Origin of the sequence: Streptomyces sp. NPDC088400, from assembly GCF_044753355.1 — a bacterium.
GTDB lineage: Bacteria > Actinomycetota > Actinomycetes > Streptomycetales > Streptomycetaceae > Streptomyces.
This window is the reverse complement of record NZ_JBIVMZ010000017.1, coordinates 115,344-167,244: the sequence shown is the minus strand read 5'-3', so window position 1 is coordinate 167,244 and position 51,901 is coordinate 115,344. Positions and strand designations below refer to the sequence as shown.

Below are 51,901 nucleotides of genomic sequence, written 5' to 3'. Positions count from 1 at the left end.
GCTCCGGTCTCAGTGGTGTCGCCGAACTCGGCGCGGCGGCCGGTCTGGGCGCCGGCGGCCTGGTGATCTACAACAAGTACTTCAACAAGGACCTGCTCAACAACATCAATCCCCCGCCGAAGCCCGGCAGCGTCCTGGGCAGCGACCCGGTGGGTGGCGGGTCGGACAAGGGACCGGGCCCGTCGAAGTCCCCCGGTTCCCCGGGCCCTTCGACTGTGGTGAACAACGGGAACCTCAATTCCGACACGTCCCTCTTCACCCCCCGGCCGGACACGACGTCCTCCACCGACCTCCCCGGCAGCCTCGACCCCTACCTCGGCGGCCCCGACCTCACCACACCCCCGCCGCTCCCGCCGCGCCCGCTGCCCGTCAGCGGCTATAACGGCGGGCCGGACACATCGAGCTTCACGTCGACGGACGACGGTCAGACGAACCAACTGCCGGACAGCACCTACGACCCGGGCAACACGAGCGACACGGGACTCCCGCCGCTGTCCTCGTCCACGTACAACCCGCCGTCCTCGTCCCTGTCCGACAGCACGTCCCTGCCCGGCAGCATGCCGCTGTCCTCGGGGCTGCCGCAGGGCGGGTCCCTGACCGGGCCCTCGTCCTCGCGTACGCCCGACTCCCTGTACACACCGGACAACGACTTCCTGTCCGACACCGACACCGATCTCGACACGACACCGGACCTCCGCAGCACCCCGCCGGGGCCGCTCACGGACACCACCGGCGGACTGACGAACCCGAAGGCGAACACGGCCCCGGGGGCGTACGACTCGGACAGCGCGTACGACACGGACAGCCTGTACGAATCGGAATCCGGGTACGAGACCGACGGCACGGATTACGCGGAGGACGCGGACGCGCGGACCGGCCTCGACGGCAAGGCGGGCGCCCAGGACGGGACGTCGGACCTTCGGAACGCCCCCTCCGGCCAGGACCTTCCCGGGTCCGGGTCGGCCGGCCGTACCTCGGGCGGAGCGCAGGGCGCGCAGGATGGCACGAACCAGTACGCGCCCGGAACGCAATCCGACTCCGAATCCGACTCCGAGTCCGATGCTCTCGCGCCCCCGGCTCCCGTGGCCACCTCGGCCGGCCCGGCCCCGGCGGTCGACACGGGCTCCGGCAGGACCCCGGGCCCGCAGGGCGCACCGCAGGCCACCGGCAACCAGGGCGCGCAGGGCAACCAGGGCACGCAGGGCAACCAGGGCACGCAGGGCCAGGGCGCGCAGGATCAGCCGGGCCGGCCCGGTCAGACCCAACAGCCGGGCCAGAGCCAGCAGCAGGGCCGTCCGGGCCAGCCCGACGCGCCGGGGCAGCCGGAGCAACTGGACGACCTCGAACTCGCCGATGATTCGGGCGAGTTGACCGCACCACCGGCCGACGGCTCCCGTCCCGTCGATGTCCAGGACGCCGACACGCCCGCCTCCGTCACCGCACCCCCGCCGGCCCCGCCTCTGCCTCCGGCGAGGAACCCGGACGCGATCGCCCCGGGGCTGAGTACGTCGTCCTCCGATGTGCCGGTCCTCGGCACCGACATACCCGCCGGGCAGCACATACCCGCCGGGCAGGGCGCACCGGCAGGTCAGGGCACATCCGCTGGTCAGGGCACACCCGCCGGGCCGGACACAGTCCCCGGGCAGGACATGTCGGCGCCGACCGCGCTGACCCCGGAGCCGGCGGTGCCGGTGGCCGATCCGGTCGTCAGGGACCAGTGGTGGTCCGAGCGGCAGGCCGCCCCGGCGCAGCCGCTGTTCACCGAACGGTTCGACCCGGACCGCGACCCCGGGAAGGGGAGCCTGGGCCCAGGGCTGCTGGACGGCCGGGACACGCTGATCCGTATGTGGGTCCGGCGGATCCAGGCCGACGACTCCAAGAGCCGCTGGATACGAAACGCGTCCCTGCACCTGCCGGTGACGTTCGGAGAGGGCTTCGGGCCGGACGACCTGGGCGCGTACCAGGAGCGGATGAACACCCTCCTGGACACGTACGTCAACAACGGTCTGCTGCTGCCGGATTCGGGCGACCAGCTGCACCTCAACCTCGTACTCACCCCCGCCCCGGACCATCCCGAGGCCGTGACACTGAGCAGGACGCTCGACCCGGGCGACTCCGACCAGCTGAATCTGCGCCTCCACGCCGACGACCCGACGGCCTCTCCCGAAGACGCCGCGGAGAAACGGATGCGGGACGACGCGACCGCCCTGCACGAACTGTTCCACTACGCGGGCCTGTCGGACCGGGGCCGGTCGGCCGCCTCGCTCTTCCGCCGCCTGCTGCGGCAGAGCGACAGCTACGGGCTGATGGCCGACCCCACCCGGCTGCCGGACCCGGCGGGCCCGGTCATACCCAAGGACTACCTGCGGACCATCGAGAGCGTCATCGACACCGGCACGGTCGTCCGCGACCACCCGCTCTCCGCACGCACATCAACAGCACCGACCCCGACCACCGGCACCGACGACCACACGCAGGCCCTGCGGTTGCTCGCACCCGTGGACGCGCCACCGGTCCACCCGCCCTCCCGCGCCGACGGGAACACGGCCGTGGCGCCCGCCGCTCCTGTCCGGACCACCTCCACCGCGCCCGGCACCACCACGTCGGCCGAGACCCCCGCGCCCGTCGACACCGACACGGTCGTGGAGATCCCCGCGGACTCCAACACCCCCGCGGACTCCAACACCCCCGCGCCGCCCACCGATCAGCAGACCCAGTCGGACACGGCCGTCGTCCCGCCGGTTTCGCCCAAGAACCCGCCGGCCTCCCAGAAGAAGTGGATCCACTCCACTCTCGACCAGAGCCACCCGCCGCGTCTGGTGCGCGACATGGCCGCCCCGGGCGCCGGCCCCCGCAAGGAGACCCGGTTCAAGGACACCGACTCCAGGATTCCCGCCTACATCGACGACATCCAGTCGCTCCTGCCGGACAACCTCCCCGAGCACGTACAGCGGCAACTCACCGCCAGTCCGGGCACCTTCGGGCAGAGCACGGTCGTCCTGCGGGGCATCGCGCAGGTGGTCGCGGCCATCGACACCGCGCTGCAGGCCCGGCCGGCCGCGCGGCCCGAGGGCGACTCCGAGCTGATGACCGGTATCTGGCAGGTCCTCCGGCACCGGCCGAAGTCCCTTGTGACGGACCGGGGCCGCCCGTTCACTTACCACAACGCGGACGGTGAGGTCCGCGTCCTGCACCTCACCGCCCGCCACTACGGCCAGTGGGAGCAGTTCAAGGACGACTTCGGCGACCCCGCCAAGATCGACAGCATGGTCCGGGCCGGCGCGACGCTCGGGCAGACCAAGAACATGCAGTCCAGCACTCAGGTGGGGCTCGGTACGTCGCTCGGCCCGGTGGGCGTCGACCCGTTCAGCGCCTTCGGCCGCGTCTCCCTCAAGTTCGGTTTCCTCGACAAGGTCGGTTATACGCTCAACGACCAGCGTCAGAACCAGATGGAGTCCCGTTCGTGGGACAGCTCCCGCCCGCACCTGGACCACATCCACTACGCGGTACGGGTCACCGACGCCCAGGGACAGCTCGTGACGGGGCCCGCGGCGAGCCCCGACGAACGCGCGGAGTTCAGCTTCGCGGTCCGCCACGGGCTGCTGGTGCGCCTGCCCGACAGCGTGACGACGACGGCGAAGCCGGGCCGGGTCCCCCGGTCACTGCGGCTGGACCGGAACTCGGACTACCGGTCCGTGCACATCGAGGGGTTCGGCCCCGTCGCACTGATCCGCGACTGGGCGGCCCAGCGGATCGGTGTCCTGCCGGGCAGCACCGCCTACCGCGAGCTGGACACGCTCTTTTCGAGCGAGAGCTTCCAGCGGCACGGCGGCATCATGTGGAACAGCCGGTTCACCAGCCCGCCACTGTTCCAGGACGACCGGCGCAAGACACCGCTGGGCGCCTTCGTGGTGGAGCAGGTGGTCCCCGAGTCGGCGAAGCTCGTCGGGGAGACGTCCCGGTACGAGCTGCGGGACATCAACAAGTGGACGGTCCGCAGCGAGAGGAACCGGGCGGCGGGCACCGGCTTCGGACTGGACGCCATCCTCGGGCCCTCGTTCAACGTCTTCGACCCGGGCGTCGCGGACTTCGACCTGCGGTTGCAGGGCGGGGGCGTCTTCCGGTACCAGTTCGCCAAGCTCCGCACGACCGGCCTCGGCGGCAGTGGTGTCAGCAAGATAGTGGCGCAGCTCAAGCATCAGAGGACCGCCCTCTACCTGGTCAAGAAGTCGGTCTACGTACGGCTGAGCGGCGACAGCGGCACCCCGATGCGGTTCCACACCTGGAGCCTGGACCGGATGTCCAGCTCCGAGGCGCGGCGACTGGCCGGCTGGGACGACGGGATGACGGTGCCCCCGCGCCCCGGTCTGCCGGAACCCTTCGCCCCGGCCTACCTCACCCAGGACCAGCCTCGGAACCTGGGCATGTTCAGGGTCGTGGACTTCGCCTTCGCGGACGGCACACGGACCATCGACACGGGCGACGGCACCGGCCGCACCTTGCTGGAGGCGTTCGCCGACCAGGTGGTGAGGGCCGTGGGGGCGGAGTACCCGGGGGCGGTGGCGCCGCTGGATCAGCTCCTGCCCCCCGAGCCGAGGACCTGGCGTGCGTTCGTCACCTCGCTCCGGGACCCCGGCCGACTGGTTCGGGACGCTCTCAGCCGGCCCGCTCCCCCGCACTGGCGCAATGCCGCGCGTTACCAGATCGCGCTCTCCAACACGTTGGAGATCCTCGGCATGCTCTCCCAGCAGGGCCAATACGCGAACCTTCAGGCGCTGACCACGACCGGCATGCCGATCCGGATCGTCGAGCCGGGCTCGATCGGGCAGGGCTACCGGTACTTCTGGGTGCACGGAGCCCTGTCCAACCGGCGGTACGAGGGCAAACGGATCGACCAGGGGCTGCGCTTCGGCACCCAGGGCTCCGAAAAGCTCGACGGTCTGGTGGGCTGGAAGCGTGGCACGGAGCTGGGTGTGGAGGGCATGCTCGCGGGCCGCAGCAACAGCGCCGACGACTCGGGCTTCCGCCGCCACACGCTCGGCCTGACGACCGGCCTGCGCAAGGGGTGGCAGCGGGACGCGGAGATCGGCTTCGGCTCGACGGCCACCAACGAGATGCTGTCGGTGACCAACAAGCCCTCCCACCGGTACCGCTACGACCTCACCCTGACCGCGAGCAAGGGCGGCTACTGGCGCCCCCGCGGCCTGCTGCGGGGCATCGGGCTCGGGCTGCCCGGACTGATCGTCAGAGGGCAGCCGCAGGACATTCTCATCGGCCCCGGGCGGGGCGGCGGCGCGTTGACCGGGCAAGTGGTGCTCAGCATCCCCGAGTTGCACGCTCCCGCCATGGACCCGCACGCCGACGGTGCGCTCAACCCCTACCTGGACCCCGAACCGCCCGCCCGGTCCATGAACGGCGACAGGGCCATCGAACTGGCGTCGGGCGACCTCATCACGCCCGCTGCCGCCGCACTGCTCTCCGGGCGGGGCTCACCGGCGTTCCGGGACTTCCAGATGCACCCGTTCGCGATCGTGAGCATGGTGCCGTCGGCCGTACTGATCGCCGGGGTCGGCCAGGCCATGAGCGACGCGTCGGGCGCGGCCTGGCAGCTGGTGCAGGAGGGTGCTCCCACCAGGGAGGCGGTCGTCCGCACCTTCCAGCCCCAGTACATGACATCGAGCTTCGACCAGAGTTCGGCGCCCCTGGGCCTGGCGGGCAGCGGCCTGATGGCCAAGGGGCCGTACGGGACGCTGTGGGCGAGCTTCCGCTATGTGACGACGGTGGACGGTCTTCGCGCTCTCACGCCCTCGGTCCCCATGGACACCGAGCTGACGTTCGGCGGCACGCGGCAGGCGTCCGGCAAGGTGGGCAAGGGCAGCAGCCTCGTCTTCGGCGGTCAGCTGGTCTACTCCGCGACCACCACCGCCGGGCCCGGCACGCTGGGCAACTACGGGCTCGTCGCCAACCCCCTGTCGCGGACGAGGTCGGAGGGCAAGGTCGTCAGCCGGACCGTCTCCACCGACATGTCCTGGAGCCTGACGGGCAATCAGGTGCTGGTGGCGGGGGATGTCGAGCACTGGTTCGCGATGATGACGAGCCGGGTCGGAATGGGCCGGATCGGGTCCGCCCTGGCGGGCAGCTCGCTGATCCCGGGCCTGATCGCCGGGGCGGCGGGCGTGACCCAGCGGTCTCCCGGCGGTGTGGTGGGCCACCTGCCCGAGAAGAGCGCCCACGAACTGGGCCTGATCGACGACGGGATGGGCCCGGTTCCGCGTTACGTGGAGCAGCTCTGGACGCCCCAGCCGTGGCTGAAGGGCACCGCCTTCGGCACGTACCCGGTCAACGCGCTGGACCCCAACGCGGCGATGAGCGCGTTCGAGGGCAGGATGCGCGGGCTGGGGCTGGACGAGGAGGACCGCCAGCGGGTGAGGCGGCTGGTGACGGGCCGTGTGCTGCGTGCTCTGAAGGGGGAGATGACGACCACCGCCCCCTCGGTACCCGTCGAGACCGGCCGATGGGGCTGGGGCGGCCTGTGGATCGGCGACCGGTGGGTCCGGGCGCGGGCCGAACTGGTCCCCGGGGAGCCCCGGTTCATGGGGCTCGACCACGGTGTGGAGATCGAGGAGAACAGGGAGGCCAGCGAGACCGTCCAGGAGAGCTCGGACGCCTCGTCCGGCGCGGACTTCGGGACCGCCGTCAGCCAGATGGTGTACACCGGCGAGCCGACCGCTCCGGCCGCCGGTCCCACGTACGCCGACACCGGCTCCAGCCGTCAGACGGTCGCGTCGAACCACTCCACGACCACCACCGTGATCTACCGGTCGCCGTCCACCGAACCGCACGCGCGGATCATCACCCCGTACCGGCTGCGCATCACCCTGGAGGCCGACGACAGCCCGGCCCCCGACGCTCCGGTGGCCCTGCGGGACGCTCCGTCCGAGCGGCCGGTCTCGAACGCGGACCGGTTCCTGGGCAGGTGGCGGATCGTCGAGGAGCACGACGCCGGCGAACTGCGCGAGGACATCCCGCTCAGTCTGATGGGCCCGACACGGATCGGCCCGTCCCCCGCCGGCAACCCGCTGTCCGCGCCGGACCTCACCGACGTCCTGACCAAGACGCCCCGACAGGGAATCCTCCCGTCGAGGCGGCCGGGGCAGGAACTCCAGGTCCGGTACGGGGACGGCGTCGAGCGGCCGTTCACCTTCCCCGAGAACGGTTTCCACGTCCGTGGGATCGTCGGCGTGGAGAACATCCGGGCGGCCAACGACCTCGCGCTGACCAAGGCGTACGACGCGGGCTTCTCCCTCGCCGCCCTCGAAGCCGACGGCGGTCCGGCCCCGACGGACCTGGACGGGCTGCTCCAGAAGGCCAAGAAGACAGGCCTGACCCGGCTCGGTACCGGATCCGCGCAAGCGCTGGAGGACGGCACCAGTTACTCGGCGCTCAGCGCGTTCTACCCCCAGACCCTGGAGGCCGACCCCTACCAGGTGGCGGGGCTGGTGGAGAAATACCTCCTGCTCGGCACCGACTCCGGCGAACTGTCCCTGAGTTCCACGCCCGACTTCAGCGGCGCGACCCTGCTGACGGTCGCCGACGGGAGGCGGCTGGAAGTCCTCAGGCGGACCGGCGAGGCCGCGAACACCTCGATGTCGAGCGAGAACACCCAGGACGCGACGTTCGGCGCCGGGGCGCTGGTCGAGGGTGCCACCGGCTTCAACCAGCCGGGCCCGCAGGGCACCGGCCCGCACGACGCCGAAGGCGACGCGGCCGTGATCGCCGCGGACCACCTGATGTCACGCCACCTCAAGCCGGCCACCGGCCGGTCGTACCTGTTCGCCTTCCCGGCCACCTGGCTCAGTGTCGCCTCCGTACACCGGGGCGTCCTGGACTCCAGAGCGGCGAACAGGATCCGCGGTGGGACCTTCAGCAGGGCCAGGACGGGACCGCAGACACTCGAATCGGACGCGTACGTCATCGCGTGGGTGCGGGACGACGTCGCCCGCGACCTGCGGCTGATCGACGACACGAACTTCCCCGACAGCGTCAGCACGGCGTGGGACGCGGTCAAGGACGTCAGCGACGACTGGGTCGCCGCGGACACGGCGTACTGGGAGAAGCGCCGCACGGCCCCCGGCCTGCGGGACGAGCGGGACGCCGCGCAGAGCGTCCTGACAGCGGCGGACGCGACGGTCGCCGACGCCCAACTGGAGCTCGACGCCGCGACGGACGCGTACGAGGCGCTCGACACGGTGCCGGAACTCGGTGGCGCCGGGAACACCGCCACGGGTCCCGCGGTCGGTACGGGAGCCGCCGGTGACGCGTACATCGCCGTCGAGGCCCGCTACGGGACGGCACAAGCGGCCCTCGACACCGCCAGGCAGGCGGCCGAAGCCGCGCGGCGGAGCCTGGAGTCGGCGAGCGACGCCTACGACGCGCTGCCCGCCCAGCTGGACACGCTCAGGGAAACCGCGGAGACCCTGGCCAGCGAGTACCACCGGATACGCGCGGGCGCCGACGACCTCACCCGGTGGCACCAGCTCGCGGCCACCGAGCAGGGCCGGGAGCGGCTCGACGGTCTCGACGAGCCGCCGGCGGTGACGTACGAATCCCCGAAGAAGCCGGAACCGTCCCGCTACACCAGGACCGGCACGGACGCGGACACGCGCCTCACCTCTCCCGACGGCACGGAGTACACGCTCCACGACATGCCCGAGACCAGCGGGTTCTTCCACGCACTCGCGCAGGGCATCGACCGGGCCGACGCGGAGCTGCTCCCGGCGGTGGGCGTCGATGTGACCGATCCGGCGGGGGCGGTCACCAGGCTGCGCGAGCTGCTGGCGAGCAGGCTGACCGATCCGAGCGAGACCGGCCTGCTCGACTTCGTCGCCCAGGACGAGACGGACACCTTCACCGCGGCCGAGATCGCCGCGGCGGGAGTCGACCTGGGCCAAGGAACCCCGGAACAGGACGAGTTCGACGATGTGGGCATGATCCCGCACTCGGTGGACATGAGCCCCCAGGTCCGGGCTGCTCTGGCGGAGACACAGCTCCTCCGTCCCGGCGACGCCGACGACGAGGCCGGGTGGAACCACTCCGCGTCCGACCTGCGTCCGGCACTCGCGGTCAGGGCGCTGCCCATCCGCGTCACCGTCGTCGACCAGGACGGGAACTTCCAGGACTTCGGCCCGGGATCGGACGCCGGCCGGAACACCGGGATCCTTGAGGGGAAGCTGGGCGTCGCCGTACCCGCGAACTCCTCACCGCCGCATGTGGTGATGAGCCTGGCCGACGGCCGCTACCAGCTGGCGCTCCCGGTGCAGGCACCGCCGGCCCCGGACACGACCCCGGTCATCCCCCCGGCGGAGGGGGACACCACCGGGTCGGTCGAGGGCACGGAGGAACCCGCCGAGGGCGTCGATGTCGATGTCGACGGTACGGAGACGGCTACGACCGACGTCGTGACCGGTCAGGAGACCGACGGGGGAACCGACGGGCAGGCCAAGGACACGACCGGAACCGGCAAGGACACCACCGGGACCGGCAAGGGCAAGGGCACCGGAACGTCCGGGCCCGGACGCGGGCGGCGGCTGCCGGTGCCGCCCGACGGACGGTGCATCCTCTCCTCGTTCATGGCGGGCGCCCCCCTGCACATCCGCGACCGCATCCCCGGCCTGGAGACCTCGGACCCCGCCGCCCACGCCTGGCTCACGGTCCCGGACGCGGTACGCGACGAACTGCGCCGCCGCGCCGGGGGACCTCTCCCCACCGACCTGTCACCCGCCGTGGCCGACGCCATGCGTGCCCAGGTGCTGGAGTTCCTGGAGCGGGCGGAAGCGGGCGGCCCGGGGCTGGACGGCCCGACCCGTATGCAGTTCCGGGGCCATCAGACGTCGAACCTGTCCCGCCGCTTCGACAGGATGAAGCGCGCCCAACTGCTCGCCCAGCTCGCACACCACACCATCGACACGGTGACACTGGAGGCACTCGGCGACGCCGTTCTGCGTACGCGTTACGTCCAGGCCCGTACTCAGGCGCTCCAACCCGGCACCACCGAGGCCGACGTGCTGGCCATCGCCGGCACCGCCGAAGGCCGGGACCTCTTCAACTACCTCGCCGAACAAGGTCAGTTGCCGACCGTGGACTCCCTTGGCGTCACCGGGCTGCGCAAGCTGCTCAAGGGTGCCTACACGGGGAGCTCCGCGCCCCTGGAGTCCGACGAGTACGCCGCGATCAGAGACGCCGTCGAGAACTGGGGAACGCGCTGGAACACGCCGGAAGGCGAGATCTTCGCACCGCTCGTCGCGCACGCCTTCGACCTGAGGGCCGACATCCTCGTACCGAGCGACGGGCGGCCCGACCGGCTGGTCACCACCGTCGGGCCGGATTCGGCGCCCCGGCAGATCCAGGTCTACTACACGGGCAACAACCACTACGAGGGCAGTGACGCCGAGCCCGTCGACCTGGACGAGACCGAGGACGAGACCAAGGACGAGACCGGCGGGAACAAGGGCAAGGGCAAGGACCCGGACGACAACTCGGTCGCCTTCGAGATCGACGAAGCGCGCCGGGACCACGAGACCGCCCTCGACACCTTCAACCAGGCCGCCCGCACCCTGTCGCTCCTCAACGAGGGCGTGGAGACGAACAGGAGCGGCAGCGACGCCGCCGCGAGGCTGGACAGAGCCGAGGAAGAGATCCGATGGGCGCGCGCGGCGCTCGACGCGGCCGTGGACCGGCTGCGGAACCTCGGCGCCGACGCCGCAGCGGACGCCGCCGTGGCGGCGATCGTCCCGCGGATCAGCCGTACGGACGCCGAACGGCGGCTGACCGCCGGGCTGGTGACGGCCGAGGACCTGACCGAGAATCCACCGCGGCTCGGCCAGGACGAGACGCTGCGTACGGACGAACTGAGCAAGGCGGGCATCTCGTTGACCGGGAGCCCCTCCATTCAGCTCGCCCTGAACGGTGAGATTCAGGTCCGTGACAGCGACCTCCAACCGCTCGACCACGTACGCCTGTTGATGACCGGGCCCGGTCCGTGGGACGAGACGCTGGACGCGGTGGCGGCGCGGGCGTCGCGCCGGGTGTGGCTGGAGGCGTACGAAGATTTCGCGCTCGCCACCTCCCGGGCCTCCGGAGTCCCGGCCGGGACGGACCCGGAGGACGCGTGGCGCCGTGCGGTGTCCCTCGTACTCCCGTTGGAACTGCATCCCGTCCTCGCGGACTCGCGGTACGCCGGGAGCGAGTTCCGCGACGCGGTACGGGAAGTGGCCGAGCACCTGGCGGTGCACGGGCCGGACGCGCGGACGGGCGTGGACGTGGCGGGCCGGCTGCGGCACGGTCTGGGCCTGCCGCCCCGTGGCGCCGGCGGGGCGCCCGGTGCGGGGCAGTCGGCCGGCGCGGCGGAGTCGTTGCCGCAGCGGTCGGGGATTCCGTTCGAGAGTGGTTCCACCACCCTGGGGCCGGAGCGGACGCAGCGGATCGAGGAGCTGGCGCGGCGGGTCGCGGAGGTGGCGGTTCGCAACATGCGAGCGGGGGCCATGGTGCCCCAGGTTCGGATCACCGGGTACGGCGACGACGCGCCTACGGCGCAGGGGCGTGCGACCGCTGTCGAGGGTGTGTTCCGCGCGCGTCTTGAGACCGCGTTGCGGGAGCTCACCGGTCGGGACGGGCTGAGCCGCTCGGTCCGTATCGACATGGCCGCGGGGAGCGGTTCGGACGGGCAGGCGACGATCGAGATCGCGGTGCCGCCGTTCACGGAGGCCGTGCGGGTGCTTGCCTCGCTGTCGGGCGACGGCGCGTTCGACATCAAGGAGTTGACACGGGGGATCCTGCACCTGGGGCCGGACGCCCAGGTCGGCGAAGAGCAGCGGCGTGAGCTGTTCACGTTGGTGGAGAGCGCGATCGCCGCCGGCTGGTCATCGAGTCTGGCGGCGTTGGGCGCGTATCACCTGGCTTCGGCGGGGGTGCTCAATCCTGAGCGGCACATTCGCGCGACGGACGGTTCGTACCAGGGCCTGAACCTGACGTCTGATCAGGTCGGTCCTGTGGATACGTCGCAGTTCTTCCAGCGGCGTGGTGGTGAGTTCCAGGGGCCGTTGGATCCGTTGTGGTCGGACGACGCGGGTGCGTATGTGGTGGTGGCCAAGGGTGGTCATGATCATGTGATGCTTCCCTGGGGCCAGGGCGAGCTGCGGGTGTCGATGGAGGAACTCGTCGAGCTGTTGGCGAGGGATCCGGGGATGATCGCGAGCGGCGCGCACGTGCCGGCTCTGCTGGTGTGGTCGGGATCCGGGGACCAGGGGCTGACGATGCCCCGGAGGATCGCTTTCACGTCCGGCAAGGACGAGGTGTGGGGGCACAGCGGCACCGTCGGGCTGGTGCACGACTCGGCGACCGGCCTCAGCCGGATCGTGGTGGAGAACCTCCGGTCGGAGAAGAAGCCGCTGGGGAGTTGGTTCGCCGGTCACAGCGACGATCTTGGGCCGAATGGGGAGGCCGAGGAGGGCTGGGTCACCGCGCTGGACGGCACGGTCATCCCGGACAGCGAGATCAAGGTCCGGACCATCGGCGACGAGGGCCGGTCGATCGGCCGGGTGACGATGTCGGATGCCGATCTGGTCGTGAACGAGCCGATGTTCGAGCGTCTCGGGGAGATCGGGGAGTTCGCGCAGTTCGATCCGGTCAGCTCCAAGCCGTTTGGTGATGCGGAGCCGTTGCTGAAGGTCGATGGACCTGTCTACCACTGGTATTTGCACGGTGTGCCGTTGCGCGGTGTGGTGGAGCGGACGGAGGGCCGTTCGTCGAAGGAGGTGGACGGTCCCGAGACGGGGCGTTTCATCAAGCGCCGTCCCAGCATGAAGAAGCTGGGCAAGAAGGCGGTCATCGATACGGGAGCCTGCTGGGCCGATGCGATGGCCGAGGATCTGCCGTACCTGACCGATGCCGGGCTCGCGCCGTATGTGTTCGATCCGCTGGGGATCGTCTCGTACGCGCAGGGTGTGGCGAACGGCAGTGAGGCGGCCGGGGTGCTCGCCACTGACCGTCCCAATGCGCTGTTCCGTAATCGGACGGCTGTCAAGCGGGGTGCGATCGCGGATCCGTCGGGCGAGAAGGGTGTACGGCGGCTCCTGAAGCCGGAGCCGAAGCCCGCGGAGCTGGCCGAGCTGGCGGCCTGGGCGGGACTGCACAGCGGTTCCGGTCCGGTGGCGCAGGAGACCCTTGATACGACGATGAGGCTGGTCCGCGCGTTGCGGCGGACGTTCCTCGTGGGCATCGAGGACAGCAAGGCTGATCCGGCTGGTGAGTACCGGCAGTTGCTGCGGGGCATCGGCGCGCTGGAGAACATGCGGGCGGCGGACGATCAGCTGCCGGTGACCGGTCCGTTCACGTTGCATCATCTGCACCTGGTGGTGCACTCCCGTTACCTGCGGATGAGTAACGAGGCGCCGAAGCCGGGCGAGATCAAGAAGGTCCTGCTCGACGCGGTGAAGTGGGCGAAGGACGCGGCGGCCGGCTCGGTGCCTCTGCACGGTTACGTGAAGATGCCGTCGCTGGACTGGGCGTTGAATCGTCTGCACGGCGAGGATCTCGCCCAGCTGGCGGCAGATGTTCTGCGGCTGCCCGATGCGCAGTCGGTGACCAGCGGAGACGTGGCGAAGCTGGTCTGGGGGACGGTCAAGGGCGCGGAGGCACTGCGTGGTGTCGACGACCTGGTGGCCCTGGCGAAGAAGGCGTTGCATCTGCCCGCGACGGGTCCGGAGCCGACGCCGGAAGAGGCGCGGGACAGACTGTTGTGGCTGATGGCGGGGGCCGCGGTTTCCGGCTTCGATCCGTCGGATTCGGCCGAGTTGGCGGCGTTCGACCTCGTACGCAACGGAGCCTTGGACGACAGCACACGGGTGTTCACGGCCAACGGCCTGCCGACGGGGCGCAACTGGACCGGCAATCCGGTCAACGGCCCGGTCGGTGCGCGCGGATATGTGGTGTCGCCGGACGGGACGTCGACGGGCGGGGCGCGGTTCGACGCGGCGTGGCCGCGGACCGCGGCCAACGCGCCCGCGGACGCGTTCGTGGTGCTGGCGGACAGTACGAACGGTCATGTGTCGATGCCGTGGTCCGACGGTACTCGTCGTTGGATACCGGGCAGTGAGATCGCGGCTCTGCTGCGTCACGACCGGGACGGGCAGCGGCATCCGCTGAATATGCCGTTGCTGATGGTGGGCGCTCACACCAATCCCGGTGGGCTTGCGCAGCATGTCGCGGGCCGTGACGGGACGGCGCGGACGACGACGCTGGCGGAGCTGCCGGGTGGGCTGGTCTTCGACGCGGACCGTGGCGAGAACGTGATCGTGCTGGCCGGCGACCCGGCCCAGCAGGCGGCCCACTGGCAGACGCGGGAGCCCGCCGCCCTGGAGGACACCGCCGACGAACAGGGCACCCTGTACACCTTCCCGGGACAGGCCCCGGCTGCCTCGCCGTCCTCTTCCGCTGTCCCGGCGGCACATGAGTCCGACGACGACAGCGACAGCGACAGCGATGATGAAGGCGATGCCACTGCCGGCGTCGATGTCGCCGGCCTGAACATCGCCGACGAGCAGAGCGACGACGAGGACAGCGACGACGAGGACAGCGACGACGACAGCACGTCCGGGATTTTCGCCGGCGCGTCCGATCCGATGCTGTCGTCGCAGACCCTGATGGCGGGTCCGTCGAGCGCGAGGCAGGGGCGGAACTGGACGGGTAAGCCGGTGAAGCGGGTGCGGCCCCGTCGGCTGCGTGTGATCGAGACACGGCCGAATGTGCTGGCGAAGATCGTGTCGGAGGAGGACGCGTCGTGGCCGGATGAGACGTATGTCGTCGCGGCGGACGGTGACCCCGGTGGCCTCCGTGTCCCTGACGGCCGGGTGCTGGACACGGAGGTACTGGCCGATGTGCTGGCCGCCGACCCCGAGTTGGCGAAGCTGCCGAAGCATGTGCCGGTGCTGCTGGCCGTGCCGTTCGCGGCGCGGACGCTGGATCTGCAGATGCTGGCGAACCGGCTGGGCCGGCCGGTGGTGGGTCCCAGTGGTGAGGGGCGTCTGGTCGGTGACGGGTCGGGGAACGCGCATCTGCTGGCGATGGTCGACCGTGACGAGAAGAAGCCGATCGGCGTCTGGGCACCTTACGAGCCTCTGGCCGAGACGCTGCCGTTCGAGGACCGGGAGTGGACGTCGCTGGACGGGACCACGTTCCGGGACAGCGACGTGGACAGCCGCCCCCTGGCCTCCGGGAAGCACGGGCGGTTCGGCCGGCTCTCGGTGCCCGGCGACGAACAGCGTGGGTTCGAGGGGCGGTTCCAGGCGTTCCTCGACATGCGGCGGCTGGTGCACACGATTCCGGTCGGCTCCGACGTCCAGGACGGTGAGACCGAGGAGCTGACCCCTGATCCGGCGGTCTACGTCTTCGCCGCACACGGGAAACCCGGCCGGATGACGCTGGCCCTCCGCGACGGCCGGAAGGTGTGGTTGGGCAAGCGGGACGCCGCGCGTTACATCGCCGGGCTGCGCGAGGTGCGCCAGCTGCCCAAGGGACACCGGATGGGCGTGGAGGTCTGCTTCGGCGCGGCGGACGGCGATCCGCATCAGAACCAGCTCGAGACCTCGCCGCTGCCCCACATCGACGACCCTTGGGACGACGTTCCGTTCGGTCAGTACGCCGCCAACGAGAGCAGGCGGGAGACCACCGCGGCCACCAGAGCGACCGGTCTGACGTATGGCTATCGTGTGCTGTTCGCCGCGGCCGATGGGCAGAGGGGGCGTCGCGTCACGTTCCTGCCCGAGCCGCTTGATCCTGAGCTGGACGGGCTGGCGCGTGACGCGGGTCTGCACGAGGGGCCGGATGCCGTGCCGGCGGAGACCCGTGCGACCGCGTTGCGGCTGGTGCGAGGCCTGCGGGACCTGTTCGGCAACGACGTCGAGAGCGACCGTGGTGTGCCGGGTGGCCGGTACGAGCGGCTGGTCAAGGGCTTCGGCGCGCTGGAGACGATGCGTGCGAACGATTCGGCGCTCAGTGGGGTCACTCCGCTGCGGAAGGACATGGTGTCCTTCTACGCCCAGCAGCACAGCGGGAGGACCGCGGACACCGCGGCTTATGAGTCTCTCCTCGACTTCGCCCGGGGCCGCGTCGCGGCGGATCCGAGTGCGCAGCTCAGCACGGAGGTGCCGGCGGCGGCTCTGCGGGTGACCCTCAATGAGCTCGCCACTTCGGGCGAGGCCATATTGCGTACCGTTCAGGGGCTGCCTGTTGGGGCGACGGCGACCCCGCGGCAGGTGGCGTCCACCATGTGGGCGACGGTCCGGGCCGCGCAGATGCTGTTCAACGGGATACCGCCGGCGGACAGGGAAGCACACGGCCGCGGTGTGCTCCACCTGGCCGACACGGACCCGTGGGACCTGCCGAAGCAGAAAACACTCTGGGCTCTGACCGCCAAGGCCCTCGCCGAGGGGCTGGACGTCACCGACCGCGACCTGCTGGCCGCCTACCACCTGAAGCAGACCGGTGCGTTCGGCCCGGCCGCTCTGCTGTGGCAAGGGCAGAACGTCCAAGGCGTCTACTGGAGCGACGTGCCCGCGCCCAAGGGGGTCAACTGGCGCACCGTGGACCAGATCACGAAGGGGCCGGGCGGGACCAGCACCCGACAGGTCGTGCCGGAATGGGTCGGACCGGGGCTGCCCGACCCCATCCTGAACCTGGTCGAGGTGGACCAGGACGGGACCATCGTGCTGCACCTGCCCGGCCGCACCCCTCTCGCGGTGTCGGAGGACGAGTTCCTGGCGCTGCTGGACCTGGACCCGGCGCTGAGCACAAACCCCCTGGGCACTCCCGTTCTGTTCCTGACCTCCGGTCCCGGAGTGCTGAGGCCGGAGCTGGTGCAGCGGTTCTCCCAGCTCACCGGTCGTCCCGCCTTCACCTACAGCGCGCCCCTCACGCTGACCGCCGCCGATCCGTCGGCCCCGCTCACCCTCGTCGCCGGCCTGGACCCGGCCACCCAGGCCCCGGGCCACTGGATCAAGGCCACCCGGAAGCCGCCGAAGCCTTCCGTGGAGTCCTCGGGCACCACCGGTTCCGGCGGAACCGATTCGTTGCTGTCGTCGCAGACCCTGATGGCGGGTCCGTCGGGTGCGGGACAGGGGCGGAACTGGACGGGCGATCCGGTGAAGCGGGTGCGGCCCGATCGGGTGGCCGTGCTGGAGACGCGGCCGGGTGTGCCGGCGAAGATCGTGTCGGAGGAGGACGCGTCGTGGCCGGATGAGACGTATGTCGTCGCGGCGGACGGTGACCCCGGTGGGGTGCGTGTCTCCGACGGCCGGGTGCTGGACACGGGGGCCCTGGCCGATGTGCTGGCCGCCGACCCCGAGTTGGCGAAGCTGCCGAAGCATGTGCCGGTGCTCCTGGTCGTGCCGTTCGCGGAGCGGACGCTGGATCTGCAGATGCTGGCGAACCGGCTGGGCCGGCCGGTGGTGGGTCCCAGTGGTGAGGGGCGTCTGGTCGCGTCGGGGAACGCGCATCTTCCGGCGCTGGTCGACAGTGACGCGAAGAAGGCGGTCGGCGTCTGGGCACCTTACGAGCCTCTGGCCGAGACGCTGCCGTTCGAGGACCGGGAGTGGACGTCGCTGGACGGCATCACGTTCCGGGACAGCGAGGTGAGCAGCCAGCCCCTGGTCTCCGAGGACCACGAGCGGTTCGGCCGGATCTCGGCGCCGGACGGCGAGGGCCTGCGGAGGTCGGAGCAGCAGTTCAAGTCGTACCTCGACATGCGGCGGCTCGTGCACACGCTTCCGACCGGCTCCGACCATCAGGACGTGGAGACCGAGGAGATAACCCCCGATCCGGCGGTCTACGTCTACGCCGCACACGCGCAACCCGGTTGGATATCGCTCGCCCTCCGCGACGGCCGGAAGGTGCGGTTGGGCAAGCAGGACGCCGCGCGTTACATCACCGGGCTGCGCGAGGTGCGTCAGCTGCCCAAGGGGCACCGGATGGGCCTGGAGATCTGCTACGGCGCGGTGGAGGGCAATCCGCGCCGGAACCATCCCGCGACCCAGCCGCCGGCCCATGTCGACGATCCTTGGGACGACGTTCCGTTCGGTCAGTACGCCGCCAACGAGAGCAGGCGGGAGACGACTTCGGCCACCGGGCGGACCGGTATGACGAATACCGTTCGTGTGCTGTTCGCCGCGGCCAATGGGCAGAAGGCGCGTCGCGTCACGTTCCTGCCCGAGCCGCTTGATCCTGAGCTGGACGGGCTGGCGCGTGACGCGGGTCTGCACGAGGGGCCGGATGCCGTGCCGGCGGAGACCCGTGCGACCGCGTTGCGGCTGGTGCGGGGGTTGCGAGACCTTTTCGGCAACGACGTCGAGAGCGACCGTGGTGTGCCGGGTGGCCGGTACGAGCGGCTGGTCAAGGGCATCGGCGCGCTGGAGACGATGCGGGAGAACGATTCGGCGCTCAGCGGAGTCACTCCGCTGCGGAAGGACATGGTGTCCTTCTACGCCCAGCAGCACAGCGGGAGGACCCCGGACGCGGCGGCCTATGAGTCTCTCCTCGACTTCGCCCGGGACCGTGTCGCGGCGGATCCCGACGCGGAGCTCAGCACGGAGGTGCCGGCGCCGGCACTGAAGGTGACGCTCAATGAGCTCGCCGCTTCGGGCGAGGCCGTACTGCGTACCGTTCAGGGGCTGCCCGCCGCCGCGGACGCGAGCCCGCGGCAGGTGGCGTCCACTCTCTGGGCGATGGTCCGGGCCGCGAAGACGCTGTTCAACGAGATACCGCCGGCGGACCGGGAGGCACACGGCCGCAGTGTGCTCCACCTGCCCGACACGGGCCCGTGGGACCTGCCGAAGCAGAAACGACTCTGGGCCCTGACCGCCAAGGCCCTCGCCGAGGGTCTGGACGTCACCGACCGCGACCTGCTGGCCGCCTACCACCTGAAGGATTTCGCGTTCGTCAGGGCCAATCTGCTGAAGCAGGGGCAGGTGACACAGGGCGCCAACTGGAGCGGGCAACCAGCGCCCGAGGGGATCGACTGGCGCAGCGTGGACCAGGTGACGCCGGGGCCGGGCGGGACCACCACCCGACAGGTCGTGCCGGAATGGGTCGGACCGGGGCTGCCCGACCCCATCCTGAACCTGGTTCATGTGAACCAGGCCGGGAACGTGGTCCTGCACCTGCCCGGCGCGCCTCTGATCGAGATGTCCGACGACGAGTTCCTGGCGCTGATGAGCCTGGAACCGATGACGCGCACCAGGCCCCTGGGTACTCCCGTTCTGTTCCTGACCACAGGGCCCGGGGTGCTGAGGCCGGAGCTGGTGGAGCGGTACGCCCAGCTCACCGGCCGTCCCGCCTTCAGCTACAGCGCGCCCCTCACACTGACCGCCGCCGATCCGTCGGCCCCGCTCACCATCGTCGCCGGCCTGGACCCGGCCACCCAGGCCCCGGGCCAGTGGATCGCGGCCACCCGGCAGAAGATCACCCCTGGGCCCTCCACCGTCGGGGAGGACGTGGTCCTCTTCGGCGATCCGGATCCGGCGTCGGCACAGATGCCGGACATCGGGGCGCTGACGATCGGTCAGGGGGGAGAGCCCTCGCCCGGCTCACTGCTGTCACCGGAAACGTTGATGACGAACGCGTCGGGCGGGCCGCGTGGGCGCAACCTGACGGGCGAGAAGGTGCGTCAGCTGCGGCTCGGGCGGGTGCGCGTGTTCGAGGAGCAGCCGGATGCCTCGTTGAAGGAGGTGGCGGGTGCGGACGCGGACGCGCCGTGGGGTGACGTGGCGTATGCCGTGTGGGGTCAGACCGCTCCGGATGGTGTGCGCTTCCGCGATGAGCGGGTGCTGAACGCCGAGGAGTTGGCGGCGCAACTGGCCGCGGACCCCGAACTGGCGAAGCTGCCGAAGAACGTGCCGGTGGTGCTGGTAGTGCCGCACCTGGCGAACGAGCGGTACCTGGAGTACATGCGGGTGGTCGCGAATCGGCTGGGCCGGACGGTGTGGGCGCCCAGTGGTGACGGGCGTCTGGTGCGGAACAAGAAGCGCGAACACGTTCCGGCGCTGATCGATCACGGTCCTGACCAGCCGCTCGGTGCATGGGTGCCGTTCCATCCGACGGCGAAGTCCGCGCCGTTCCAGGACCGTGAGTGGACGGCGCTGGACGGGACGAAGTTCCGTGACAGCGATGTGGATTCCCGGCCGTTGGTTTCCGACCGCAATGAGCGGTTCGGCCGGATGTCGCACGGGGACGACGCGCGGGACCGGGAAGAGAAGCTGCGGTCGTATCTGCATGCGAAGAAGCTGGTGCATCTGGTGCCGTCGGGTGCCCGGACGGCGCTGGTCAGCGAGGAGACGAGGACCCCGGATCCGGCGGTGTACGCGTACGTCTCCCACGGGCTGCCGGGCGGCCTGCAGCTGGCTCTGCGTGATGGCCGGTCGGTGTGGCTGTCCGCTGGGGACGGCGGGCGGTACATCGGCGGGCTGCCCGAGGTGGCCGAGCTGCCGGAAGGCCACCGCGTGGGGCTGGAGGTGTGCTTCAGTGACTCGGCGGGGAATCCGTTGTTGCCGCAGTTGGACAACCGGCCGGCGCCACCGCTGCCCGATCCGCTGGCGGATGTGTCCCTCGCTCAGCACACGGCGAACGCGAGCCGTCGGGTGACCAACGGGTCGATGATGAGCAGTGGCTTCCATGCCGACACGCGCATCCTGATCGACACCCCCGGTGGTGTGGCCGGGCGTCGTGGGGACTCGGTGCCCGAGCCGCTGCCGCACGAGCTGGACCAGATGGCCCGGAAGGCGGGTCTGCACTCTGGTGAGGGCGAGGCCGCGCCCGAGGTGCGCGCGATCACTCTCCGGCTGGTGCGGGCGTTGCGGATCGTGTTCGGTCCGGAGGCCGAGGCGGACCGTGGCCTGCACGAGCGGTTGCTCAAGGGCATCGGTGCCATGGAGATCATGCGTGCCAACGATCCGGAACTGGGCCGGTTCACGCCGTTCCGGATGGAGCTGTGGACCTTCATCGCGCAGCGTGTGGGTGGTGCGACGCCGGATCGGGAGGCTTACCGGAAGGTTCTGGACTTCGCCGCGACGCGACTGGCGCAGAAGCCGGACGCCCGGCTGGGCGAGGACATCGGGAATCCGTTCATCCGGCACGCCCTGGCCCAGATGACGAAGGGGGGTGCGGGTCTGGTCCGGAACGTGCTGAGGAGGCCCGGGGACGGGCCGGTCACCCGGCCGGAGGTGACGTGGGCCTTCTGGGCGATGGCCGGTGCCGCTCGGCAGATGGGCGGCATGGATGCGGTGTCCACGGAGCGGCTGGGGCGCGAGGTGCTCCACATGTCCCCCGGCGAGCAGTGGACCCCGGCGAAGAAGCAGGAGTTGTGGTTCCTGACGGCGCAGGCCATCGCGGCGGGGCTGGATCCGTCGGACCACTTCACGCTGGCCGCTTTCCATCTCGCGTCCAAGGGGGCGTTCGGGCCCGCGCACCTCCTCAAGGAGGGCGAGAAGGTCCGGGGCTACAACTGGAGCGGCACGCCGGCGCCGGACGGGGTGTATCTGCGTATCGTCGGCAGGCAGGACCAGGCGGCCGACGGGTCCTCCGTCAAGTACCTCCGTGCGGCGTGGACGGCTCCCGGGGAGCCCGAGGACGTCATGGCGGTGTGGACGGATACCGACGCCGACGGTTTCGTGGTCCTGCACCTGCCGGGGATGCCTGCGCTGCGGCTGGCCGACAGGGAGTTCATGGCGCTGCTGGACCTGGCCCCGCTGCTGCGTGTGACACCCCTCGGTGTGCCGATGGTGTTCGTCATGTCCGGTGCGGGCGGCACGGGTGGCGCGGGTAGCGCGGGGCGTGCGGTGTCGTTGTCGCAGCAGTTCTCCGACCGTACGGGCCGCAACCACTGGGCCTACAGCGGTCCGCTGTCGGTGGTGCCCACGACTCCGCCCGCGGGTGCCGCGTCCGCCCCGCTGCGGATCGTCGCCCTGCCCGAGGCGGGTACCGGGACGCCGGGCAGCTGGAGCAAGACGTGGCTGGACCGGCCCAACCCCACCACCATCACCTCGCCCACCATCCAGAGCCCCCCTGGCCCCGCCGGCTCCTCGGCTCCGGGGCAGGATCCGGCTCCGGACACCTCCGGCGAGCAGAGCACCCTCCGAACCCAGGGGCCCCCGGCCGGCGAGCTGTCGGAGTATCTGCGTACCTACGGCACCCGGTACGACGGGCACGTCGGTCTGGTCATCCACGAGCCGACCCCGGACCCCGTCCTGGAAGGCCTGTACGGGCAGATCATCGACGCCCTCGGGGCCGACCCGGACAGCGCCGAGGGCCAGGAGCTGCGCACCCGGCTCCGCGATGTGCTGAGCGCGGAGGAAGTCGAGCTGAACCGGCCCTACCTGCGCAGTACGCAGGGGCACCGGATCACCGTCCGGCACGGTGGCCGTGACCGGTCGGTGGACGTACGGCTCAACTACGCCGATGCCGTGAAGTCGGCGAAGTACGGGCGGGACGGCGATCAGCGCCCCCCGACGATGCCTGACATCCAGGTGGAGCACCGGGCATCGGGCGGGCAGTCGTCCTCGGACGCCGAGGGTTCGGGGAACATCCGCACCGGCTCACTGCCCTGGACGGCCCTCTACCCGGCCGACGGCCCCGGGGCGCTGCGCTGGTGGGACGGCACCGTCAACCTGTCCGCGACGCACAACCAGCTCGCCCAGTCCATCACCGTCAGCGAGACATTCTCGGTCATGAACAAGCGGCAGGCCGAGGACCCCGCACACCCGATCGACGTCGACGGGCGCTGGCAGGTCCAGGTGGACACCCTCCGCGAGGATCCGGTCGGCACCTGGCAGCCCGAGCAGTCGCACGGCGCCCTCACGATCTGGGTCCACGAGCACCTCGCCTTCGACGGCGACGGCACCACCGACCTGCCGGAGCCCGGGGATGTGGACGACGTCCTGCCGCTGTGGGGCGCCGACAGCGTCGCCGAACCGCGTCGGCTGCTGACCGAACTCCTCCAGGACGACGACTTCCGTGACCTGCACGACCTGCCCGACGTCTCGGAGCGGGCGCTGGAGAACTTCCTGCACGAGCAGATGCTGCGGGGCACTCCGCAACTCCAGCGCGACGGCGGGGTGTTCTCGCCGACGCTGCTGGACGACGACGGCAACGCGATCGGCATGCTGGAGCTCACCGCGCGTATCGAGCCGGGAGAGCCGCTGCGGAAGAGCCCCGACGGCAAGGCCACGCTGGAGACGTGGCTCACGCACGCGTCCAGCGTGGACCGGTCGGCGAAGCTGACCAGCGGTCTGGGGATCGAGGGTTCGGGCGGGCCGGCGTTCACCACCGACCACGCCGCGGGACACCCCGGCGCCGCGGCGTCGTTCGGCGGCAACCTCCTGGGCAAGGCCGGTGTCAACTGGCAGGTGAACGAGGGGCTGAACACCGTCGAGAGCGCGACGATGATGCACGGCCTGCGCACCAAGCGCAGCCATGTGCTCACCGCCGGCCGGGTCACCTACGACGTGACGCTGCACCGCGCCGGTGGCGGTCGGGTCACCGGCACGTTCGGGCCGTGGGACGACGGTCTGCGGCTGCGGATCGCCCAGCGGGCGACGATGGAGGGACACCCGCCCGGCCCGGACGAGGTACGGGAGCCTCCCGAGCATCTGGAGAACCTGGACAGCATCGGATACGGCGAGACCCCCTTGAAGGTCGACGGGGCCGACGCGATGTTCGCGCGGGCGGAGGCGACGCTGCGCGAGGAAGGGTTCCTGCCGCCCGCCGAACGCCGGCGGAGGTCGGTCCCGTTCCGGCTGGACGAGCCGCTGGTCCTGGCGCAACTGGAGAACCTGCGTCGGCTGCGGCAGATGCGTTCGCGGCTCGGCCTGGCCACGTCGGTCCCGGACGGCGTGGACGGCGGGGAGCCGGTGTGGTTCGAGCGGCCGAACGCGGTCACGGGCACCCGGCGGGTGCAGTTGCGGTTCTCCGTCGCCCGTGACACCGCGCGGCCTTCGGTCCACACGCGCAGGCTCCCCGATGTCCATCACGTCGGGTTCAGCTCGCACGAGGCCAGTGGCGGGCGGCAGCGGGGTACGGCGCTGAGCGGTTCCGCGGGAGCCGGCGGCGGTTTCAGCGTGCCCCTCGCGGACGGCGACTGGACACTGAACCCGGCTCCGGACTACACGGGCACCGGGCAGCTCACGGACACCGCGAACAGCGGTGACTCGGTCGGATACGACCAGTTCGTCCTCGCGACCGCGAACGGCAGCGAGCTCTTCCGGATACCGGCCAGGCTCGCCCTGGACCTGTACGAGAGCGACGCCGACCAGCCGCGCATCCGCTTCGCCGACGGTGATGGTGACGGCGACGGCGACGGCGCGGGAACGGATGGCGACGGCGCCACGGCGGCCACGGACGGGACACCGCTGCGGGCCCCCGGCGCCACCCCGCACACCGTGCCGGGCAGCGTCACCGTACTGGTGCCGCACTACCGCACCCGCCCGCCGAACAGGAGCCTCGTACCCGCCGGGCCCCGGCCGGGACATGTGATCCGGGAACCGGTCACCGACGGCGGGACGGCGGACGACTACCGGCGCCTGGACATGGTCGACGCCCAGGGCCGTCCGCTGCCGGGGCTGACCCGGCTGCCGGGCGGTGCGACCGTGGACACCTTCCGTGGCACCGCCGCCGTGATGGAGGCCCTGGAGCAGATCATCGCGGGGACCTATCCGGGACACCCGGAGCAGGGGCCCTTGGGCCGGGCGGTGCGGCGTGCCTCCGTGACGCTGACCGGCCTGGCCACGGAGACCGCCAGGCGCGGATCCGCGGTGAAGGAGTCGCTGCCCGGGGCCCTGACCGGTGCCGTCAACCGGGTCAGCACGGCCGTCAACTGGGCCGCGACGCCGGTGACCTGGGCGGCCAGGACCTCCGTCGACGGGGCGGTGGCGACCTACAAGTGGACGTCCGTCGCCGTGGCGGGCGCGTCGCTCAACGACCAGGGCACCCTCGCCACCGAGGCCCGGCACGACGCGATCCGGCCGGCCCAGCTCATCTCCCGTGCTCCGCAGATCCTGGGCGGCGTGCATGTGGTGGAGGGCCTGACGCTGCCGGGCATGGCGGCGGACCAGACGATGATGCTGGAGATCAGGGGGTATCTGACCAACCCCCGCCTGCTGGGCTCCGAGTCGCTCTACTCCGAGCAGGACGTCGCCGTCGGCGACACCGCGGGCCGGCAGCGCGGTGTCGGCCTCACCCGCCAGGGGAACTTCCAGCTCACCGCGGTGCAGGCGGCGCCGACCCCGCCCGACCGCCTGGTCCATCAGGCCAACCCGAGCGGCCGGTACACCCAGTCCCGCCGCACCGACGACACCGGCACGGTGAGTTCCACCACGAAGGTCACCCACGCCGCGGAGGAGACGGGTGACAAGCTGTGGATCGGCAACGACGTGACGCTGCTGATGACGGTCAAGTGGGGTGTGCGCAACGTGGCCGGGAACGCCGTCGGCCTGGGCAGCTTCGCCCCGGTGACGGTCGCGATCGACCTGCCCCGCGGCGTGACGTACCTGGCTCCCGCCGAGAGCGTGGCCCGCCTGGCGGCGTGGTTCCAGGGCATGGCGGGGATCCCGGACCTGACGCTCCCTCAGCCCAGCGTCCCCCTTCCCGTCCGGTTCGTCCGGTCCCGCCGGCTGGGGAAGGCGAGTGTTCTGTCCGTCATCCAGCTCGACGGCACGACGAACCGCAGGGAGCGGCGGGACCGGCTGGGCCGGGAGCTGACCAGACTGATGGAGAACGAGGCGCCGGGCTCCCTCCAGCCAGGACACGCCTCCTACCTGTCCGGTGTGGAGGCAGAGATCGCCCGCCTCACCGGCCCCGCGGGGTTGCGGGCCCTCCCCGCACGCGGTCCCGGCGGCGTCGCGCGCATCCACTTCCTCCACGTCGTGTACGGCGGGGCGCGGCTGGTCGAGGCGACCCTGCGCGCCGAGCCGATGATGCAGACGCCCGCCCTGCGCGGCGTACGCGGCCGGCCGGCCGGTGAGGGCCGCGGCCTGGAGCAGGTCGACACGCACACCCCTCAGGCGACTGCGACCTCCTCCGCCGTCACCAAGACGCGCCAGATCACGGCCAATCCCATCTCCCGCTATCCGCGCCCCGGCTCCACCGGGCGTACGGACCGCGAGGGCCCGTCCCTCGCGCTGACCAGCGCCAGGACCCGCACCAGCCGGACCGACACGGCGAGGGAGGACCGTTTCTGGACGCGTACGGGGCGCTCCGCCGACTTCGAACTCGACTACCGCTACACCGCGTCGGTCCGCTCCGAGCTCGTGTGGGAGTGGCCGCCCAACATCCCCGGCGGGATCTTCCAGGGCGGGCTGCTGAACCTGTCCGGCCTCGAAGGGGATGTGGCACAGCGGGTGCGCACCTGGATCAGGCGCCTGCTGCGGGGCCGGCCGGAGACCCTGGTCACCGTGCCGGCCGCGACGGAACTGCGGTTCATCGGCTCCGAGGCCGCAGAGCCGCGGACGCACGCCGGGCCCCGGCCCCCTGCCCTGCTCACGCGGGACCCGCTGCTGTTGTCCGCGCGCGACGCGCGGGCTCAGGGCACACTGCCGTTCCCGGGGGGTGCGCACCTGGTGCCGACCGGGCCGACGCCGGTGCAGGACACCAACGCCGCCCCGCAGTTGATGCAGGCGCTGCGCGACGTCGCCCCGCGCACGGCCGCGTCCTGGGGACTGCCCGCGAACGCCTCGGCGGAAGCCGTCGCCGCTCGCCTGGGCGAGCTGGTCCAGGCCGGTGAGATCAGCCTCGACCCGTCACGTACGGCGGCGGGCCTGACCACCACCGTGCCCGGCAGCTGGCCGCTCCAGAGCCCTGATTCCGCGCCGTCCCTGCAGATCACCCTGCACAACGCGCGGCCGGTCACGGACGCGGGCGACGTCGCCGTGGACCGGGTCCGCAGGCAGGTCCGTACCTCCTCGACGACCTCGTCGGCCGGGAGTTCCTTCGTCCTGAACCACCAGGGCACCTACAGCCTGAGGAACGGCAACTTCCACCTGCTGGGCCTGACCTTCCCCCTGGCGGCGCAGCAGCCCCACACCAACACGTCCGGGGGCAACGCGTCCTCCACCGGGTTCACCAGCCTGCGGACCGGCACCGCCTCCGAGCCCGCGGACCGGCGCGGCACGCGTAGCTACGAGGCTCTGGTCGACACCGTCGTCACGGTGAACGGCCCCGAGGGCACCCGGTACGTCACCGGAAGCTCCACCGCGCGGCTGTGGGAACGCGATGTGCTCGGCTTCGGTGTCACCCCGCCGCGCCCCGGCCCCCGGATCTACGACCTGCCCGCGATGCTCGCCGACCAGGACGCGGACGATCTGCGGGACTGGGCGCGGCACCCGGTCACCGACCTGCCGGAGGTGCTGGCGGACGGCATCGACGAGCGGGACGGGTCGGCGGAGCTGTGGCTCGCGCTCGGATCCGACCCGGACGGCTCCCGCCTGGCCCGTGCCCTGTTCGTCGCCTCCCGTACGGCCGCGCTGGCCGGGAAGCCGGTCGAACTGGTCGTACGTACCGACGAGGGCCTGCGTCACTGGCCGTTCGCCGCCGACGGCTCCCTCGCCGATACGACCGAGGCCACCCGCGACGCCTGGGAGGGGATACGGGACGCCGTCGGCACCTACCTCCACGCGGTGCGGGCCGAGGCGACGGCACGTCACCGGGAAGCCGTGCTGGCACGGCGGCAGCCCGGCGCGCTGCGGGCCCTGGAGTCCGCCGACCGTGCCGTGGACACCGCCACCACCGCGCACGGGGACGCCGACCGGGCCCACACCGACGCCGTCCGGACCGCCGGGGCCGTCCGGACGAGGCTCGACGGGGTCCGGGACCGGATCGGCGAGACGGAGGAGGAGATCGCGCGGCTGGACGAGGTCGCGCGTGACGCGCGCGTACGGAACGACGCCGCCACGGCGGAGGAACAGCGGCTGCGGGAGCAGTGGCAGCGGGAACTGGCCGAGGTGGAACGCCTCGATCAGCTCGTCGACACCACCCCGGAGACCGACCCGGCCGCCGCCGAACGGCAGAGCGCCCTGGACGAGGCCGAGGAGCGCGCCGACGCCACCCGGGAGCGAGGGCTGGCCGCCCGCGGGCAGCGTCAGCGGTACGTCGAGGCGATGACCACCGCCCGCGAGGAGGCCGACGAACTCCGCGGCGAACTCGAAGGGGCACGTGAGCAGGAGGAGTCCCTCGCTCAGGAACTCGTACGCGCCGTGGGGGCCGTGGCCCCGGCGGATCGTGCGCTGCGGCGGGCGGACGGTGACCTGAGGCGCGAGACCAGGGCCCGCGACGCGGTCCAGGACCAGGTCCGCGGTATCGAGCGGGACGTGAACGCCGTCCGGCGGGAACTGAGCGAGCAGGCGCGTCGTCACAGCCAGGCGTGGGGCCGGCTGCCGGGCCTCGCGAGCACGCTGGAGACCGGCCGCCGTGCGGAGGGCACCGGTACGGGGCCGTCCCTGCTCGGCTCCCTGTCCTCGGCACCCGCCCGCGCGACCCGCTCCGGCCGGTTCGGCGGGCAGCCCCTGCCGGCGCCACCGGCCGAGGAGCGGGTGACTGCCGAGGCGTCCGCGCCGATCCCGCCCTCCGCGCCGACTCCGTCCTCCGCGCCGATCCCGGCGTCCGTGCCGACGTCGCAGGCCGCCCTGTCGTCGGCCGAACTGGCGGACCTGGTCACGCGGTTGCCCGTGATGCCCGAGAAGGAGCGGACCTCCCGACTGCTGCCGTTGTCACCGAAGGACCGCGAGACCCTGGCCGCCGACCGGGACCTGGTGCGGGCCCTGCGTCAGGCCCTGCCCGCCGACGAGTTCGCGCGTACGGCCGCACTGCTGATGGTGGACGTTCCGGCCGGTGTGGACCTGCGCGTCTCGGCGGGCCTGGAGGCACGGGCACAGGTCGCACGGATGCTGCGTTCCCCCGCCGTGGCGGAGAGGCTGCTGAACGAGGGCGCGCGGATGATCGTGGTCCCGAAGGACGCGGCCATGACGTCGCTGGACGCGTTCCGCACCCTCCAAGGGGCATCGACACAGGACGCGCGCCCCTTCGACACCGAACGCGGCACCCATCTCGACGGGCACGTCGCGGCCGCCGAGGAGAACCTTCTGAGGGGCACCACGAGCGTGCCGGGCGCGGGTCTGTACCGCGACGGCTACTCCACGACGACGCATGAGTTCGCGCACGCCGTCCACCACTACGGGCTGACCGACGGCCAGCGGCAGCTCATCCTGGAGGCGTTCAACGCGAAGCTGAAGGCGGGCGGCTTCGCGCAGTGGCCCGACGGGTCGCTGTACGACGCCTCCGGCAAGCAGCGGAACTACTCCGCCCTGAACGAGTTCGAGTACTTCGCCCAGCTCACCAACGTCTATCTCGGAACGAACACCGGGACGGACCCGTACACCGGCCGGCCCCGCAACAACGGGACGAAGTGGATCCGGAGCCACGAGCCGGAGCTGTTGCCGCTGCTGCGGGAGCTGTACGGCACCAACCCGAGGGGCATCCACCCCTGGCAGTCCAACCCCCGCCAGGAAGCGGACGTCTGGGCGGGTTTCCGGGCGATGTGGGACGACGCGGAGAGCACGTACCGGCCGCAGCCGCACGCCCCTGCTCCGGCACCTCAGGACGTGGAGATGTCTCTCTTCGCGCCGGCGCCGGGGCCGTCCGCGTCGGCGCCCGTGGTGAACGTTCCCGCGCCCGCGGCGGTGTCGGGGAGTTTCACGGGGCCGAACGACGTCATGGTGTCGTCGCGGACCGTGGTCACGGGGCCGTCGGGGCGTGCGCAGGGCCGTAACTGGACGGGTAAGTCCATGAGCCGGGTGCTGCCGGGGAAGGTGCGGGTCATCGAGACCCGGCCCGGCGTGGCGCCGGTGATCGTGTCGGAGGAGGACGCGCCGTGGCCGGATGACGCGTATGTCGTCTGGGCGGAGGGTGAGAACGGGCGGGTGCGGCTGCCGGACGGCCGGGTGCTGGACGGCGAGGGGATCGCCGACGCGCTGGCGGCCGATCCGGAGCTGGCGAAGCTGCCGAAGGACGTGCCGGTGGTGTTGGTGCTGCCGGACGCGGGGGATCAGTACCAGGAAGTGCTGCGGGCGGTGGCGACCCGGCTGGACCGGAGGGTGTGGGGTCCGAGCGGCAAGGGGCGCATGGTCGCCGACGCCTCCGCCGGCGGCCACCGTCCGGTCATCGTCGACAGCGACGCCAACCTGCCGTTCGGCGGCTGGGTACCGTTCGACCCGCCGGCCGGGACAGTGCCCTTCGAGGACCGCGCGTGGACGGCGCTGGACGGGACGACGTTCCGCGACAGCGACGTGTACAGCCGGCCGCTGGTCGGTGAGGACCATGAGCGGTTCGGCCGGATCTCGGTGCAGGTCGGGGACAGTATGCGGATGCGTGAGCGCCTGCTGACGGCGTTCCCCGGGATGCGAAAGCTGGTGCACAAGACGCCGGCCGGTGATGGCTACCGGGTGGTCGACTCCGAAGAGGTGACACCGGATCCGGCGGTCTATGTCTATGCGGCTCATGGGAAGCCGGGCCGGCTGAAGCTCGCCCTCCGTGACGGCCGGACGGTGTGGCTGGGCAAGCGGGATGCCGGGCGGTACATCAGCGGGCTGCGTGAGGTACGGGAACTGCCGCCGGGCCACCGGCTGCACCTGGAGGTCTGCTGGGGGGCGTCGGACGGCGACCCGCGGCAGAACATCTCCGCGACCCAGCCCGCGCCCCACGTCGACGACCCTCTGGACGATGTTCCGCTGGGTCAGTACGCCGCCAACGACAGCCGGAGGGAGACGACGGCGGTCACCCGGCCCACCGGCCTGGACTCCCGTGACCGGGTGGTGATCGACGCGCCCGGTGGCGAAGCCGGACGCCGGGTCACCTACCGGCCCGAGCCGCTGGAGCACGAGCTGGACCAGCTGGCGCGTGATGAGGGTGTGGACACCATCCCCGGTGCCGGACCGTCGCAGGCGCGGGCGACCACACTGCGGCTGGTGCGGGCGCTGCGGCAGGTGTTCGGCAATGAGATCGAGAACGACCGTGGGGTGCCGGGCGGCCGGTACGAGCGGGCGATGCGGGGCATCGTGGCGCTGGAGCGGATGCGGGCGAACGATCCGGCGATCAGTCAGTTCACGCCGTTCCGGCTGGACATGCTGGACTTCTTCGTCCGGGAGCACAGCGGAAGGGCTCCGGACGAGGCCGGGTACCGGTCGCTGCTCGACTTCGCCGCCGACCGGGTCGCGGCCGACGCCGGTGCGAAGCTGACGGAGGCGGTGCCGGCCCCGGTCCTCCAACTCACGCTGGGCGAACTCGCCGCCAAGGGCGAACAGCTCATCCGGCACACGCAATCGCTGTCCCCCGCCGAGACGTTCACCCCGCGGCATGTGGCGTCCACCCTCTGGGCCACGGCCCGCGCCGCCAAGACGCTGTTCAGTGACACACCGAAGGAGAACCGTGAGTCACTCGGCCGCAGGGTGCTCCATCTGTCCGGCGCGGACCCGTGGGACCGGCAGAAGCAGGAGATGCTCTGGGCGCTGAGCGCCAAGGCCGTCGCCGGAGGCGTGGACGTCACGAACCACGATGCGCTGGCCGCCTACCACCTGGCGGAGAGCGGCGCCTTCGCACCGGGCCGGATGCTGAGGCAGGGGCAGCACGTCCAAGGCGTCAACTACAGCGGTACGCCGGCCCCCGCGGGCGTCAACTGGGGCGCCGTCCATCAGACGGTCATGGGACCGGGCGGACCCGCCACCCAGCCCGTTCAGCCGGTCTGGGCCGGTCCGGGCAAGCCGATGCCGCTCCTGTACCTGATCCATGTGGACCAGGCGGGGAACGTGGGCGTGCAACTGCCCGGCCGTCCCGGCGTCCTGGTGCCCGAGGCGGAGTTCCTGGAGTTGCTGGCGCTCGATCCGGCGCTGCTGAGCACCCCCCTGACGAGCCCCGTCGTGTTCCTGACCACCGGCCCCGGGGCCCTGGGGCACTTGGCGCAGCGGTTCTTCGAGCGCACCGGACGTCCCGCCGTCAGCCACAGCGCGCCCATGACGCTGACCGCCCCCGCCCCGTCCGCCCCGCTCGGCATCGTCACCCTCCTGGATCCGGCCACCCAGGCCCCCGGCCAGTGGACCGCGGCCAACCAGCAGACGATGAGCCCGCCCGGGCAGTCCACCGCGTCGTCGGGCCCCACGATCACCTTCGCCCCGTCGGCCCCGGTCTCCATGCCGTCGCCGCTCAGCCGTGAGGAACTGGCGCGGTTGGTGCGTCGGGTGGCGGGTGGTGGGCCGGCGGCAGGCATGTCCGTCGAGCGGTGTCTGGTGCTGCTGAGGGCGTTGCGGGACGAGTTGTACCGCGGCGGCGTGCGTCCGGCGGTCGCGCTGGACGATGCGGTGGTCGGCGGGACCTCGGCGGAGTCGTCTCTGGTGGTGGGTCCGGGGTGGCGTGGGGTGCGGTCGTGGGACGCGGTGAAGGACGCGGTCGCGGCGGCGGGGCCGGGTGCGGCGGCGTTGGTTCTGGCGCGGCGTCAGGGTAAGGCGCCGGGGCATGCGTGGGCGGCGTATCACCTGGGCGGGCCGGACGGGTCGGACGGCGTGGTGTGGGTGGATGTGTCGGCTGGTGCCTACGGTCAGGTGTCCGCGTTCCCGCCGGCGGTGGCGCCGTCCGACGCGCGGGCGGTGGTGATCGATCCTTCCGGGCGGGCGATCGATCCTGACGGGCCTGTGGTGGAGGGCGCGCTGCCGGAGTTCGCGCAGTCGGCCTCCCCGGCACACCCGGTGCTCGACGCGGCGACCGGACGCGATTACGGAGCTCTTGGCCTTGAGGTCGAGAAGCGTCAGGTGTTCGTCATCAGCGGGATGGGCGATGTTCCTTCCAAGCAGGTGCTGGCCACTGCCCCCGGTTTCAAGATCGTTACTGATCATGCAGGGCTGTACCGGACCGCCGACGGGCGGCTGCACCTCACGTACCCGAAGGTGGCGCCGGGAGATCCGAAGCCCGAGGAAGGCACCTACCTCATCGGGGAGATCGTCGTCGAGCCGATGGCGGTGCTTCCGGGAGAGCGGAGGCAGTCTCCGGAGGTGGCGCTGGCGCGGTTGGAGAGGGTCGGCCTGGCGCTGGATGCCAGGGATGAGCCCAATGCCGTGCCGATGTCGCTTGAGGCTCTTCTTCCCGCTGGTGACAGCTGGAAGGTCACCGGGCTGGGTGAGAAGGCCACGGTCGGCCCGACTCCGGTCAGGTCGAACCTTGCCTATGTGCAGCCGACCACGGGTTTCCCCACTCTGGGCCTGAGCGTGCTCCAGGACGCGGCGGTGGACCGGATACCGAAGGGGGCCGTCGGCGCGGTGGAGGCGTCGGGCAGGGAATTCGGGATGAAGACCACCGCCGATTTCGTGCGTGGTTTCACCCGCCGGAGCGATGTGCCCGACATGGTCGTTCCCATCCTCTCGGCCATCCCGGACATCGACGACCTCTGGGGCTACCTGCGGTTCGCGTATGCCCACACTGTCGCCAGGCCGACCGGCGTCATCCTCAACCAGGCGCCGGTCCCGTTCATGGTCAAGAACGGCCTGGCGGTGGGATCCCGCCCTGCGCTGGACCGGGTCTGGCGGGCTCTGCGGCCCGGCAACCGGGACTTCCTCAACAAGCAGCACGACGGCATCAGCGGAAATCTCGCCACGGTGCTCGCGAAACTGCTGGAGCTCTACCGAAGGAGCATCACACCGGACAAGCCGTTCTTCCCGGGGTTCTTCGACGCCACCATCGGCGATGTGCCGTCGGCCCGGGAGCATGTGACTTCTGTGCTGACGGGGCGCACTTCCGAGGGCAAGGTCGTCACGCAGAAGCAGATGGTCGACATGGACGACGATCTGTATCCGACTCTGGACACTGATGACGGCCGGCTGGAGATTCCGCTGGTTCTCACGGAACTGCGGCACTTCGCGTACAACAACGGTCAGTTGATGACGCCCGAGGACATCCGGCGGGCCGTCGCCGAGTTGTCGCAGCTCAGCCGGGAGGCCTACCAGCGGGCGCAGATGTTCGCGGCGCCGCTGCCCGAGGACGTCCTGCGTGAAGCCATCGAGCGGATCCTGGACAACCCGGTGGTCCGGGGCCTCGCCCACTTTGTGCAAATGGTTCTGATGGCGGGTCTGCCGCAGGCCGGGGGTGGGCCCCGGCGGCTGATGTCGGTGGGAGACAGCCAGAAGGTCGCCCGCGCGCTGGGTGCTTATGCTCTGGGAACGCCGCTGCCTGTCGATGACCCGGTGCACCAGGCGCTGCGGGCAGCTGTCGACGAGGCCACCGGTCTTCTCGACACTGTTCCGCCGCAGAACCAGCCGCGGCTCCGGGCACTTGTCGAGGCGGCGGATGCCGCTCTCGAAGTGCTGGCGGATCCCGAGCTGACGCCGCCGGTGCTGCCGCTGGTGTCGGAGATCGTGGCGGTGGACGGGTCCCGGGTTCTGCTGGACCGGGTGCAGGTGGTCAAGCACCGGGGGCCGGGTCCGGACGGCAGGCCGGTGGGCGTGTCCTCGCGTCCGGACTGGCAGGACTCCCGACGGCAGGCCTATGGCTTGTTGCCCGAGGTGGGCGGGTTCACCTTCATACGGCAGGGGCCGGTGCCGTTGGAGAGTCCGGTGCAGCCGTTGCCGTTCGGCAAGGCGCATCTGGTGGGTCTCCGTGGTGATGCCAGTGCTGCCGCGCTGGCGTTGTCGGACGGTACGGACGCGGTGTTCGACTACGCGCGGATCGTGGACTTCCTCTTCGCCGTGGACGGTCATCTGACGGCGGCGTCGCCAGAGACGGCGGTGCTGGTTTCGGGGGCTGATCTGGCGGGTCCGCCCGCGGACGACCCGTTGGATGTCCCGCTGGCGGGTCAGGTGCTTGCCAACGGGACGGACCGTTGGGTGTGGGCGACCGGGAGTGGGCTGGAGCCGGTCCTTGTCCCGGGTCAGGGGGATGCGCAGACGCGGTTGCAGCTTGCGGAGGGGGACTGGTGGGCCGGTTTCCGTCCCGAGCCGTCGACCGCTGAGCTGGGCCGGCTGGCGGAGCGGGTGACGGGTGAGCGTTGGCGTGCTCCGGATGTGCTGCGGTGGGTGCGGGCGATCCGGCTGGTCTACGGTCCGCTGCTGGAGAACGACACGGCCGCGTTCGAGGCGTTGTTGCAGGGTTTCTGGGCGCTGGAGCAGGCCCGGGCGGCCAACGGCATCCAGTCCCCGCTGACATGGCGCGATCTGCGGGTGACGATCGCTTCGCAATTCGCCGTTCAGGGGCAGGACGTTCCGCCGCTGCCGGTGGCTCTGCAGTTCCTGCTGGTGTCGGCGGCGGGTTCGGCGGGCGTCGACCTGGAGCTCTCGCGGTTCTCGCTCGTCCCGCAGCATCAGAGCGTGCGGGCCTGGGATCGGGCCCCCGCGCAGGACGTGGAGATGTCTCTCTTCGCCCCGGCGTCGGGGCCGTCCGCGCCGCCGTCCACGGTGAATGCTCCCGCGCCTGCGGCGGTGTCGGGGAGTTTCACGGGGCCGAACGACGCGATGTTGTCGTCGCGGACCGTGGTCACGGGGCCGTCGGGTCGTCCGCAGGGCCGTAACTGGACGAAGAAGCCTGTGAGCCGGGTGCTGCCGGGGACGGTGCGGGTCATCGAAACCCGGCCGGGTGCCGCGCCGAAGGTGGTTTCGAGCGAGCCGGCGCCGTGGCCGGACGGTGCGTATGTGGTGGCGGCCGAGGGTGAGAACGGGCGGGTGCGCCTGCCGGACGGCCGGGTGCTGGACGGCGAGGGGATCGCCGACGCTTTGGCGGCCGATCCGGAGCTGGCGAAGCTGCCGAAGGACGTTCCTGTCGTGCTGGCCATCGAGTTCGCGGGGGAGCAGTACCAGGAGGTGCTGCGGGCCGTGGCCGACCGGCTCGGGCGCACGGTGTGGGGTCCGAGCGGCGAGGGTCGTCTGGCTCCGGACGGTTCCGGGAACGCGCATGTTCTGGTGTTGATGGACCGTGACCCGGACGCGCCGGTCGGTGCGTGGGTGCCGATGCGCCCGTCGGCGACCACGTCATCTGTGGATCGTGAGTGGACGGCGCTGGACGGGACGACGTTCCGGGACAGCGATGTGTCCACCCGGCCGCTGGTGGATGAGAACCATGAGCGGTTCGGCCGACTGGCCGTTGGCCAGGAGGACAAGCTGCGTCGGCGGGAGCAGCGTTTCCGGACTTTCCGTCAGATACGTCAGCTCGTGCACTTGACGCCCGCCGGTAAGGGTTATCAGGAGGCCGGTTCGGAAACGGTTTCGATGGACTCGGCGGTGTATGTCTACGCCGGTCATGGGGAGCCCGGCCGGATGCAGCTTCCGCTGCGCGATGGCCGGACGGTGTGGCTGGACAAGCGGGACGCGGCCGCGTACATCGTCGGGCTGCGTGAGGTGCGGGAGCTGCCGCCGGGGCACCGGCTGCATCTGGAGGTCTGCTGGAGTGCGACGGATGGCGATCCGCGACAGGATCAGCCTTCGTACAGTCCGGCGCCCCATGTCGACGATCCGCTGGAAGACGTCTCCCTCGACCAGCACGTGGCCAACCTCAGCCGGCGGGAAACGGACGGGAACACCCGGCAGACGGGCATGGACGGCACCCGGCGTGTGGCTCTGGGAGCCGCGAGCGGCGAGCAAGGACGCCGGGTCCGGCGCCGTCCTGAGCCGCTGGATCATGAGCTGGACCAACTGGCCCGGGACGCGGGCGTGGACGCCATTGCCGGTGTGGACGCGCGGGCGACGACGTTGCGGCTGGTGCGTGCGCTGCGGTCGGTGTTCGGCAATGAGATCGAGGATCACCGTGGTGTGCCGGGTGGCCGGTACGAGCGGGCGATGCGGGGCATCGGCGCGCTGGAGCGGATGCGGGCGAACGATCCGGCGATCAGTCAGTTCACGCCGTTCCGGCTGGACATGCTGGACTTCTTCGTCCGGGAGCACAGTGGGAGGGCTCCGGATCCGGCCGGGTATGTGGCGCTGCTCGACTTCGCCGCGGCCCGGGTGGCGGCCGACCCCGATGCGAAGCTGACGGAGGCGGTGCCGTCGCCGGTTGTCCAGATCACCCTCAAGCAGTTGGGGGACAAGGGTGAGCAGCTGACCCGTTACACGCAGTCGTTGCCGGCTCCCGCGGCGTTCACCCAGCGGCATCTGGCATCGACTCTCTGGGCCACGGCCCGTGCCGCCCAGGTCTTCCGTTCGATGACGCCCGCGGAGCGGGAGGCGATGGGCCGTAAGGTCCTGCATCTGGAGGCCGGTGTCGCTTGGGACCGGACGCGGCAGGGAGCTTTGTGGGCGTTGACGGTCAAGGCGATCGCGGCGGGTGCGGATGTCTCCGACCTCGATCTGCTGGCCGCGTACCACCTGAAGGAGAGCAGTGCCTTCGCCCCGGAGGCTCTGCTGCGACAGGGACCGTACATCCAGGGCTTCAACTGGTCCGGGACTCCCGCGCCCGCCGGGGTCAACTGGGGCAACGTGCGGCAGATGACCTATGGGCCCAACGGGACCGCCACGCATCCCGTTCAGCCGGACTGGGTCGGGCCGGGCAAGCCCATGCCGATGCTGAACGTGGTGGAGGTCGATCAGGCCGGGAACATCGTGCTGCACCTGCCCGGCCGCACTCCCGTCCCCGTGTCCGAAGGCGAGTACGTGGCGCTGATGGGGCTGGATCCGGTGCTGCGCACGATGGCGCTGGGTACTCCGGTGCTGTTCCTGACCACCGGTTCCGGGGCTTTGAGCCCACAGGTGGTTCAGCGGTTCTCCCAGCGCACCGGACGGCCGGCCTTCGGCTACGGCGCTCCGATGATGCTGACCAGCGCCGACCCCACCACTCCGTTGGGTATCCTCGCCCTCGCCGACCCGGCCACCAGGACCCCGGGCCAGTGGAACGCCGCCACCCGCCAACCCACCACCCCCGGGTCCTCCAACACCGGCGCCGGATTGCTCGTCTTCGGCGTCGGCCTCGAGGTCGAGGAGCGGCGGGACATCGTCCTCAATGTGCCGGGCCGCGTCACCAGCACGCTGGTGCTGGCCCGCGGCCCCGGGCTCAAGCTCGTCACGGATGCCCGGAGCTTCTGGGAGACGGGCGACGGGCTGCTCCACATTGAGCGGCCGCAGGTGGCACCGGGTGAGCCGCAGCCCGTCCGGAAGAAGTTCGTCATCGGTGAGTTCGTGGTCGAGCCGATGGCCTCGTTGCCGGGGGAGCGGAGGCAGTCTCCGGAGGAGGCTCTGACTCAGCTGTGGCGGGCACGGGCCGCGGCGAGGATCGCGGACGAACGGCGGGAATCGGTCCCGCTCGCCGAGGTGCTGGGGCCACTCGGCGGCTGGGAGCTCACCGAGGTGGGCAGGGGAACGAAGGTCAATCCGGCTCCCGAGGGCTTCGACTGGAGTGCCTACTCCCAGCTCACCCTGGGGAACCCGGCCATGGGGCTCAGGGACCTCCAGGAATTCGCTTTCAAGCGGTTGAGCCAGCCGCAGTTCGAGTCTCTGATGGCCGAGGGGCGGGCCTTGGGACAGATGGTCACCACGGCGTTCGTGAACCGTGCCCTCGGTCATGGCGGTGTGGCGGGCCACCTCATGCCGTTCCTCGCGGCCGTTCCGGACGTCGAAGAGGTGTGGGGCTACGGGTGGCTGGGGTTCCAGAATGTCGCGGCCTCGCCGATCAGTACCATCTTCGACAAGGCCCTGCCCGAAGGCACGGATCCGACCCTCATCAAGAACTTGCTGTCCGCGGCGTCGCGGCCTGCGCTGGACCGCGTTCTGCGGGCGCTGCGGCCGCGTACCCGTACGTTCCTCGACGAGCGCCATGACGAGCTGACAGCCAGGCTCCTTTCGCATCTTTCCCACGTGATGGAGCTCTATCGGCAGGCGATGACGCCGGACCAGTCCTTCGACGCCGGATTCTTCGACGCCGTCGGCGACGATGTGCCGACACCCCGCGAGCATTGGACGGCCGTACTCACCGGTCGCACGTCCCACGGCACCGCCGTCAGCCAGCACTATGCGGTCGGCATGGACGACGGCGATTACTCGTCCCTGGACACCGACGACGGCCGGCTGGCCGTTCCGCTGGTCCCCACGGAATTGCGGCACTTCGGGTACACGGGTCAGTTCATGACGCCCGACGAGATCCGGCGTGCCGTCGCCGAGGCGATCCAGCTCAGCCGGGACGCCTACGAGCGCGCGCTGTTGTTCCGTGCCCCGCTGCCGGACGACGTCCTCCGGGAAGCGATCCAGCGGATCGTGAACAATCCGGTGGTGCAGGACGTCGCGGGCTTCCTCGTGGTGGCCCCGGGGTTGGGCGTACCGCAGGCCGACGGTCCCACCAGGGAGCTGATGACCGAATGGGACAGCAGGACCATCGGGCTCGCGCTGGGCCAATACGCCCTGGGGCGCGGACTCGCTGCCGACAACCCCGTCCATCAGCGTCTGCGGGCAGCCGTCGCGGAGGCGTTCGGCCTGCTGCCTCAGATTCCCCCGGGAGAGCAGGCGAGGGCCCGGGCCGTCTTCGAGGCGGCGCGGAGTGCTCTCGACACCCTGGCCGATCCCGCGCAGACGCCGCCGGTGCTGCCGCTGGTGTCGGAGATCGTCGCGCTGGACGGGTCCCGCGTTCTGGTGGACCGGGTGCTGATGGTCAAGCACCGGGACGCGGACGGCCTTGCGGTGGGGGTGTCCTCGCGTCCGGTGCAGGCCTGGCAGGACTCCCGACGGCAGGCTTATGGCTTGTTGCCCGAGGTGGCGGGATACACCTTGGTGCGGCAGGGGCCGGTGCCGTTGGAGAGTCCGGTGCAGCCGTTGCCGTTCGGCGAGGCGCATCTGGTGGGTCTGCGTGGTGATGCCAGTGCTGCCGTGCTGGCGTTGTCGGACGGTACGGAAGCGGTGTTCGACTACGCGCGGATCGTGGACTTCCTCTTCGCGGTGGACGGTGATCTGACGGCGGCGTCGCCGGAGACGGCGGTGCTGGTTTCGGGGGCTGATCTGGCGGGTCCGCCGGAGGGCGACCCCTTGGACGTTCCGCTGGCCGGTCAGGTGCTTGCCAACGGGATGGCCCGATGGGTGTGGGCGACGGGCCGTGGGCTGGAGGCGGTGCTGGTCCCGGGTGACGGGAACCAGGGGGCGCGGCTGCAGCTCGCGGAGGGGGACTGGTGGGCCGGTTTCCGTCCTGAGCCGTCGACCGCTGAGCTGGGCCGGCTGGCGGAGCTTGTGACGGGTGAGCGCGGGCGTGCTCCGGATGTGCTGCGGTGGGTGCGGGCGATCCGGCTGGTCTACGGTCCGCTGCTGGAGGACGACACGGCCGCGTTCGAGGCGTTGTTGCGGGGTTTCTGGGCGCTGGAGCGGGTCCGGGTGGCCAATGGCATCCAGTCCCCGCTGACCTGGGGCGATCTGCGGCTCGCGGTCAATTCGTACTTCGCCGTTCAGGGACAGTCTGTGCCGCCGTTGCAGGTGGCTCTGCAGTTCCTGTTGGTGTCGGCGGCGGGTTCCGTGGGCGTCGACCTGGAGCTCTCGCGGTTCTCGCTCGTCCCGCGGCATCACAGTGTGCGGGCCTGGGACCGGACCCCCGCGCAGGACGAGGAGATGTCTCTCTTCGCCCCGGCGCCGGGGTCGGCCGCGTCGGCGCCCGTGGTGAGTCCTCCCGCGCCTGCGGCGGTGTCGGGGAGTTTCACGGGGCCGAATGACGTCATGGTGTCGTCGCGGACCGTGGTCACGGGGCCGTCGGGTCGTCCGCAGGGCCGTAACTGGACGAAGAAGCCTGTGAGCCAGGTGCTGCCGGACAGGGCGAGGACCATCGAGATCCGGCCGGGTGTCGCGCCGAAGGTGGTTTCGAGCGAGCCGGCGCCGTGGCCGGACGGTGCGTATGTGGTGGCGGCCGAGGGTGAGAACGGGCGGGTGCGCCTGCCGGACGGCCGGGTGCTGGACGGCGAGGGGGTCGCCGCTGCTCTGGCGGCCGATCCGGAGCTGGCGAAGCTGCCGAAGGACGTCCCTGTCGTGCTGGCCATTGAGTTCGCGGGGGAGCAGTACCAGGAGATGCTGCGGGCGGTGGCCGACCGGCTGGGCCGGACGGTGTGGGGTCCGAGCGGTGGGGGGCGTCTGGTTCCTGACGGTTCCGGGAACGCGCATGTTCTCGCGTTGATGGACCGTGACCCGGACGTGCCGGTCGGTGCGTGGGTGTCGGTGCGCCCGTCGGCGAGCACGTCGTACGTGGATCGTGAGTGGACGGCGCTGGACGGTACGACGTTCCGCGACAGCGATGTGTCCACCCGGCCGCTGGTGGATGAGAACCACGAGCGGTTCGGCCGGTTGGCTGTTCTGCAAGGGGACAGGCTGCGCCGGCGGGAGCGGCATTTCCGGGCTTTCCGTCAGATGCGTCGGATCGTGCACTGGATGCCCGCCGGTGCGAGTTATCAGGAGGCCGGCTCGGAGCAGGTCTCCCCGGATCCGGCGGTCTACGTCTACGCGAGCCATGGGCTGCCCGGCCGGATGGAACTCCCCCTCCGCAACGGCCGGACGGTGTGGCTGGACAAGCGGGATGCCGCCGCGTACATCGCCGGGCTGCGTGAGGTGCGGGAGCTGCCGCCGGGGCACCGGCTGCATCTGGAGGTCTGCTGGAGTGAGTCGGACGGCGACCCGCGGCAGCAGCAGCCCACGTACAGCCCGGCGCCCCATGTCGACGATCCGCTGGAAGACGTTCCGCTCGACCAGCACGTGGCCAACCTCAGCCGGCGGGAAACGGAAGGGGCCACCAGGCAGACCGGCCTGGGCGACGTCGACCGGTCGGCTCTCACCTCCGCGGACGGCGAGCGCGGGCGCCGGGTCCGGCGCCGTCCTGAGCCGCTGGATCATGAGCTGGACCAACTGGCCCGGGACGCGGGCGTGGACGCCATTGCCGGTGTGGACGCGCGGGCGACCACGCTGCGGCTGGTGCGTGCTCTGCGGTCGGTGTTCGGCCATGAGATCGAGGATCACCGTGGTGTGCCGGGTGGCCGGTACGAGCGGGTGCTGAAGGGCATCGGCGCGCTGGAGCGGATGCGGGCGAACGATCCGGCGATCAGTCAGTTCACTCCGTTCCGGCTGGACATGCTGGACTTCTTCGTCCGGGAGCACAGTGGGAGGGCTCCGGATCCGGCCGGGTATGTGGCGCTGCTCGACTTCGCCGCGGCCCGGGTGGCGGCCGACCCCGGTGCGAAGCTGACGGAGGCGGTGCCGTCGCCGGTTGTCCAGATCACTCTCAAGCAGTTGGCGGACAAGGGTGAGCAGCTGACCCGTTACGTGCAGTCGTTGCCGGCTCCCGCGGCGTTCACTCAGCGGCATCTGGCATCGACTCTCTGGGCCACGGCCCGTGCCGCCCAGGTCTTCCGTTCGATGACGCCCGCGGAGCGGGAGGCGATGGGCCGTAAGGTCCTGCATCTGGGCGCGACCGGGGCCTTGGACGGGACGCGGCGGGAAGCGCTGTGGGGGCTGACGGCCAAGGCGATCGCGGAGGGCGTGGACGTCTCCGACCACGATCTGCTGGCCGCTTATCACCTGGAGGAGAGCGGTGCCTTCGGCCCGGCGGCTCTGCTGCGGCAGGGACCGAACATCCAGGGCGTGAACTGGTCCGGGAAGCCCATGCCCACCGGGGTCGACTGGAGCAACGTGCGGCAGATGACGCATGGCCCCAACGGGACCGCCATGCGGCCGGTTCAGCCGGACTGGGTCGGGCCGGGCAAGCCCATGCCGGTACTGAGTGTGGTGGAGGTCGATCAGGCCGGGAACATCGTGCTGCACCTGCCAGGCCGTGCTCCCGCCCCCGTGTCCGAAGACGAGTTCCTGGCGCTGATGGGCCGGGCCCCGGTGCTGCGCACGGTCCCCCTGGGTATTCCGGTGCTGTTCCTGACCACGGGTGCCGGGGCGCTGAGTCCGCAGCTGGTCCAGCGGTTCTCCCAGCGCACCGGACGGCCGGCCTTCGGCTACGGCGCCCCGATGATGCTGACCAGCGGCGACCCCTCCGCCCCCCTCGGCATCCTCGCCCTGCCGGACCCGGCCACCCAGGCCCCGGGCCCGTGGACCGTGGCCGCCCGGCAGCCCGTCACCCCCGAGACCTCCACCACCACCGAAGACCTGATCACCTTCGGCCCCACAGCCCCCACCACGCAGGCGACCGACCCGTTCCTGCACCCGGACACCCTGTTGCGGGACGGCTCCGGTGCGGTGCGCGGGCGCGACCTGACGGGGTCATGGATCGACCGGGTCCGGACCGATCGCGTGCGGGTGGTCCTGGGCGGGCTGGGCAGGCCGGAGGTACGGAAGCCGGACGAGCCCGCGCCGTGGGGCGGCGAGGGGTACGCGTACGGGGCCCGGCTGGCCCCGAGTGGTGTGCAGACATCCGACGGGCAGGTGCTGAGCTACGAGGAGTTCGCGGAGAAGCTGGCCAACGATCCGGAGCTGGCGAAGCTGCCGCGGAACGTGGCGGTGGTGCTGGCGATTCCGTACGCGGGGTCGCAGTACCTGGAGCTGATGCGCGTGGTCGCCACCCGGCTGGGGCGGCGGGTGTGGGCGCCGAGCGGTGACGGCCGTCTGCGGTACGACGACGAACTGGGCGCCCACATACCGACGTTGATGGTCCGGGACACCGGCGACTGGCACGGCGACTGGGTGCCGTTCGACCCGCCCACGGTGTCGGCGCCGTTCGAGGACCGCGAGTGGACGACGATCGACGGCAGGACGTTCCGCGACAGCGATGTGGCCACCCGGCCCCTGGTCTTCGACCGCCGTGAGCGGTTCGGCCGCATATCGATGAACGACGACATGGCGAGGCGCGAGGAGCTGCTGCGGACCTTCTTCGACAAGCGGCAGCTGATCCACTACGTGGCCACCGGCGAGGGGGACAAGCAGGTCAGCTCCGAGCCGTTCACCCATGACCGTGCGATCTACAAGTACTACGGCCATGGGCTCCCGGGCGTACTCGCGCTCACCCTGCGCGACGGCTCCACGGTGTTGCTGAGCGCGGCCGACGGCGGGCGGTACATCGGCGGGCTGCGCGAGGTCGCCGAGCTGCCGGCCGGCCACCGGATGGGTCTGGAGGTCTGCTACGGCCTGTCGGCCGGCGATCCTTGGCACGGCCAGGAGGAAGGCCGCCCGGTACCTCGCGTGGAGGATCCCCTGGAGGAGGTGTCGCTCGCGCAGCACACGGCCAACGCCGGCCGACGGGAGGTCGAGGCAGCGACCTTGGTCAGGGCGTTGGACAACGACTACTACGCGGTGGAGGACACTCCGGGCGGTGTGGTCGGACGCGTGGACCGCGTCCGACCGGAGCCGTTGGACGGCGAGCTCGACCAGCTGGCGCGGGACGCGGAGCTGCACCGTGGCCCGGGTGCCGTGCCGCCGGAGGCCCGTGCGACCACGCTGCGGCTGGTGCGTGCGCTGCGGGAGGCGTTCGGCCTCGGCATCGAGGACGACCGCGGTGTGCCGGGGGGCCGGTACGAGCGGGTACTGAAGGGCATCGGCGCGCTGGAGATCCTGCGAGCCAACGACCCGGCCCTGCGGGCGTTCACGCCGTTCCGGATGGACCTGTGGACGTCCCTCGCGCGGCGGATCGGCGGGGACACCCCGGACCAGGCCGCCTATGTGCAAGTCCTGGACGCCGCCCGGGCCCAGGTGGTCCAGCGGCCGGACGCCCGGCTCGGCGAGCTGGTCCAGGACACCGCCCTGGCGTACGCCATCGACGAGTTCTCGGCCGACCTGGGCCTCGTACAGGACGTGCTGGGCCTGCCCGATTCCACGCCGGTGGGTCCGAAGGAAATCACCCGGGCTTTCTGGGCGACGGTGGCCGCGGCCGACCGGATCCTGTTCCAGCTGCAGCCGGCGGACCAGGAGAGCCTGGGGCGCGGCGTTCTCCACATGCCGGACACGACCCCATGGGCGGACGACCGGGTCATGGAGCTGACGCTCCTGGCGACACGGGCCCACGGGCGGGGTCTGGACATCACCGACCGGCACGTGCTGGCCGCCTTCCACCTCCGTGAACTGGGCGCCTTCGATCAAATCCTCACCGACGGCATCGAAGCGACCGGCTACAACTGGAGTGGTCGCCCGGCTCCGAACGGTGTGGACCTGGACCAGTCGTACGCGTTGGTGAAAAACGGCAACGGCACCGACACCCGCTCTCACCCGGCACAGTGGAAGTCCAAGCAGCCGCCCGGGAAAACCATGGTGATCTGGACCGGGACCGACCAGGGCACGCTGGTCATACATCTGCCCGGGCACCCTCCGATGCGCATACCCGACGACGAGTTGTGGGCACTGCTGGACCTCGCCCCGTTGGTGACCGAGGCGAGCATCGGCATCCCCGTCCTCTTCCCGATGCCCGGTTTCGCGGCCCAGGGAAAGAAGCGGCTGCAGGCGTTCTCCGACCGCACCGGCCGGAACGGCTGGGGCTACACCGGACCGCTCGACCTCATCGAGGACGACCCCTCCGCCCCGCTGCGCATCACCGCCATCCGCGACAAGAAGCTGGGGCAGTGGAGCCAGACCGTCTGGAAGGCCAGGCCGGTCATGTCGTCCTCCTCCGGCGCCGTCACCACGGCACCGGTGGCCGGGTCCGCGCCCCCGGCCGCGGACCCGCTGTTGTCGCCGGAGACGCTGATGCGGGACGCCTCCGGGGCGGTACGCGGGCGCAATGCGACCGGCGAGCGGATCGACCGGGTACGGATCGACCGGGCACCGGTGTACGCGACCGAACCGGGCGCGGCGCCGAAGCGGGTGTCGGACGACGACGCGCCGTGGGGTGACCAGGCATACGTGGTGGGCGCCGAACTCGTCGCCGGCGGTGTGCGGACCCGCGACGGGCAGGTGCTGAGCTTCGAGGAGTTCGCGGAGAGGCTGGGACGCGACCCGGAGTTGGCGAAGCTGCCGACGGACGTGCCGGTGGTGCTGGCCGTGCCGTACGCGGCGCGCCGCCAGTACATGGCGTTGCAGCGCGCGGTGGCCACCCGGCTGGGGCGGCGGGCGTGGGCTCCCAGTGGTGAGGGGCGTCTGCGGTACGACGCCGATCTGGACGCGCACGTCCTCGCGCTGATCGACCCCGGCCCCGGCCGGCCGCTCGGCGTCTGGGCGCCGTTCGATCCGCCCACGGTGAAGGTGCCCCACAGGGACCGTGAGTGGACGGCTCTGGACGGTACGAAGTTCCGGGACAGCGACGTGGACACCATGCCGCTGGTCGACGAGAACCATGAGCGGTTCGGCCTGGAATCGCATCGGGACGACGAGCCCCAGCGGCGCACCGCCGAGCAGCGTTACCGTCTGTTCCGCTCCATGCGTCGGCTCACGCACTATGTGCCGCTGCACGATGGCCTCGGCGAGGCCGGATCGGAAGAGCTGCACCCGGACTCGGCGGTCCACACCTTCATCGCTCACGGCAAACCGGGCAGGGTGGGGCTCGCCGTACACGGCCGCACGGTGTGGTTGAGCAGCCGGGACGCGGGACGCTACATCGGCGGCCTCCGCGAGGTGCTCGAACTGCCCCCCGGCCACAAGCTGGACATCGTGGTGTGCTGGGGCGCCTCGGAAGGCGACCCGTCGGTCCCTCACCCCTCGTCCGCCCCGGCCCCCTTCGTCGACGATCCGCTGGAGGACGTGCCGCTCGGGCAGCACGCCGCCAACGAGAGCAGGCGGGAGGCGACGACGTACAGCCGGCAGACCGGCGCGCTCGACAGCAGCAGAGTGGTGTTCGACGGCCCCGGTGGCGAGGTCGCCAGAAGGGTCACCCACCGGCCGGAGCCGCTGCCCCGTGAACTCGACGCCCTGGCGCGGGGCGCGGGCCTGCACACCGGCCCGGGTGAGGCGTCCCCCGACGTGCGGAAGACCACGCTGCGGCTGGTGCGGGCGCTGCGGCAGGTGCTCGGCAACGGCATCGAGGACGATCGGGCGCAGTACGCCCGGGTGCTCCAGGGGATCGGCGCGCTGGAGCGGATGCGCGCGAACGACCCGGAGCTGAGCCGGCTGACGCCCTTCCGCAAGGATCTGTGGACTTTCCTCGCCCGCCGGGCCGGTGGGTTCGCCCCGGGCCGGACGGACTATCTGGCCGTGCTCGACGACGCCCGCGACCGGCTGGCCGCGCAGCCGGACGCCCGGCTCACCCCGGCCTCCGAACCCGCCCTGGAGTACGCCCTCGACCAGATGTCGAAGGGCGGCGACGCGCACGTACGGAAGCTGCTGAAGCTGCGCTCCTCCGCGCCCGTGGGGCCCCGGGAGGTCGCGCGGGCCCTGTGGGCGGGCGTCGGCGCGTCCCAGCGCATCGCCCTGCCGCCGCAGGAGCTGGCGGCCCTCGGCCGCAAGGTGCTCCACCTGCCCGCCGGCACCCCGTGGGACCCGTCGAAGGTCCAGGCGCTGTGGCGGGTGACGGCCAGGGCCATCGCCCAGGGCGCGGACGCGTCGAACCCCGATGTGCAGGCCGCGTACCACCTTGAGGAAAGCGGCGCGCTGGACAAGTCCAGGCAGCTGAAGAGCGACGGTCCCCGCACGGCCGGCGAGTCCCTGCGGGGCCTCAACTGGAGCGGCAGGCCGGCGCCGAACGGCATCGAGTGGGACCGTGTGCACGAGGTGACGACCGCGTCCGACGGAACGACCACCGTCAAGCCGTACCAGCCGGTGTGGCGGGCGAAGCAGCGGGAGATGCCGATCCTGCTGCTGGCCGGTACGGACCAGGCCGGGGGGCTGGTGCTGGACGTGCCCGGGCTCGGTCCCGTACCGGTGTCCGAGGGGGAGTTCCTGGCCCTGACCGACCTCATGGCGCGGTTCCACCGGATCCCCCTGGGCGTTCCGGCGCTCTTCCTCATGTCCGGTCCCGGAGCCGGACAGCAGCACTCGGTGTCGCAGGCGTACTCCAACCACACCGGGCGGCTCGGATACGTGTACACGGCGCCCCACGAGGTGGTCGAGGCCGACGACCCGTCGGGCCCGCTGCGCATCGTGGCGCACCGCAGGGACAACACCGGGAAGCGGGGTAAATGGGCCCAGACCATCTTGGACGCGCCGAGCGACTCCGCCGGACAGCCGGGCGCGCCGGCAACCGGTCAGGCGTCCTCCGAGCCGTCCGGTCCTCCCACGGTCGAGGACCCCGGGGCGCCGGACCCGCTGCTGTCGCCGGGGACGCTGATCCGGGACGCCTCCGGGGCGGTGCGCGGACGCAACCTGACGAGCGAGAAGATCGAGCGCCTGCTGACCGGCAGGATCCGGGTCTACGAGTCCCGGCCGGGCCTGCCGCTCAAGCGGGTGTCGAAGGGTGTGCAGGAGCGCGCGCCGTGGCCGGACGACGCTTATGTGGTGGCGGCCGAGAGCGACGGCGGCGGCCGGGTCCGTGCCTTCGACGGCCAGGTGCTCGACGCCCGTCAGCTGGCCGAGAAGCTGGCGGCGGACCCTGAGCTGGCGAAGCTGCCCGCGAACGTGCCCGTGGTGCTGGCCGTACCGTATGCGGGTGCCCAGTACCAGGAGTTCCTCACGATCGTGGCCGCCCGGCTGGGGCGGACCGTGTGGGGCCCCAGCGGCGAGGGACGTCCGCAGCGCAACGGAACCCGTCACGAGCACGTCCTGGCGCTGATCGACCGCGACCCCGGCCTGTTGTACGGGGACTGGATCCGGATGGATCCGCCGGCATCCGTGCCGCCGTCCGTCGACCGTGAGTGGACCGCGGTGGACGGCGCCAGGTTCCGGGACAGCGACGTCGACACCAGGCCCATGGTCACGAACCACCACAAGTGGTTCGGCCGTATGTCCCTCAACGACAACCTGAGGCAGCGGTACGCCAACGTTCGCTCGTACTTCGAGAAGCGGCTGATCGAGCGCTACATGTTCACCGGTGACGGGATCCGGGACTACCGCACCGAGCAGCTGGCGCCCGTCGACCGTGCGGTCTATGTCTTCATGGCCCATGGAGTGCCGGGCGGGCTCCAACTCGTCCTGCGCGACGGCCGGAAGGTGCTGCTGACCGCCGCGGACGGCGGACGCTACATCGGCGGGCTGCCCGAGCTGAGCCAGCTGCCTCCCGGCCACCGGCTGGGACTGGAGAGCTGCTGGAGCGCGTCGGGGGGCGACCCGTCACAGCCCCAGTCGGAGACCATGCCGCCGCCGCATGTCGACGATCCCCTGGCGGATGTCGAACTCGGTCAGCATGCCGCGAACAACAGCAGGCGGGATGCCGACGCGTCCCTCATGGTCCGTGGCATAGCGGCCGACGCCTTCGTCCTGCCCACGGCGGGCAATGGTCTCCAGGGGCGCATCGTGAGGTACCGCCCGGAGCCACTGGACCACGAACTGGACCAATTGGCCCGCGACATGAGGCTCCACGCCCACCTGATCGAGTCGCCGCAGGACACGCGGGAGGCCATGCTCCGGCTGGTGCGGGCGTTGCGCCGGGCCTTCGGCAACGAGATCGAGAACGACCGTGGCGTGCCGGGCGGTCGGTACGAGCGGGTGCTGGAGGGCATCGTCGCGCTGGAGAACCTGCGGGCCAACGACCCGGCGCTGGGCCGGTTCACGCCCTTCCGGATGGATCTGTGGGCCTTCTACGCCCAGGTGTCCGGCGGCAACACCCCGGACCAGGCCGCCTATCTGGCAGTCCTGGACACCGCCCGGACACGGCTGGCCGCGCAGCCGGCCGGCGAACTCGGCACGAGTCTGTGGCATCCCGCCGTGAACACCACCGTCGCCCGGCTCGCCGGCGAGGGCGAGACCCTGGTGCGGAACCTGACCAGCACCCCGTGGCACATGCCGCTGGGGAAGGAACACACCGCACGGACTGTCTGGCCGCTGGCCCGGTCCTACCGGATGCTCGGCGAACTGTCGGCGCCGGCCCTGGAGGGACTCGGCCGCCGGGTGCTCCACATGCCGCCCCACGCCCCGTGGGATGCCGCACGCTTCGGCGAGCTGTGGATGCTGGCCGCGCAGGCGCTCGCGGCGGGCCTGGACATCACCGATCAGCATGTGCTCGCCGCCTACCACCTGGTCTCCACGGGTGCGTTCGAAGCGTCCGCCCTGCTGCGGGGCGCCGCCGGGACTGTCCAGGGTTACAACTGGAGCGGCCAGGCGGCGCCCCAGGGCGTGAACACGGATGTGGTGATGAACCAGGCACCGTCGACGCAGGGCCTCACGCCGACCGACCCGCTGTGGAAGGTTCCCGGGCAGACCGCGACCCACAACCCCAAGGTGATCTGGACCGGCACGGAACCGGACGGCACCCTGGTCCTGCACCTGCCGAGGCTGACCGGTGTCCGGGTGCCCGACGAGGAGTTCCAGGCGCTCCTGTGGCTCGCTCCGATGGTGCGCACGGCGCCCCTGAACATTCCGTTCGTCTTCCTCGGATCCGGTCTCGGAGCCCCGGGACGGCAGATGTTGTCGGAGTTCTTCCGTCGCACCGGCCACCTCAACTGGGGTTACAGCGATCTCCTCCTGGTGGTTCCGCCGTCCCCTTGGTTCGCGGGCCCGCTCGCCATCCAGACCTACCCCGAGATGAGCACCGGGGCGCCGGGGCAGTGGTTGCGGAACGGACTTCAGCTGCCGCCGCCTCCGCCGTCGTCGGGGGCGCCGCAGCCGGGGGCGCCGACGCCGCCGTCGCCGGGGCCGGTCCTCACGGACGGCGCGCTCACGTACGGTGCGACGCCGGGCGGATCCGAGGTGATCGCGGGCGGCACTCCGGCACCTCCGGGTACGTCATGGCCGAAGCCGCCGCGTCGGCACGACTCCGGCGTCGGGACGTTCCACTTCGCGCCCGACGTTCCTCCCACCGTCCCCACCGTCGACGAGGACGGCGCCGGTTCCGGTGAGTGGGACGAGCGATCCGGTATCGCCTATCCGTCGCCCGTCCAGATCAACGCCGCTCCCGTGTCCTCGGCCGGCCCGGAGAACACCCCGGAGGCGGACACCGGGACCGCTTCCGACGACGGTCCGGGCTGGTCGGTGTCATCCTGGCGCCCCGCCGGATCGCCGGACAGGGCGCGGTTCGAGAGCCTGTACCGGGACCGTGAGTGGCGTCGTCGCGGTGTGGCCCTGGAGTTCGCGTTCGCCGGGCACCTGGGCCGGTCCGACGGGCTCACCGAGTCCGCCCGCGACATGGTGTCCCGTATGTACCGGGAACTCGCCGCGCGCCACGGCGAGTTCGCGGCCCGGCGTGCCTTCTTCGCCCCGGACGCGGTTCCGGCCGATCCCGCCGCCGCGCTGGAGCGGCTGCGTACCCTGCCTCCCGGGCCGCTCGCGCTGGACGAGCTGATGACCGCGCTCACATACGCGTCGTACGCGGGTCCCGGGCTGCCGCACGAGCACGCCGAGGCGCTGTCCCGTCCGGTCGGCCGCCGTGCGCGGTACGCGCCGGGCAGCGCGTACCGCGAAGTCCACGACAGCCGTGGTTTCCGCCGCGTGGGCGGGGAGGACGGTCCCGCGCCGCGGCTGCTGCGGACCTACGCGGCGCTCGACGCGTCGCCCGGCCAACTGCTCGCGTTCCGCGACGCGCTCATCGCCTGGGCGGTCCCGGCGGATCTGCAGTCGCTGCACGAGATCCTGCGCGCCTCCTACCTGCTCGGGGTGGGAACCGCCGAGGAACGCGATCTCGCGCTGCGCGACGGTGCCGGGCTCCACACCTGGGTGGCGGACTCGGTCACGACGTCCGGCGCTCACCGGACCGACCCGGACGACCCCTCTTCGGAGCGGCTCGTCCCGCCGCATCGCGCGCTGTACGCCGAGCGGATGACGTTCGGCCGGAACATCACCCGCAGCAGGCTGGATCTCCCCGGCGGCCTCGTGGACCTGGTCGACGCCGCGCTCGCCGGGAACCTGCCGTCCGACACGGACCGCGCCCGGGCGCTCCACACGTGGCTGAACCGCTA

At 71.4% G+C, this 51,901-nt stretch carries 1 protein-coding gene (running past one end of the window); it reads left to right on the top strand.

Annotated elements, in window-relative coordinates:
- Positions 1-62: 62 nt before the first annotated feature.
- Positions 63-51,901 carry the 5' portion of a lonely Cys domain-containing protein gene (locus ACIQD6_RS32245; protein WP_401889485.1) on the top strand. 8,068 nt of this gene lie beyond the right edge of the window, so the window shows 51,839 of its 59,907 coding nt (coding positions 1-51,839); the start codon lies at positions 63-65; its stop codon lies off the right edge, out of view.